Annotated in this window: 55 protein-coding genes and 3 tRNA genes (1 of these 58 only partly in view); 20 read left to right on the forward strand and 38 right to left on the reverse strand. The window is 68.4% G+C overall.

The window, feature by feature from the left end:
* A partial coding sequence (locus A5673_RS09770; protein WP_068230565.1) for a VOC family protein occupies positions 1 to 1136 on the forward strand: 1136 nt, incomplete at its 5' end.
* Here the strand turns inward: A5673_RS09770 and A5673_RS09775 are convergent.
* From A5673_RS09775 to A5673_RS09820, 10 genes are all read right to left on the reverse strand, one after another.
* Positions 1133 to 2104, reverse strand: coding sequence for a D-2-hydroxyacid dehydrogenase family protein (locus tag A5673_RS09775; protein WP_068230572.1), 972 nt, complete (start codon positions 2102 to 2104; stop codon positions 1133 to 1135). The genes A5673_RS09770 and A5673_RS09775 overlap by 4 nt on opposite strands.
* 7 nt (positions 2105 to 2111) lie before the next feature.
* Entirely contained in the window at positions 2112 to 3284 is a 1173-nt protein-coding gene (locus A5673_RS09780; RefSeq protein WP_068230575.1) for an NAD(P)/FAD-dependent oxidoreductase, read from the reverse strand.
* Positions 3285 to 3309: 25 nt separating this feature from the next.
* On the reverse strand, positions 3310 to 4128 hold the full coding sequence (locus A5673_RS09785; protein WP_082958649.1) for a mycofactocin-coupled SDR family oxidoreductase: 819 nt from the start codon (positions 4126 to 4128) through the stop codon (positions 3310 to 3312).
* Between the two features lie 49 nt (positions 4129 to 4177).
* Positions 4178 to 5005, reverse strand: a complete 828-nt coding sequence (locus A5673_RS09790; protein WP_068230582.1) for an SHOCT domain-containing protein — start codon at positions 5003 to 5005, stop codon at positions 4178 to 4180.
* Between the two features lie 94 nt (positions 5006 to 5099).
* Positions 5100 to 5891, reverse strand: coding sequence for a PE family protein (locus A5673_RS30430; protein WP_068230585.1), 792 nt, complete (start codon positions 5889 to 5891; stop codon positions 5100 to 5102).
* 180 nt (positions 5892 to 6071) lie between these two features.
* Positions 6072 to 7262: an elongation factor Tu gene (gene tuf / locus A5673_RS09800; RefSeq protein WP_068230588.1), complete on the reverse strand. Its 1191-nt coding sequence runs from the start codon at positions 7260 to 7262 to the stop codon at positions 6072 to 6074.
* A 98-nt stretch (positions 7263 to 7360) separates the two neighbouring features.
* Positions 7361 to 9466 carry an elongation factor G gene (gene fusA / locus A5673_RS09805; RefSeq protein ID WP_082958650.1) on the reverse strand — a complete coding sequence of 702 codons (2106 nt, stop codon included), beginning with the start codon at positions 9464 to 9466 and terminating at the stop codon, positions 7361 to 7363.
* Positions 9467 to 9550: 84 nt separating this feature from the next.
* Positions 9551 to 10021, reverse strand: a complete 471-nt coding sequence (rpsG, locus tag A5673_RS09810; protein ID WP_003873540.1) for a 30S ribosomal protein S7 — start codon at positions 10019 to 10021, stop codon at positions 9551 to 9553.
* Positions 10021 to 10395 carry a 30S ribosomal protein S12 gene (gene rpsL / locus A5673_RS09815; RefSeq protein WP_003879423.1) on the reverse strand — a complete coding sequence of 125 codons (375 nt, stop codon included), beginning with the start codon at positions 10393 to 10395 and terminating at the stop codon, positions 10021 to 10023. Before rpsL ends, rpsG begins: the two co-directional genes overlap by 1 nt.
* A 262-nt stretch (positions 10396 to 10657) precedes the next feature.
* The gene (locus A5673_RS09820; protein WP_068230593.1) at positions 10658 to 11314 is read right to left on the reverse strand and encodes a TetR/AcrR family transcriptional regulator; all 657 of its coding nucleotides are present in this window, start codon (positions 11312 to 11314) and stop codon (positions 10658 to 10660) included.
* 150 nt (positions 11315 to 11464) lie between these two features.
* Between A5673_RS09820 and A5673_RS09825 the strand changes: the two genes are divergently transcribed.
* Together A5673_RS09825 and A5673_RS09830 are read left to right on the forward strand one after the other, a co-directional pair.
* Entirely contained in the window at positions 11465 to 11830 is a 366-nt protein-coding gene (locus tag A5673_RS09825) for a DUF3060 domain-containing protein (protein ID WP_068230596.1), read from the forward strand.
* 27 nt (positions 11831 to 11857) lie between these two features.
* Complete coding sequence (locus tag A5673_RS09830; protein ID WP_068230599.1) at positions 11858 to 12337, forward strand: DUF3060 domain-containing protein; 480 nt, start codon at positions 11858 to 11860, stop codon at positions 12335 to 12337.
* Here the strand turns inward: A5673_RS09830 and A5673_RS09835 are convergent.
* Genes A5673_RS09835 through A5673_RS09860 form a run of 6 tightly spaced genes read right to left on the reverse strand, consistent with a single transcriptional unit; the run spans position 12334 to position 18036 of the window.
* Positions 12334 to 13101 (reverse strand): crotonase/enoyl-CoA hydratase family protein, encoded by a 768-nt coding sequence (locus A5673_RS09835; RefSeq protein ID WP_068230602.1) that lies wholly within the window; start codon positions 13099 to 13101, stop codon positions 12334 to 12336. The two genes, A5673_RS09830 and A5673_RS09835, sit on opposite strands and share 4 nt — an antisense overlap.
* A complete protein-coding gene (locus A5673_RS09840) occupies positions 13098 to 13817 on the reverse strand; it encodes a PaaX family transcriptional regulator C-terminal domain-containing protein (RefSeq protein ID WP_068230604.1) in 720 nt (239 codons plus the stop codon). Before A5673_RS09840 ends, A5673_RS09835 begins: the two co-directional genes overlap by 4 nt.
* Before the next feature lie 4 nt (positions 13818 to 13821).
* Positions 13822 to 14760, reverse strand: coding sequence for a crotonase/enoyl-CoA hydratase family protein (locus A5673_RS09845; protein WP_068230607.1), 939 nt, complete (start codon positions 14758 to 14760; stop codon positions 13822 to 13824).
* The gene (locus A5673_RS09850) at positions 14757 to 16385 is read right to left on the reverse strand and encodes an acyl-CoA dehydrogenase family protein (RefSeq protein ID WP_068230610.1); all 1629 of its coding nucleotides are present in this window, start codon (positions 16383 to 16385) and stop codon (positions 14757 to 14759) included. Before A5673_RS09850 ends, A5673_RS09845 begins: the two co-directional genes overlap by 4 nt.
* Positions 16386 to 16432: 47 nt before the next feature.
* Complete coding sequence (locus tag A5673_RS09855) at positions 16433 to 17269, reverse strand: PHB depolymerase family esterase (RefSeq protein WP_068230613.1); 837 nt, start codon at positions 17267 to 17269, stop codon at positions 16433 to 16435.
* Positions 17270 to 17280: 11 nt separating this feature from the next.
* Positions 17281 to 18036 carry a deoxyribonuclease IV gene (locus tag A5673_RS09860; RefSeq protein WP_068230614.1) on the reverse strand — a complete coding sequence of 252 codons (756 nt, stop codon included), beginning with the start codon at positions 18034 to 18036 and terminating at the stop codon, positions 17281 to 17283.
* A 194-nt stretch (positions 18037 to 18230) separates the two neighbouring features.
* On the opposite strand from A5673_RS09860, the gene A5673_RS09865 reads away from it, so the two are divergent.
* The 3 genes from A5673_RS09865 to A5673_RS29045 are packed head-to-tail and all read left to right on the forward strand — an operon-like array spanning position 18231 to position 20469.
* Positions 18231 to 18527, forward strand: a complete 297-nt coding sequence (locus tag A5673_RS09865) for a hypothetical protein (RefSeq protein WP_068230618.1) — start codon at positions 18231 to 18233, stop codon at positions 18525 to 18527.
* 41 nt (positions 18528 to 18568) lie between these two features.
* Positions 18569 to 19858, forward strand: a complete 1290-nt coding sequence (locus A5673_RS29040; RefSeq protein WP_156748057.1) for a hypothetical protein — start codon at positions 18569 to 18571, stop codon at positions 19856 to 19858.
* Entirely contained in the window at positions 19855 to 20469 is a 615-nt protein-coding gene (locus tag A5673_RS29045; RefSeq protein ID WP_156748059.1) for a hypothetical protein, read from the forward strand. Before A5673_RS29040 ends, A5673_RS29045 begins: the two co-directional genes overlap by 4 nt.
* Here the strand turns inward: A5673_RS29045 and A5673_RS09875 are convergent.
* The 5 genes from A5673_RS09875 to A5673_RS09895 form a co-directional block, all read right to left on the reverse strand.
* Positions 20466 to 21002, reverse strand: a complete 537-nt coding sequence (locus A5673_RS09875; RefSeq protein ID WP_156748061.1) for a hypothetical protein — start codon at positions 21000 to 21002, stop codon at positions 20466 to 20468. The genes A5673_RS29045 and A5673_RS09875 overlap by 4 nt on opposite strands.
* Before the next feature lie 146 nt (positions 21003 to 21148).
* Complete coding sequence (locus A5673_RS09880) at positions 21149 to 25099, reverse strand: DNA-directed RNA polymerase subunit beta' (protein WP_068230635.1); 3951 nt, start codon at positions 25097 to 25099, stop codon at positions 21149 to 21151.
* Positions 25100 to 25134: 35 nt separating this feature from the next.
* Positions 25135 to 28632 carry a DNA-directed RNA polymerase subunit beta gene (locus A5673_RS09885; protein WP_156748062.1) on the reverse strand — a complete coding sequence of 1166 codons (3498 nt, stop codon included), beginning with the start codon at positions 28630 to 28632 and terminating at the stop codon, positions 25135 to 25137.
* 413 nt (positions 28633 to 29045) lie between these two features.
* Positions 29046 to 30059: an ABC transporter ATP-binding protein gene (locus A5673_RS09890; protein ID WP_068230642.1), complete on the reverse strand. Its 1014-nt coding sequence runs from the start codon at positions 30057 to 30059 to the stop codon at positions 29046 to 29048.
* Between the two features lie 169 nt (positions 30060 to 30228).
* Entirely contained in the window at positions 30229 to 31710 is a 1482-nt protein-coding gene (locus A5673_RS09895; RefSeq protein WP_068230645.1) for a carotenoid oxygenase family protein, read from the reverse strand.
* 82 nt (positions 31711 to 31792) lie between these two features.
* Between A5673_RS09895 and A5673_RS09900 the strand changes: the two genes are divergently transcribed.
* Complete coding sequence (locus tag A5673_RS09900; RefSeq protein WP_068230648.1) at positions 31793 to 32470, forward strand: TetR/AcrR family transcriptional regulator; 678 nt, start codon at positions 31793 to 31795, stop codon at positions 32468 to 32470.
* A 49-nt stretch (positions 32471 to 32519) separates the two neighbouring features.
* On the opposite strand, the gene rplL is transcribed toward A5673_RS09900, so the two are convergent.
* The 5 genes from rplL to A5673_RS09925 all read right to left on the reverse strand — a co-directional run bounded on the left by rplL (position 32520) and on the right by A5673_RS09925 (position 39490).
* Positions 32520 to 32915: a 50S ribosomal protein L7/L12 gene (gene rplL / locus A5673_RS09905; protein ID WP_068230652.1), complete on the reverse strand. Its 396-nt coding sequence runs from the start codon at positions 32913 to 32915 to the stop codon at positions 32520 to 32522.
* A gap of 30 nt (positions 32916 to 32945) precedes the next feature.
* Entirely contained in the window at positions 32946 to 33572 is a 627-nt protein-coding gene (rplJ, locus tag A5673_RS09910) for a 50S ribosomal protein L10 (RefSeq protein ID WP_068230655.1), read from the reverse strand.
* Between the two features lie 244 nt (positions 33573 to 33816).
* Complete coding sequence (locus tag A5673_RS09915; protein ID WP_068230657.1) at positions 33817 to 34731, reverse strand: ROK family protein; 915 nt, start codon at positions 34729 to 34731, stop codon at positions 33817 to 33819.
* The gene (locus A5673_RS09920) at positions 34731 to 35348 is read right to left on the reverse strand and encodes a malonyl CoA-ACP transacylase (RefSeq protein ID WP_068230659.1); all 618 of its coding nucleotides are present in this window, start codon (positions 35346 to 35348) and stop codon (positions 34731 to 34733) included. Before A5673_RS09920 ends, A5673_RS09915 begins: the two co-directional genes overlap by 1 nt.
* Positions 35345 to 39490 (reverse strand): NEW3 domain-containing protein, encoded by a 4146-nt coding sequence (locus tag A5673_RS09925; protein ID WP_068230662.1) that lies wholly within the window; start codon positions 39488 to 39490, stop codon positions 35345 to 35347. Before A5673_RS09925 ends, A5673_RS09920 begins: the two co-directional genes overlap by 4 nt.
* A gap of 58 nt (positions 39491 to 39548) precedes the next feature.
* Here A5673_RS09925 and A5673_RS09930 point away from each other — a divergent pair, with 58 nt between their 5' ends.
* The 10 genes from A5673_RS09930 to A5673_RS09975 all read left to right on the forward strand — a co-directional run bounded on the left by A5673_RS09930 (position 39549) and on the right by A5673_RS09975 (position 49267).
* The gene (locus A5673_RS09930) at positions 39549 to 40139 is read left to right on the forward strand and encodes a DinB family protein (protein ID WP_068230665.1); all 591 of its coding nucleotides are present in this window, start codon (positions 39549 to 39551) and stop codon (positions 40137 to 40139) included.
* The gene (locus tag A5673_RS09935) at positions 40115 to 41059 is read left to right on the forward strand and encodes an alpha/beta fold hydrolase (RefSeq protein WP_068230668.1); all 945 of its coding nucleotides are present in this window, start codon (positions 40115 to 40117) and stop codon (positions 41057 to 41059) included. The genes A5673_RS09930 and A5673_RS09935 overlap by 25 nt, the downstream gene beginning before the upstream one ends.
* Before the next feature lie 109 nt (positions 41060 to 41168).
* On the forward strand, positions 41169 to 42515 hold the full coding sequence (locus A5673_RS09940) for an AarF/ABC1/UbiB kinase family protein (protein ID WP_197518342.1): 1347 nt from the start codon (positions 41169 to 41171) through the stop codon (positions 42513 to 42515).
* A gap of 10 nt (positions 42516 to 42525) precedes the next feature.
* The gene (locus A5673_RS09945; RefSeq protein WP_068230681.1) at positions 42526 to 43431 is read left to right on the forward strand and encodes an alpha/beta fold hydrolase; all 906 of its coding nucleotides are present in this window, start codon (positions 42526 to 42528) and stop codon (positions 43429 to 43431) included.
* A gap of 90 nt (positions 43432 to 43521) precedes the next feature.
* Positions 43522 to 44382: a cyclopropane mycolic acid synthase family methyltransferase gene (locus A5673_RS09950; protein ID WP_068230685.1), complete on the forward strand. Its 861-nt coding sequence runs from the start codon at positions 43522 to 43524 to the stop codon at positions 44380 to 44382.
* An 8-nt stretch (positions 44383 to 44390) separates the two neighbouring features.
* Positions 44391 to 45254, forward strand: a complete 864-nt coding sequence (mmaA2, locus tag A5673_RS09955; RefSeq protein ID WP_068230864.1) for a cyclopropane mycolic acid synthase MmaA2 — start codon at positions 44391 to 44393, stop codon at positions 45252 to 45254.
* A gap of 143 nt (positions 45255 to 45397) precedes the next feature.
* Positions 45398 to 46279, forward strand: a complete 882-nt coding sequence (locus A5673_RS09960) for a cyclopropane mycolic acid synthase family methyltransferase (RefSeq protein WP_068230688.1) — start codon at positions 45398 to 45400, stop codon at positions 46277 to 46279.
* Positions 46280 to 46366: 87 nt separating this feature from the next.
* Positions 46367 to 47260 carry a hydroxymycolate synthase MmaA4 gene (gene mmaA4, locus A5673_RS09965; RefSeq protein WP_068230691.1) on the forward strand — a complete coding sequence of 298 codons (894 nt, stop codon included), beginning with the start codon at positions 46367 to 46369 and terminating at the stop codon, positions 47258 to 47260.
* A gap of 82 nt (positions 47261 to 47342) precedes the next feature.
* Positions 47343 to 48041 carry a YciI family protein gene (locus tag A5673_RS09970; protein WP_068230694.1) on the forward strand — a complete coding sequence of 233 codons (699 nt, stop codon included), beginning with the start codon at positions 47343 to 47345 and terminating at the stop codon, positions 48039 to 48041.
* An 8-nt stretch (positions 48042 to 48049) separates the two neighbouring features.
* Positions 48050 to 49267, forward strand: a complete 1218-nt coding sequence (locus tag A5673_RS09975) for an RNA polymerase sigma factor (protein WP_068230697.1) — start codon at positions 48050 to 48052, stop codon at positions 49265 to 49267.
* Here the strand turns inward: A5673_RS09975 and rplA are convergent.
* The 12 genes from rplA to A5673_RS10035 form a co-directional block, all read right to left on the reverse strand.
* Complete coding sequence (rplA, locus tag A5673_RS09980; RefSeq protein WP_068230700.1) at positions 49264 to 49971, reverse strand: 50S ribosomal protein L1; 708 nt, start codon at positions 49969 to 49971, stop codon at positions 49264 to 49266. The two genes, A5673_RS09975 and rplA, sit on opposite strands and share 4 nt — an antisense overlap.
* A 68-nt stretch (positions 49972 to 50039) precedes the next feature.
* Positions 50040 to 50468: a 50S ribosomal protein L11 gene (gene rplK / locus A5673_RS09985; protein WP_066907205.1), complete on the reverse strand. Its 429-nt coding sequence runs from the start codon at positions 50466 to 50468 to the stop codon at positions 50040 to 50042.
* 38 nt (positions 50469 to 50506) lie between these two features.
* Entirely contained in the window at positions 50507 to 51310 is an 804-nt protein-coding gene (nusG, locus tag A5673_RS09990; RefSeq protein WP_068230704.1) for a transcription termination/antitermination protein NusG, read from the reverse strand.
* 30 nt (positions 51311 to 51340) lie between these two features.
* The gene (gene secE / locus A5673_RS09995; RefSeq protein WP_068230707.1) at positions 51341 to 51802 is read right to left on the reverse strand and encodes a preprotein translocase subunit SecE; all 462 of its coding nucleotides are present in this window, start codon (positions 51800 to 51802) and stop codon (positions 51341 to 51343) included.
* Positions 51803 to 51949: 147 nt separating this feature from the next.
* A tRNA-Trp gene (locus A5673_RS10000) sits at positions 51950 to 52022 on the reverse strand.
* 144 nt (positions 52023 to 52166) lie between these two features.
* Complete coding sequence (gene hadC, locus A5673_RS10005; RefSeq protein ID WP_068230710.1) at positions 52167 to 52667, reverse strand: (3R)-hydroxyacyl-ACP dehydratase subunit HadC; 501 nt, start codon at positions 52665 to 52667, stop codon at positions 52167 to 52169.
* Positions 52668 to 52670: 3 nt separating this feature from the next.
* The gene (gene hadB, locus A5673_RS10010; protein ID WP_068230713.1) at positions 52671 to 53099 is read right to left on the reverse strand and encodes a (3R)-hydroxyacyl-ACP dehydratase subunit HadB; all 429 of its coding nucleotides are present in this window, start codon (positions 53097 to 53099) and stop codon (positions 52671 to 52673) included.
* Positions 53086 to 53565, reverse strand: coding sequence for a (3R)-hydroxyacyl-ACP dehydratase subunit HadA (hadA, locus tag A5673_RS10015; RefSeq protein WP_068230716.1), 480 nt, complete (start codon positions 53563 to 53565; stop codon positions 53086 to 53088). The genes hadB and hadA overlap by 14 nt, the downstream gene beginning before the upstream one ends.
* Before the next feature lie 45 nt (positions 53566 to 53610).
* A complete protein-coding gene (gene rpmG, locus A5673_RS10020; protein ID WP_007167776.1) occupies positions 53611 to 53778 on the reverse strand; it encodes a 50S ribosomal protein L33 in 168 nt (55 codons plus the stop codon).
* A 43-nt stretch (positions 53779 to 53821) separates the two neighbouring features.
* A tRNA-Met gene (locus A5673_RS10025) sits at positions 53822 to 53895 on the reverse strand.
* Positions 53896 to 53931: 36 nt separating this feature from the next.
* Positions 53932 to 54004, reverse strand: a tRNA-Thr gene (locus tag A5673_RS10030).
* 96 nt (positions 54005 to 54100) lie between these two features.
* Entirely contained in the window at positions 54101 to 54304 is a 204-nt protein-coding gene (locus A5673_RS10035) for a type II toxin-antitoxin system VapB family antitoxin (RefSeq protein ID WP_068230720.1), read from the reverse strand.
* Positions 54305 to 54455: 151 nt separating this feature from the next.
* Between A5673_RS10035 and A5673_RS10040 the strand changes: the two genes are divergently transcribed.
* From A5673_RS10040 to A5673_RS10050, 3 genes are all read left to right on the forward strand, one after another.
* Positions 54456 to 55169, forward strand: a complete 714-nt coding sequence (locus A5673_RS10040; protein WP_068230723.1) for an MBL fold metallo-hydrolase — start codon at positions 54456 to 54458, stop codon at positions 55167 to 55169.
* A 103-nt stretch (positions 55170 to 55272) separates the two neighbouring features.
* Positions 55273 to 56106, forward strand: coding sequence for a hypothetical protein (locus A5673_RS10045; RefSeq protein ID WP_068230726.1), 834 nt, complete (start codon positions 55273 to 55275; stop codon positions 56104 to 56106).
* A gap of 21 nt (positions 56107 to 56127) precedes the next feature.
* Positions 56128 to 56802: the 5' portion of a crotonase/enoyl-CoA hydratase family protein gene (locus tag A5673_RS10050; protein WP_068230730.1), read on the forward strand. Its footprint extends 21 nt past the window's final position; only the first 675 of its 696 coding nucleotides appear in the window; the start codon lies at positions 56128 to 56130; its stop codon lies off the right edge, out of view.

The following is a 56802-nucleotide window of genomic DNA, read 5'->3' on the forward strand; positions in this document are numbered from 1 at the left end:
TGAGCGGCGCCGCGACCGCCCTGTCCGAACTGGCCGAGCCATCGGCCGCCGACGCCGTCCCGCGCCCGGCGGCGCTGCCCTATCTCAGCGTCGCGGACGCGCGGGCGGCGATCGCCTGGTACGCCGATGCCTTCGGCGCCGACGTGATCGGCGAACCGATCGTGATGGACGACGGCCGGATCGGGCACGCGGAGATCGCGATCGCCGGTGGGGTGCTGTATCTCGCCGACGAATATCCCGAACTCGGCTTGAAAGCTCCCGCGCCCGGCCGGGTTTCGGTGAGCCTGATGCTGCCGGTCGCCGACACGGACGCCGCGCTGCGAACGGCGCGCGAACGCGGCGCCGCCGTCGAGCGCGAGCCCTACGAAAACTACGGAACGCGCACCGCGACCATCATCGACCCCTTCGGCCACCGGTGGATGCTGTCCGGCCCCACCGCGGCACCGGGCATCCGGCAGGGCGACCTCGGCTATGTCTCGGTGTGGACGCCGGACGCCGGTCGCGCGGCCGCGTTCTACGGCCACGTCCTGGGCTGGGCCTACGACCCCGCCTCGCACCGGGTCACCAACGCCGATCTGCCGACCGGCATTTCGGCACAACCCGGGCGGCCGACGCTGTTCTGCTGCTATGCCGTCGCCGATGTCGACGCCGCCCGTGCGGCGATCGCCGAGGCCGGCGGCGGCGCGGGGGAGGTGCGCCAGACCGACTACGGCGTGGTGCTCGACGCCACCGACCCGCACGGGGCGGCGTTCGCGGTGTTCGAGCCGCCGGCCGGACGAAAGCGCCCGGAGCTCAACGGATCCGGGCCCGGCGAGCTGTCGTACGTCACCTACGAGGTGGCCGATTCCGCCGGCTTCCGCGACTTCTACGGCCGGGTGCTGGGCTGGACCTTCGAGCCCGGCCGGGTGCCCGACGGCTGGCAGGTGGTGGGCACCCACCCGATGGCCGGCGCCGCCGGGGGGAGCGCCAGTCCGACGACGGTGCCGATGTGGACGGTGGCGGACATCGACGCCGCCGTCGCGCGGGTGCGCCAAGCCGGTGGCACGGTGCTCGCCGAGCCGGCCCGCCAGCCGTACGGCCTGACCGCCGAATGCGCCGACGATCAGGGCGGCCGGTTCTACCTCGGCGAGTTCTAGGGGTTGGCGATCCGGATCGGCGCCCCGTCCAGCCAGGCGGCGACGGCCTCGACGGTGTCCTCGTAGAAGGCGCCGAGCATCTCGCGGGTGACGTAACCCAGGTGCGGGGACAGCGTGACGTTCGGCAACGCCCGCAACGGGTGGTCGGGCGGGGGCGGTTCGGCGTCGTAGACGTCGAGACCGGCCCCGGCGATGCGCCCGGATCCGAGCGCGTCGATCAGGGCGGCCTCGTCGACGATCGGGCCGCGGGAGGTGTTGATCAGGTAGGCCCGCGGCTTCATCAGGGCCAGCTCGGGACGGCCTACCAGCCCCCGGGTGCGCTCGGAGAGCACCAGGTGGATGGACACCACGTCGGACTCGGCGAACAGGGTGGCCTTGTCGACCCGGCGGGCGCCGACCGCCGCCGCGGCTTCGTCGGTGAGATTCTGGCTCCAGGCGATCACCCGCATGCCGAACGCTTTCGCGTATTCGGCCATACGCCTGCCGGTCCTGCCTAGGCCCAGCAGCCCGATCGTCTTGCCGGACAACGTCATTCCGATGGTGCTCTGCCAGCCCCCGGCGCGCATGCTCCGATGCTCCTCGGCCAGGTTGCGGACCGTCGCGATCAGCAAGCCCCAGGCGAATTCCGGGGTGGCGTCGCGGACCGAGGCGAATCGCGGATTGGCGAAGTCCGAGTGGGCGACCAGCACGCCGCGCTCACCGGCCGCGGCCATGTCCAGGTTCGGCAGGCTCCGGCCGACGATGGTGATCAGCTTCAGGTTCGGCAGCCGCTCGATGAGGGTGCGAGGCAGGGCCATCCGCTCGCGCATGGTGCAGATCACGTCGAAGGGCCGCAGCGCCTCGGCCGCTTCTCGTTCGGACAGATGCCGGTCGAAAACGGTCACCTCGGAACGGTTTTGCACCCGCGACCAGTCGGCGAGCTGCAAGGCCAGGCCGGCATAGTCGTCGAGGATCGCCACCTTGGGCATGACGGCGTCAGCCCAGCACCTCGGCGATGGGCACCGCGGCGGCGATCTTGGCACGGACCTTCATGACCTTGCCCGGCATCCCGCCGCCGACGACGCCGACCAGCGCACCGTCGCGCTCGTAATAAGCCAGGAACTTGCGCCCGTCGTCCTCCACGAGGTGGACGGTGTCGGTGGCCTCGGGCTCCCCCAGGCACTGGATCTTGACGTCGTACTGGTCGCTCCAGAAATAGGGGACGACCGCGTTGGCGGGAATGTCCTGCCCCAGCATCGCCGGCACCACCACCCGGGCCTGGTCGGCGACGTTGCTCCAATGTTCCACGCGCGCTTGGTGTCCCGTCGCATCGCGCCAGGAGGCGACGTCCCCCAGCGCCCACACGTTCGGCGCGCTGGTGCGGCCGGCCTCGTCGCAGACGACGCCGTTGTCGACGTCGATGCCGCTGCCCTCGAGCCACTGCGTCGCGGGGCGCGACCCGATGCCGATCACGACCAGGTCGGCGGGCAGTTCCGTCCCGTCGGTCAGCACCACGGTGTCGACGTGGCCCTCGCCGCGCACCTCGGCCACGCCGATACCGAGGCGGACGTCGACGCCCTCGTCGCGGTGCAAACGCGCCACCAGCGCGCCGATCTGCTCACCGAGCACCGCGGCCAGCGGCGTCGGTTGGGGCTCCACCAGCACCACGTCCACCCCGAGGCTGCGCAGGCTGGCCGCCACCTCGCAGCCGATGAAACCGGCGCCGACGACGACGGCGCGCCGGCAGGCGGAGGCGTGCTCGCGCAACGCCATGCTCTCGTCGAACGAGCGCAGCACCCGAATGCCCTCGAGTTCCGGTAGTGCCGGAATGCGCCGCGGTACCAACCCGGTGGCGATGACGAGTTCGTCGTAGCCGAGCACGGATCCGTCGGCCAGCCGGACCGTCTGGCCGGTGGTGTCGAGGCCGGTGGCCGCCGCACCGAGCCGCAGGGTGATGTCGTGGTCGTCGTACCATTCGCGCGGCTTGAGGGCCACGTCGTCGACCTCTTTGCGCAGCACCTCCTTGGACAGCGGCGGGCGGTCGTAGGGCAGGTGCACCTCGTCGCTGACGATCGTGATACGCCCCGTGTATTCCGAGCGGCGCAGTTGCTCGGCGGTCCGGGCCGCGGCGAGGCCGCCACCCACGATCACGATGCCCTTTTCCGTCACGTGGAGTTCATACCACGCTCGCCGGTCAATACTTCAAGGCGCCCTTGTCCACCGGGACCTGGGTGCCCGACAGTGTGCCCGAGCCGTCGCCGGCCAGCCAGACGACGACGTCGGACACCTCGTCGGCCGTCATGAATCCCTTGTACTGCATCGGCATTGGCGGGAAGCTGTGCACGTAACGCGGGTGCTTGGCAAAGATCTCCATCATCGCCTCCGGCTCGATCATCGGGGTGTCGACCGAGTAGGGATGGATGGAGTTGACCCGGATGTCGTATTCGCCGAGCTCGATGGCCAGCGTGTTCGTCAGCGCGGTCAGCCCGAACTTGCTGGCGGCGTAGTGGCCGTTGCCCGGCGTGGCCTTCAGGCCCGCCGACGAGCTGACGACCACGATCGAGCCGCCGTTGCCGGCCTCGATCATGGCGGGGATCGCGGCGCGCAGGGTGCGCCAGGTGCCGGTCAGGTTGATCCCGATCACGGTGTCCCATTGCTCGTCGGTGAGCTCCCAGACCCGGCCCCAGCCGAGCACCCCGGCGTTGGCCACCAGGATGTCGAGCCGGCCGAATTGCTCGACGCCGTCGGCCACCAGTTGCCGCAGCGCGGCGTCGTCGCGGATGTCGACCTCGCGGGCCAGCACCTTGCGGCCCTCGGCCTCGACCAGGCGGACGGTCTCGTTGAGATCTTCGGGGGTGGCCGGCGTGTAGGTCAGGGTCTCGGACGCCCGCGCGCAGATGTCGAGCGCGATGATGTCCGCGCCCTCGCGCGCGAGCCGCACGGCGTGCGACCGCCCCTGTGCCCGGGCCGCGCCGGTAATGAATGCCACCCGTCCCTGCAGTGATTCGGCCACGGTGCCAGGCTAGCAGCGAAACTGAAACGTGTTCTAACTAACCCGGGGTTCAGATTTCGGAGATGATCTGGGCCCGGCGGCTGTTGTATTCCTGCTCGCTCAGGGCACCGCTGGCCCGCAGCGTCTCGAGCTCTTGGAGCCGCTGCGCGATCGAGGGTTGCGGCGCGGCGACGGGGGCCGGCCCGCCGGCCGCAGCGGGCTGGGGGGCCGGCGCCTGCTGGTCGGCGGCCCGCCGCACCACGGCCTGGACCTGCTGGCGCAGCGCGGGATTGGACCGGATGTCGACCATCCGATTGAGCGGAACGTTGTTCGCCTTGAGGATCTGCAGGATCTCCATCAGCGGGCCGGCCTGCCCGCTGAGGTCGTAGGTCTTGTTGTCCTCGGCCACCGTGAACTGCGCCGGCACCAGCCCGTTGACCAACGCGCTGCGTTCCCAGTCGATGCGGTATTCGCCGGTGGTGGGGTTGACCAGGACCACGACCTTGCGGGCGTTGAGGTTGCCGAGCCGGGTGACGCTGGCGATCACCCGGTCCTCGCTGTCGAACGGCAGGAACCCGGGCCCCGCGATGTGCAGGTAGACCTTGACCACCTGTTGGTTGTTGATCCACGTTCCCGTCTCGCTGAGCCCGGTGATCTGGGCCAGCGCCAGCACGCCGTGCTGCTCGAGCTCCGCGTTCTTGGCGGAGGACTTCGCCCCGTAGTTGGCCAGCGCGAGCGCGATCACCACGTCGGCCACGGTGATCAGCAGACCCACGTAAAGCATCCACTGCAGCAGGTTGTCGAACCCGAGGGTGAAGTAGACGACCAGAAAGATCGGACCCACCAGGCCGCCGCACAGCAAAACGATCAACTGTGCCTTCAGGTAGCGCGCCAACACGTGTCTCTCCTCGTCTCGCTGGGAAGTCCGTGTCAGATTAGCGCCCGACCGGCGGTCGCGATACCCGAGCGCGCAAACCGTTTGCGAGCCCCGGTCACTCCTCGGAGGACTCGGCGGGGGCGGCCGCGGCCGGAGAGTAGGCCGGCGTCGCGGGACGCACCGCCGCCGTGGAGCCGGCGGGCGCCGCGGCCGGCATCGTCGCGGGCAACGGCGTCCCGGCGTATCCGCCGAGGCCGGCCTCCTCGACGGCGCCGACGCCTTCTGAGGCCCCGAGGGCACCGGAGGACGCGATCGGGCCGCCGGTTGCGGCGGCCGCGGGGACGGCGCCGAGGTTTTGACCCGCGACCAGGCTGCCGGTGAGACCGGCCCCGCCCATGCCGAACGACTCGCCGCCACCGGCTGCCGCGGCGGCGGGAGCGACATTGCCGATCAGCCGACCGGCCACGCCGCTGCCCCCGGCACCGAACGCGCCCGGCGCGGGGCTGGGCGCGACCGCGAGCGCCGGGCTGACGCCGTTACCGGCCGGGACGGCCGCGGCCGCCGCCTGGGCGGGAGTGCCGACCGCGCCCAGCGCCGCCTGTTCCACGGTCTGCAGCGGCGAGGCGTTGGCGGCCTCGGCGAGGGCATACTGCGCCGCGCCGCCGCTCATGAGCTCGACAAATTGCTGGTGGAACATCGCCGCCTGGGCGCTGAGGGCTTGGTAGGCCTCCGCGTGCGCGCCGAACAGCGCCGCGATGGTCGCCGACACCTCGTCGGCGCCCGCGGCCAGCACCCCGGAGGTCGGGGTCGCCGCCGCGGCGTTGGCCGAGCCGATCGCCGAGGCGAGGTTCGCCAGGTCGGACGCCGCCGCCGCCAGATACTCCGGCGTCGCGAAAACGAACGACATCCGTACCTCCCGGGCGGGTCACTGAGGAGCAAAGCAATCGCCCGGTCATTAGACACGGACGCAATAGCCTGAATCTATAGTAACCGCGCCGCGGGCGCCCGGTTTCCCCGATTGCTGCGGAGCCCGAAATGCACGAAGCCCGGGCGCCGATCGGCAGCCCGGGCTTCGTGTCGAACAGACCTACTTGATGATCTTGACGACCCGGCCGGCGCCGACGGTGCGGCCGCCCTCGCGGATCGCGAACCGCAGGCCCTCGTCCATGGCGACGGGCTGGATCAGCTTCACCGAGATGTTGGTGTTGTCACCGGGCATCACCATTTCGGTGCCCTCCGGCAGCGTCACCACACCGGTCACGTCGGTGGTGCGGAAGTAGAACTGCGGGCGGTAGTTGTTGAAGAACGGCGTGTGCCGGCCGCCCTCGTCCTTGGACAGGATGTAGACCTGGCCCTCGAACTCGGTGTGCGGCGTGGTGGTGCCGGGCTTGGTGACGACCTGCCCGCGCTCGACATCCTCACGCTTGATGCCGCGCAGCAGCAGCCCGACGTTGTCGCCGGCCTGGCCCTGGTCGAGCAGCTTGCGGAACATCTCCACACCGGTGACCGTGGTCTTGGTGCTGGTGGGCTTGATGCCGACGATCTCGACTTCCTCGTTGACGTTGATCACGCCGCGCTCGACACGGCCCGTGACGACGGTGCCACGGCCGGTGATGGTGAAGACGTCCTCGACGGGCATCAGGAACGGCTTGTCGGTCTCGCGGACCGGGTCCGGGATCGACTCGTCGACGGCGTCCATCAGCTCCTCGACGGACGAGACCCACTTGGCGTCGCCCTCGAGCGCCTTGAGCGCCGACACCCGGATGACGGGGGCTTCCTCGTCGAACTCCTGGGCGGCCAGCAGCTCGCGGACCTCGAGCTCGACGAGCTCGAGCAGCTCCTCGTCGTCCACGGCGTCGGCCTTGTTGAGCGCGACCAGGATGTAGGGCACGCCGACCTGGCGGGCCAACAGCACGTGCTCGCGGGTCTGCGGCATCGGGCCGTCGGTCGCGGCGACCACCAGGATCGCGCCGTCCATCTGGGCGGCGCCGGTGATCATGTTCTTGATGTAGTCCGCGTGACCAGGCGCGTCGACGTGGGCGTAGTGCCGCTTGTCGGTCTGGTACTCGACGTGCGCGATGTTGATGGTGATACCGCGCTGACGCTCCTCGGGGGCGTTGTCGATCTGGTCGAACGCCTTGGACTCGTTCAGCTCCGGAAACTTGTCATGCAGGACCTTGGTGATAGCCGCGGTCAGGGTGGTCTTGCCGTGGTCAACGTGACCGATGGTCCCGATGTTGACGTGGGGCTTGGTCCGCTGGAACTTCGCCTTCGCCACTGTTGTGTCCTCCGACTTGTTGGTGCTTTGTTAAGCAGTTTTGATGTTTTCAGTTGTGCCGCGGTTACTGACCCGGCAAGGTTACTCCGACCCGATGGTCACTGACCCGTCGCCTTAGCGATGATCTCCTTCGACACGTTCGCCGGTACTTCGGCGTAGGAGTCGAACACCATGGAGTAGTTCGCTCGGCCTTGAGTCTTCGACCGCAGGTCGCCGACGTAGCCGAACATCTCCGACAGCGGCACGTGCGCCTTGACCACGCGTGCACCGCTCCGCTCCTCCATGGCCTGGATCTGGCCACGGCGGGAGTTCAGGTCGCCGATCACATCGCCCATGTAGTCCTCGGGCGTGGTGACCTCGACGGCCATGATCGGTTCCAGGATCACCGGTTGCGCTTGCGCGGCAGCCTTTTTCAGCACCTGGGAACCGGCGATCTTGAAGGCCATCTCGGACGAGTCGACCTCGTGGAAGGCGCCGTCGAGCAGGGTGACCTTGAGGTTCACCAGCGGGTAGCCGGCCAGCACGCCGTATTGCATGGCGTCCTGGGCGCCGGCGTCCACCGACGGGATGTACTCGCGCGGGATGCGCCCACCGGTGACCTTGTTCTCGAACTCGTACGTCGCGCCATCCTCGCCGTGGAACGGCTCGAGGTTGATCAGCACCTTCGCGAACTGGCCCGAGCCACCGGTCTGCTTCTTGTGGGTGAACTCGACCTTTTCCACCAGCCGCCTGATGGTCTCCTTGTAGGCGACCTGCGGCTTGCCCACGTTGGCCTCGACCTTGAACTCGCGGCGCATGCGATCCACCAGGATGTCCAGGTGCAGCTCGCCCATGCCGCCGATCACGGTCTGACCCGTCTCGGAGTCCTGGTGGACCTTGAATGTCGGGTCCTCCTCGGCGAGCTTCTGGATCGACAGGCTCAGCTTCTCCTGGTCGCTCTTGGTCTTGGGCTCGATCGCCACCTCGATGACCGGGTCGGGGAAGGTCATCGACTCCAGCACGACCTGCTCGTTCGCGTCGCTCAGGGTGTCGCCGGTGGTGGTGTCCTTGAGGCCGATCACGGCGTAGATGTGACCCGCCGACGCGGTCTCCACCGGGTTCTCCTTGTTGGAGTGCATCTGGAACAGCTTGCCCAGCCGCTCCTTCTTGCCCTTGGTGGAGTTGATGACCTGGCTGCCGGAATCGACCTTGCCCGAGTACACCCGGACGTACGTCAGCTTGCCGAAGAACGGGTGGGTGGCGACCTTGAAGGCCAGCGCCGAGAACGGCTCGTCGGTCGACGGCTTGCGCACGACCTCGACGTCCTCCTTGCCCGGAGCGTGGCCGACGGCCGACGGCACGTCCAGCGGCGAGGGCAGGTAGTCGATGACGGCGTCCAGCATCGGCTGCACGCCCTTGTTCTTGAAGGCGCTGCCGCACAGCACCGGGTAGGCCTCCGAGCTGATGGTCAGCTTGCGGAGCGCGCCCTTGATCTCCTCGACGGTGAGTTCCTCGCCGCCCAGGTACTTCTCCAGCAGCGCCTCGTCGGTCTCGGCGACGGACTCGAGCAGCTTGGTGCGGTACTCGTCGGCCTTCTCCCGCAGGTCGGCCGGGATGTCGACCACGTCGTACTTCTCCCCGAGCTTGGCCTCGGCGCTCCACACCTTGGCCTTCATCTCGACCAGGTCGACGACGCCGGAGAAGTCACCCTCGGAGCCGACGGGCAGCTGGATCGGGATGACGTTGGCGCCCAGCCGGTCTTCCATGGTCTTCACCGAGAAGTAGAAGTCGGCGCCGATCTTGTCCATCTTGTTGACGAAGCAGATGCGCGGGACGTCGTACTTGTCGGCCTGCCGCCACACCTGCTCTGACTGCGGCTCGACGCCCTCCTTGCCGTCGAAGACGGCGACGGCACCGTCGAGCACGCGCAGGCTGCGCTCCACCTCGACGGTGAAGTCGACGTGGCCGGGGGTGTCGATGATGTTGATCTGGTTGTCGTTCCAGAAGCAGGTGGTGGCCGCGGAGGTGATGGTGATCCCCCGCTCCTGCTCCTGCTCCATCCAGTCCATGGTGGCGGCGCCGTCGTGCACCTCACCGATCTTGTAGCTGATGCCGGTGTAGTAGAGGATGCGCTCGGTCGTCGTCGTCTTGCCGGCGTCGATGTGCGCCATGATGCCGATGTTGCGGACCTTGGTCAGGTCGGTCAGCACGTCCTTCTGTGCCACAGAAGTCTTCCCACTCTTTCGATTGCTTGGTTAGCTGTCGTTACGCCGCCGGCAACGGTGCCGGTTTGGCGCCCGCGCGGGCGCCTACCAGCGGTAATGCGCGAAGGCGCGGTTTGCCTCGGCCATCTTGTGGGTGTCCTCACGCCGCTTGACGGAGGCCCCGAGGCCGTTGCTGGCGTCGAGGATCTCGTTGGCCAGCCGCTCGACCATGGTCTTCTCCCGGCGCTGCCGCGAGAAGCTGACAAGCCAACGCAGCGCCAGCGTGGTGGACCGGTCCGGACGCACCTCGACGGGCACCTGGTAGGTCGCACCACCGACGCGGCGGCTGCGCACCTCCAGGGCGGGCTTGACGTTGTCGAGAGCACGCTTGAGCGTGATCACGGGATCCGTACCAGTCTTTTCCCGCGCATTCTCGAGCGCACCATAAACAATGCGCTCGGCGAGCGATTTCTTCCCCTTGAGCAGAACTTTGTTCACCAGCTGAGTGACCAGCTGCGACCCGTAGACGGGGTCGTTGACCAGCGGACGCTTGGGCGCGGGCCCCTTGCGCGGCATTAGCTCTTCTCCTTCTTGGCGCCGTAACGGCTGCGAGCCTGCTTGCGGTTCTTGACGCCCTGGGTGTCGAGCGAACCGCGGATGATCTTGTACCGGACACCGGGCAGGTCCTTCACCCGGCCACCACGCACCAGCACCATCGAGTGCTCCTGCAGGTTGTGGCCCTCGCCGGGGATGTAGGCGGTGACCTCCACCTGGCTCGTCAGCTTCACGCGCGCGACCTTCCGAAGCGCCGAGTTCGGCTTCTTCGGGGTGGTGGTGTACACGCGGGTGCATACGCCACGGCGCTGCGGGCTGCCCTTCAGAGCCGCGGTCTTGACCTTGCCGATCTTGTCCCGACGACCCTTGCGGACCAGCTGCTGAATGGTTGGCATCTACCGGCTTTCTGTGTTGTCGTTCGTGTTCTGGTTCACGCTGTCAAGTCTGGGTACTGCAGTTTTGCCCCGCGCCGGGTAAGCTCGCCTACCCCGCGGCCGGGTGTGTCGCAAGCGCTCAGCACGGCAGTCGATCCGGTGCGTCGGGGACATGCGAATTAGCCCGGCATCCGCTCCCTTACGTCAGGCGCCGTAAGCCGCCAGGCACGAGCTACCACAATACCCGTCGGCGGTCTTGCAGGTCAAAGCGGCGGCGGGAGGGCTAACCCTGCGGTGCGGCCTGGTGCTGCGCCGTGCGCCTGCTCAGACCCTCCATACCCCGAGCCAGCCGCAGCACCATGTCGGAGAACAGCACGTCGGTGTCGATGTCATCCATGACACCGGTCATCTCCAGCAACACGAAGCCGTGCAGAGCGGACCAGAATTCCAGGGCGGCGTGGAACGCCTCCTCACCGCCGAGCCCGTAGGAGGCCAGCACGGAGATGACGGGCGCGGCCGCGCCCCTGGTGGCCGCCGCGTACTCGGGATCGTCCCCGCCCAGCGGCATCCGGGTGAACGCGGAATAGCGGCCGGGATGATGATGGGCGTAGCTGCGGTAGGCGCCGGCCATGACCAGCACCGCGTCGTCGCGGGCGCGGCCCTCCCCGACCCTGTTCAGCATCGTGATGATGTCGTCGATGACGCGGATCCGCACCGCGCGCCGCAGGTCCTCGAGGCTGTCCACGTGGTTGTACAGCGACGGCCCCTTGGTTCCCAGCTGGGTGGCCAGGGCGTTGATCGTCAGCGAGTCCCAGCCCTCGCGGTCCAGGAACGTCAGGGCGCCGTCGACGATGCCCTCGCGGCTGAGCTTGGCCGGACGGGAGGCCGACTTCCCGGCGCGCTGGCGCCCCGCCGCCGGCGGCGGTTCTGGAGCTGCCATGGGGATCGCCCTTCGAGTGATGCGGGTGGGTTAACTAATGACTCTAGTTGACGATGGGCGCGAAACTGGTGAGGCAATTACCCTGCCGCCGGGCGGCCGGATACACGTAATCTCTTTCCAGGCCGAACCGAACGCCGAAGGGGGCGCGCCGTGAAGTGGACAACCGCCGCGGGACCGCTGGTCGCCTGCGCCCTCGTCGTCGTCGCCCCCACGCCGGCTGCGCTCGCCAAGAACGGCGACACCCACGTCATCGGGGAGGGCCTTGAGCAGACGCTCGACTGCAACGACGCCACCCTGCTCGTCAACGGCACCAGGAACGTCGTCAACGCGAAGGGCAACTGCTGGGCCGTGACGGTCATGGGATCGGGCAACACCGTCATCGCCGACTCCGTCACGCACGACATCACCGTGTACGGCTACGACCAGACCGTGTTCTATCACGGCGGCGACCCGATCCTGTGGGACCGCGGGCGCGAACTGGGCATGACCAACCGGCTCCAGCAGGTGCCCGGCTGAGCACCGAATCGAGAGAATCGAGGACCGATGCGTGACATCACCGACCGCCCGTGGGGGCTCGCCGCGCTGGCCCTGGCGCCGGCGGCCGCGGCGCTAGTGCTGGCGGGTTGCAGTTCCACCGCCAACCCGCCCGGGGGCGCGACCACCACGACGACGAAGAGCAGCACGACGACGACCAGCGCCGCGGCGGGACCGACCAGCACGAGCGGCGCGAGCACCACGGCGTCCGTCGAGATCGGCAACACGCTGAACTACGGGTCGATGGGGACCACGGCCACCCTGGATTGCGCCAGCGGAAAGTCGCTGAACGTGGGCGGCTCCAACAACACGCTGACCGTCACCGGCACCTGCGAGACGGTGACCATCGGCGGCGCGAACAACAAGATCACCCTGGACAAGGTCAACACGCGCATCACCGTCGTGGGGCTGAGCAACACCATCACCTATAAGGACGGCGATCCCAAGGTCGACAACCTCGGCTCGAGCAACTCGATCAGCAAGGGCTAATTCGCCGGCGCGCCATGGCGGCCCGCGCCCGCGGCGAACCGCCCGGCCCCTTCCGCGGCCTCCGCGGCGACCCGCGAGATGCTGGCGAATTCGAAGTCGATGGCCTCGGGTTCGGGTCGTCCCCACTGGTGCAGCGCCGAGCGCCGGTCCGATCGCAAGCACTGCTGCGGCAGCGCCGCCAGCTCGGCCGCCAGTTCCTCGGCTGCTTGGCGCGCTTGGCCTTTCGGCACGACGCGGTTGGCCAAGCCCATCGCCAGCGCTTCGTCGGCTTGCACGCCGCGGCCGGTGAGGATCATGTCCATCGCGCGGCTCTGCCCGATCAGCCGGGGCAGCCGCACGGTGCCGCCGTCGATGAGCGGCACGCCCCAGCGCCGGCAGAACACCCCGAACACGGCGTCCTGCTCGGCCACCCGCAGATCGCACCACAGCGCCAACTCCAGGCCCCCGGCGACCGCGTAGCCGCTGACGGCGGCGATCACGGGTTTGGACAGCACCATCCGGGTGGGCCCCATCGGGCCGGGGCCCGTGCGGTGCACGGCGTTGGCGTCGGGCGTGCCGAACGACTTCAGATCTGCTCCGGCGCAAAAGGTTCCGTTGTCGCCCCAGAGCACGGCCACCGACGCGGTGTCGTCGCGGTCGAATTCGTCGAACGCCGCGTACAGCGCGGCGGCCGTCGGCCCGTTGACGGCGTTGCGCGCCCCCGGCCGGTCGAGGATCACCGTCGTCACGGCGCCGTTGCGCTCGACGCGCACTGGATCACTCATGTCACCTCCAACACCGATGTGTCACGCCGCCGCGCCAGCTCGGCGGCGAAGTCGTGATAAGCCTCGCGCAGCCGGTCGCCGGGCCAATCGGCGGGCAGCAGTTCGGCGGGCAGCATCGGGTCGGTCAGCACGTGTCGCACGATGCCCGTCGCCGCCACGAACCGGCCGGGAATGTCGGGCGCGGCGGCCATCTCGCCGAGCAACCGATGGCCGGTTTTCACCCACGCCGGCAGGTCCCACAGCTGGCGGGCCAGCTCCGCCGGCGCGTCGTCGCGCGCCTTGAGCACGCGCACCCGCCCCGCCACATCGGGGTCCAGGTCGAGCGTCACGTTGTCGGGCCGCATCCACACCCCCTCACGGAGCTCGCCAAAGCGCTTGTCGTGCATGACCGTTCGCAGCGCCGCCCGGGTGCGGGCGTCGCCGCCCACGCTGGTCACGATCAGCATCAGCCACTCGCCCCGCCACGGGCGGGTGCGGGGATGCATGGCGCCGTCCTGCCGGCGCTGGCGGGCCAGCAATCGATCCGAGAGCCGGTAGCCGTCGGCGGAACGGATCAGGTCTCCCGCGCCGACCATCCTGGTCAGCGCCACCCGCAAGGCGGTCTCCTTGATACCGAAATCGGCTGTCAGCCTGATCAATTCGGCGGCGCTCGCGCATGCGGGGTGCGCGCCGAGCAGCACGCTGAGCACCACCGAGCGGGCCGTCATGTCGGGCAACGGATCACACCCCCGAGGCTTTGCGGCCGTGGTCGCCGAACGGCTCGTCGCGATGCCGAACCGCCTCCCGGAAGCCGTGCTCGACCGCGTCGGCCACGAAGGCGTGCCCCTCGGGCGTGTGCCGGGCAACGCCGTCGAACACCGTGCTGACCATCCGGCTGGTGGCCACACCCTGTTGCAGCAGAGCCGAATTGAGCGCCAGCTTGACCATGATCAGCTGGTTGACGGGCACCGCCGCGATCCGCTCCACGAGCCGCTCGGTGCGTTCGTCGAGGTCCTCCGGCGCCGGCGCCTCGATTGCCAGGCCCCACTCGGCGGCCTGCTCACCGGTGATGCAATCACCGGTGAGCAGCAGGCGTTTGGCGCGCTGATCGCCGAGCCGGTGCGCCCACAGGCCCGCCGCCGGGACGCCCCACACCCGGGTCGGCGGGTAGCCGATCTTGGCGTCCGCAGCGGCGATCACCTGGTCGGCGTGCAGCGCGATGTCGGTGCCGCCGGCCACGCAGTAGCCGTGGATCTTGACCACGGTCGGTTTGTCGGCGTGCATCAGGCTGGAGAACCCGCGGACGAAGCGGCTCATCATCTGGTAGTCCACCATCGGGTCCCACGGCTGGTCCGGCAGGTGGTTGACCGCCTGGGTCTTGCCGTCGAGCACGGTGCCCTGGTACGCGCCGGTCCCGCCGGCCGAGCCGGTGCCATCGGCGTAGGCGCTCAAGTCGAAGCCCGCGCAGAAACCCTCGCCGCGACCGGACACCAGGATGACGTGAACATCCGGGTCGAGGTCGGCGCGCTCGACGAGCGCCGAGAGCTCCAGCGGCGTGTCCGCGACGATCGCGTTGCCCTTCTCGGGCCGGTTGAAGGTGATGCGCGCAACCCGGTCGGTGACCTCGTAGGTCATCGTCTTCAGGTTGTCGAAGTCGACCGGCCTGATCGCGTTAGTCACCCCTTGACCAACGCTCGTTCGAGGATCGGCGCCAGGTCCAGCCCGGTCGGCATGGTGCCGAACGCCCCGCCCCACCGGCCGTCGAGCCGGGTGGCCAGGAACGCCTCGGCGACGGCGGGGTGCCCGTGCCGCACCAGCAGCGAGCCCTGCAGCGCCAGGCAGATGTCCTCGGCGAGTTTGCGGGCCCGGTATTCGATGCCGTCGAGGTCGCCCAGGTTTTGACGCAACCGCTCGACGTGGGCGCCCAGCCGCGGGTCCTGACCGGCGCTTGGGGCCAACTCCGCGAAGAGCACCTCGACGCATTCGGGACGAGTCGCCATGGCGCGCAACGTATCCAGCGCGCCGACGTTGCCCGAGCCCTCCCAAATGCCCATCAACGGGGCCTCCCGGTAGAGGCGCGGCATCCCGGAATCCTCGACGTAGCCGTTGCCGCCCAGGCATTCCAGCGCCTCGGCGGCGTGCGGGGTGGCGCGCTTGCACACCCAGTACTTGCTGGCCGCCAGGCCGATCCGGCGCAGCAGCGCCTCCGTCTGGTCGCCCCTGATCGCCTTGTCGGTGGCGCCGGCCATCCGCATCGCCACGATCGTGGCGGCCTCGGCCTCCACGGCCAGGTCCGCCAGCACGTTGCGCATCAGCGGCTGGTCGATCAGGTACGCGCCGAACGCCTTTCGGTGCTGCGCGTGGTGGATGGCGCGGGTGAGGCCGGTGCGCATGCTGGTCGCGCTGCCCAGCGTGCAGTCCAGCCGGGTGAGGTTGACCATCTCGATGATGGTCGGCACGCCGCGGCCCTCCTCGCCCACCAGCCAGGCGACGGCGCCGTCGTACTCGACCTCGCTGGAGGCGTTGGCGTGGTTGCCGAGCTTGTCCTTGAGCCGCTGCAGCAACATCCGGTTGCGGGTGCCGTCGGGCAGCACCCGCGGCAGCAGGAAGCAGGACAGCCCGCCGGGCGCCTGCGCCAGCACCAGGAAGATGTCGCACATCGGCGCCGAGGTGAACCACTTGTGGCCGGTCAGGCTGTACGTGCCGTCGCCGTTGGGGGTCGCCTGGGTGGTGCCGGCGCGCACGTCGGAGCCGCCCTGCTTCTCGGTCATCGACATGCCGGCGGTGATGCCGGCCTTGGTGGTGGCCAGCTTCAGCTCGGGGTCGTACTCGCGGCTGGTGAGCAACGGCTCGTACACCGCGGCGAGTTCAGGGTTGAAGCGCAGCGCCGGGACGACGGCGTACGTCATCGAGATCGGACAGGTGTGGCCCGGCTCGACGTTCCAGACCGACATCTTGGCGGCGCGCACCACGTGCGCACCCGGCCGCTCGTCGGCCCACGGGGCGGCGTGGACGCCGTGGGCGATCGCCGCGCGCATCAGCTCGTGGTAGGCCGGGTCGTACTCCACCTCGTCGACGCGGTGCCCGTATGGGTCGTGGGTGTGCAGCACGGGCCGGTTGCGGTCGGCGAGCTCGCCCCAGCGTTGGGCTTCGCGGGTTCCGGCGAGCGCCCCGAGCTCGGTCACCTCTTCGGCGCCCCACTGCCCGCCCTCGCGGATCAGGGCCTCGACGAGCACGGCGGACGTCGCGGGGTTGTGGTTCTCCAGGGGCGGGACCTGGTTGGTGACGACATGGGTGTCTGGCATGCCCCTCATGTTACATTTTTTCGACAGTCGCACAAGAGCTGTAATGGTCAGCGGGGGTGGGCCGCGAAGAACTGCCACAGGGCCTGGCTCGCGAACGGCGGCCACTCGTGCCCGGCGCCGGCGACGGTGACGAGCACGACGCCGCGGCCCTCGGCGCAGTCGGCCGTCGACGTGGTCACCGGGCCGCTGGTGGTGACGGCCGGGGCGCCGCAGTGATCGACGCCGCGCCAGAACGCATTCACCTCCGGCACCGACGGGCCGTTGATGACGCTGAAGCCCTGGCCGCCGCCGTACGGGACGAGCCGGTCGATGGTGCCGTGAATGTGCATGACCGACGTCGGACGCGGGGCTCGGCACGCGTTCAGCTGCGTACCGGCGACCGGGCCGATCGCGGCGAAAATGTCGGTGGTGCACGCCAGCGTGAAGGCCATGATGGCGCCGTTGCTCATGCCGGTCGCGTAGACCCTGGCCGGGTCGACGCCCAGGTTCCTGGCGACGTCGGCGACGGCCGCCTTGATGAAGCCGACGTCGTCGACGCCGTCCCGACCGGACCGGCCGCAGCAGGTCTCCCCGTCGACGTTCCAGGCCCGGCCGAGGCCATCAGGGTAGGCGACCAGGAACTTGCCCGAATCGGCCAAGCCGTCCCACCGGTAGTCCCTTTCGACCTGCCTGGCGCTGCCGGAATAGCCGTGCATCACGACGACCAGCGGGGCCGAGGCGGGCACGCCGGCGGGCCGGTACAGCCGGTAGCTGCGGTCGAGGCCGCCGACCTTGATGTGGTGCAGGCTGGTTCCGGTTACGAAGCCCGACGGCGGATCGGACCACGACGAGCAACCCGCGAGCAGGAGAACCACGCCGGCGAGCGCCGCGAGCCGACCGAGCACGGGCGCCGAGATCAGCTGCCGGTCTTTTCCCGCAGGAACGCGATGTCGTCCTTGCGGCCCTCGTCGGCGGTTTCGCAGATGACGGGGGCGTCGGCGGCCTTGACGACCGCGGCCAGCAGCTCGGGATCGATCTTCCCGGCGCCGAAGTTGGCGTGCCGGTCGGCGCCCGAGCCCGCCGCGTCGCGCGAGTCGTTGCAGTGCACCAGGTCGATGCGCCCGGTCAGCGCCTTGATCCGGTCGACCGCGTCGATCAGCTCCTCACCCGCGGCCCACGCGTGGCAGGTGTCCAGGCAGAAGCCAATCCCCTTGTCCCCGATGCGATCCCACAACCTGCCGATGGTGTCGAAATAGCGGGCCATCGCGTGGTCGCCGCCCGCGGTGTTCTCCAGGTACACCTGCACATCGGATTCCAGGTAGTCCAGCGCCTTGACCCAGCGTTCGAAACCGGCCTCCATGTCGTTGTCGTCGGCGTGGCCGCCGTGCACGATCACCGCCGTCGCGTTGATCTCCGCCGCCGCGTCGCAGGTGTCCTGCAGGATCTTGCGCGACGGGATGCGGATGCGGTTGTTCGCCGAGGCCACATTGATGAGGTACGGCGCGTGGACGTACAGCGGGATGGTCGACGCCTTCAGCGCCTCGGCGTCGTCGCGCGGCTTGGGCTTCTTCCAGCTCTGCGGGTTGCCGAGGAAGAACTGGACCGCGTCGGCGCCGTCGGCCTGCGCGGCGGCCAGGGGGTCGTCGGAGTGGACGTGCGAACCGATGAGCACGGTGGCCAGTGTAATGAGGAGTGGCGACGCCAGGGGACCGCCCGCGCACCGACAGGTGACTTCCAAAAGCGGTAGCACCGGCGCTATCGCATTCGCGGATCGAGTGGCGGGTCCCACGCGACGCTGATGTGGCGAATGTGCCGCGACTGCCATGCTGACTTTCGCTGCGTGCCCAAGCGAATAAACTCTCCCTCATGCAGCTAGTGCGGGTGGACACCGGCGCTGTGCAGGCGATGTCCGGCCGGTGGGCCGCCGCCGCGGGCGAACTTGCCTACACGGTGGCTCCTGCTGGGGTCGGCTTGTCGTGTCAAGCGAGCGCCGCGGCGGTCGCCGCCGCCCACGCCGACGTCACGGCGTTCACCGCCGCGCTGACGATCCGCGTAGGCGGCCACGCCACCCGCGTTGGGGAGGCCGACGCCGCGTACCTGGCCAATGAAGCCGATGCGGCCCAAACGATGACCGCATTGATGCCTCCCGTCACCTTCGCATAGCCATGCCAGCGGTTGCTGGGATTGCCGGCCTCTCTCAGCTGATGGCCTGGCCCACCCAACATCTCACCGAGGCCGCCGAGCACTGGGAAGCAGTGGCCGGGCGCAGCTACGCGGTGGCCAGTCAAGTGTGGCGCGACGCGCTAACGGCCGATTGGCACGGCGAGGGCGTCGACGCGCTGCGTACCGCGACGCACTCAGACATGCTGACGACCAGCGCGGCCGCCGACCAGTTGCAAGCGGCGGCCAAGGTGGCCCGCAGCGGCGCCTCCGATCTGTACGCGGCGCGACCGCGAGTGCGCTATGCGGTCGAAGACGCCAATACGGCCGGATTCGGCGTGGGTGAAGACATGTCGGTTACCGACCGCTCCACTGGGGGATCGGCCACGCAGCGCGCCGCCCGACAAGCTCAGGCGCAAGCCCTCGCCGCCGACATCCGCCAGCGCGCCGCACAGCTGCTCGCTGTAGATCAACAAGTTGCCGGCAAAGTCGCCGCAGCTGTGGCGGGGATCCGCGACACCTTCACGCAGAGCCCGGCACCGGTTTCGCCGACGCGCGAACCAAGAGTTCAAAGTGTTGATCGCCGCTGGAAACAAGATCCGGCGCAGCCTGATCCGGACGCCGATCCACCATGGAAGAACCTGCCGTCACCACGCAACGCGCAAGACATCAGAGATGCGTTGCGACAACTGCCCCGAGGCAAGAACCGGCCGAATCGCCAGTTGAATACCCCCGGGGAGATCAGGGACCTTTGGGACTGGCTGGTGAAGAACGCTCGCGACCTGCCACAACGAGGCGATGTTACGCGCAAGGTTCTCGAAGATGGAACCGAGATAAGCATCCGTCCCGGGAGCAAGTCGGGTGGGCCGACCATCGAAGCGCTGCTTCCAGGTTCCGGAAAGAACCCGAAAGTGCACTTGCCGTTGTCACCGTTCGTCGATGAGCCCCCGCAGCTGCCGCCGGTACTTCATCCCCCTCCCGCGGCACCCGCGCCACCGGCGCCTGGACACCCCCTGCCGGCACCGCTGCCGCCGACGCAGTTCGCGGATCCAGCTGATCTACCGCCGTGGTTGAAGGATCCGTCGCCGCCCGGATTCAGCGTCAGCCCGGTGCAGCAGCCGCCCGTGTTTGGTTGGGATCAGCCGGATGCGCCGGCGCCACCGGTCACCCACCCTGAGCCCCCACCGGCGGGTGGCCAGCCGTGGCTGCCCGAGATCGGTCATGATCTCAGCGAGGGAGGCAAAAAGGTGTTCGGATGGGTTGTGGTCGGGGGAGTTTTGGTATGGACCCTCCTTTCCGGAGGCGGCCAGGGCGGCGAGGCGTCCCTGCCATGAGTGCGTTGTCCCCGTCGCCGCGGTGGCGGCCTCTACCATCATCCCCACTCGTCGACGCGTTACGCGAAGACGAAGAGATCGAAGATGTTGTCGCTTTATCCGGAGCCGAGGTACCCGAATGGGTACAGCGGTTGAGTCTTCCGGTGAATTGGGAATTACTGGAGCTCCCCGACGTTCCGGACCAGGCGATTTGTCGGATGGCCGTGTGTGGACCACGCGGTAATGGTGAGTGGGACGCTGCCGACACAATCAGCTTATTCGGCTACACCGGCTGGCCTACCTTCTACGACGTGTTGCACAACGCCGACGGCACGTTGCGGGCTCTCAACGGCACCGAGATTGCCGTCCAGGTACTGCCCGTTCCTCCGATCCAATGGACGGCCGCAGTGCGCAGCAGCGGCGTCGCCCTCATTGGTGAACGAAGCGTTTGGGTCCAAGTGACCAACTATGTTGCCGGTTCTGAGCAGCCGCACGCGGGACGGCTGATCGTACACAGCGTCTACCTCGACACCCCGTCTCGTGCGCGGCTGGCCGAGGACGTCACCCAGCTCAGCGACGCGGTCTATCAGGGGTTCGTGGCCGCACTCCTCAACCAGACGGGCGCGGTTTAGTCGTCGCTCGCCACCAGTAGCGCCACGTTGTTCGTCTGGCGGTTGATCAAAACAAATTCATGAAAACCATCCGAGCCGACGACGTAACCCCAGTCATGTAGGGCGGTTTCGCGCATGTCCGGCAACTGGTAGCGGCTGGTCGCTTCTCGAATGCGCGGGTAGACCTCACGCTCCATGGCCGCCCGGTCATCGTCGGTCAACGGCACGGTGTAATCGGCCCAAGTGCGAATCAACGCTTCGGCATCGGCAGCCGACACCGACGAAAACACCTCCGGAGTAATCGCGTTCAACCAGTACGGCCCGTGAATGTTCTCGGCGTCTTTGAACTCCTCCGCTGCATAGCTGTCGCGATAACGCAAGTGGTGGGTCAACAATGCCAACACCTGGTGGTCGTCCGCGTCGGATGGCAACCCAAACAACTTGATCAACACCCATTGCCGACTGGTCCGGAAGTTGATGAATACCTCGCCCTGGTAAACCAACAACTCCTCTGCGGGCACGGCGCCAGTCCCCACGCCTCCAGGCTCGTCCATCGCGCTTGTCACCTCCGTCGCCTAAGAGCACACGCGAAATGTCGCCGGGAAGCAAGCCACTCAGTGCTGCCCGGTTCCCCGGCCATCAGACGCAAAAACCCCCGACACGCCGTGCGTGCGGGGGCTTTTGCGTCTGGTGGCGCTACTTAGCGGTAGTCGCTGTACCCGTAGTCGTCCAGCGGGACCGCGGCCCCGGTGGCCTGGCCGAAGTCGGGGCTGTAGTAGTGATCCTCGTAGGAGGGGATCGTGTACGCCGCGGCGCGGGCCTCCTCGGTCGGCTGCACCTGGATGTTGCGGTACCGGTTGATGCCGGTACCCGCCGGGATCAGCTTTCCGATGATCACGTTCTCCTTCAGACCGTTGAGCTTGTCGCTGCGGCAGTTGATCGCCGCGTCGGTCAGCACTCGCGTGGTCTCCTGGAACGACGCCGCACTCAGCCACGAGTCGGTGGCGAGGCTCGCCTTCGTGATACCCATCAGCACCGGACGTCCGGCGGCGGGCTCGCCGCCCTCGGCCACCACCCGGCGGTTCTCCGCCTCGAACTCCGCGCGGTCGATCAGCGAGCCGGGCAGGAACTCCGTCGAGCCCGAGTCGATGATGGTGACGCGGCGCAGCATCTGGCGGACGATCACCTCGATGTGCTTGTCGTGGATCGACACACCCTGGGCGCGGTAGACCTCCTGGACCTCGCGGACCAGGTGGATCTGCACCTCGCGAGGGCCCTGCACGCGCAGCACCTCGTGCGGGTCGGCCGAGCCCTCCATCAGCTGCTGGCCCACCTCGACGTGGTCGCCGTCCGACAGCACCCGCTCGGAGCCGTCCTCGTGCTTGAACACACGAAGCCGCTGCCGCTTGGAGAGCTTGTCGTAGACGACTTCCTCGCCCCCGTCGTCGGGAACGATGGTGATCTTGTAGAACCGCTCGCCGTCCTCGAGGCGCACCCGCCCGGTGACGTCGGCGATCGGCGCCTTGCCGCGCGGCACGCGGGCCTCGAACAGCTCCTGGACCCGGGGCAGACCGCCGGTGATGTCCTCACCGACACCACCCTGGTGGAAGGTGCGCATGGTCAGCTGCGTGCCCGGCTCACCGATGGACTGGGCCGCGACGATGCCGACGGCCTCGCCGATGTCGACCAGCTTGCCGGTAGCCATCGACCGCCCGTAGCAGGTCGCGCACACCCCGGTGCCGGTGGTGCACGTCAGCACCGAGCGCACCTTGATCTGCGTGATGCCCGCCGCCAGCAGGGCGTCGATCGACGGATCGCCGAGGTCCTCGCCGCGCGCGACGACGACGTTGCCGGCCTCGTCGACCGCGTCGGTGCCCAAAGTCCGCGCGTACGCCGAGGTTTCGATGTACGGGTCGCGGATCAGGGTGCCGTCGGGCTGGCGCTCGGCCAGCTCGACCACGATGCCGCGCTCGGTCTGGCAGTCGTGCTCGCGGACGATGACGTCCTGGCTCACGTCCACCAGGCGGCGGGTCAGGTAACCCGAGTCGGCGGTGCGCAACGCGGTGTCCGCCAGGCCCTTTCGGGCGCCGTGGGTGTTGATGAAGTACTCCAGCACGGTCAGGCCCTCGCGGAAGGAGGACTTGACCGGGCGCGGGATGAACTCACCCTTCGGGTTGGTCACCAGGCCCTTCATGCCGGCCAGCGTTCGGGTCTGGGTGAAGTTACCCGTGGCGCCCGAGTCGACGATCGTGATGATCGGGTTGTCGGCGGGGTAGTGCTCGCGGAGCGCCTGACCCACCTCGTCGGTGGCTTCCTTCCAGATCTCGACCAGCGCCTCGTTGCGCTCGTCGTGGTTCAAAGCACCACGCTGGAACTGCTTTTCGACCTTGTCCGCGCGGTCCTCGTACTGGTCGAGGATCTCCTTCTTGCGCGGCGGGACCAACACGTCGGCCATCGAGACCGTGACACCGCTGCGGGTCGCCCAGTGGAAGCCGGCGTCCTTGAGCTTGTCGACGGTCTGCGCGACCACGATCATCGGGTAGCGCTCGGCCAGGTCGTTGATGATGGCGGCCTGCACCTTCTTGTGCATCTGCTTGTTCACGAACGGGTAGCCCACCGGCAGCAGCTCGTTGAACAGCACCCGGCCCAGCGTCGTCTCGGCCATCCAGGCATCCCCCGGCTGCCAGCCGTTGGCCCCGAAGAGCTCGGCCTCGATCTCGGCCGGCGGACGCAGCTGCGTCAGCCGGACCTTGATCTTGGCGCGCACCGAGAGCAGCCCGCGGTCCGACGCCATGATCGCCTCGGCCGGCGAGGAGTACACGCCGACCTCCGGGGTGTCCTTGGCGGCGGGCGAGTATTCGCCCTTGTCGCCGTCGACCTCGGTGGTCAGGTAGTACAGGCCGGTCACCATGTCCAGTCGCGGCATGGCCAGCGGGCGGCCGGACGCCGGCGACAGGATGTTGTTGGAGGACAGCATCAGGATGCGGGCTTCGGCCTGCGCCTCCGCGCTCAGCGGCAGGTGCACGGCCATCTGGTCGCCGTCGAAGTCGGCGTTGAAGGCCTCACACACCAGCGGGTGCAGCTGAATCGCCTTGCCTTCCACCAGCATCGGCTCGAAGGCCTGGATGCCCAGTCGGTGCAGGGTGGGCGCGCGGTTCAGCAGCACCGGGTGCTCGGCGATGACCTCCTCGAGCACGTCCCACACCTGGGGACGCTGCCGCTCGACCATCCGCTTGGCGCTCTTGATGTTCTGCGCGTGGTTGAGGTCGACGAGCCGCTTCATCACGAACGGCTTGAACAGCTCCAGCGCCATCAGCTTGGGCAGGCCGCACTGGTGCAGCTTGAGCTGCGGGCCGACCACGATGACGCTGCGGCCGGAGTAGTCGACGCGCTTACCGAGCAGGTTCTGGCGGAACCGGCCCTGCTTGCCCTTGAGCAGATCCGAGAGCGACTTCAGCGGACGGTTGCCCGGCCCGGTGACCGGACGCCCGCGGCGGCCGTTGTCGAACAGCGCGTCCACCGACTCCTGCAGCATCCGCTTCTCGTTGTTGACGATGATCTCGGGCGCCCCGAGGTCGATCAGCCTCTTGAGCCGGTTGTTGCGGTTGATCACGCGGCGGTACAGGTCGTTGAGGTCGGACGTGGCGAACCGGCCACCGTCGAGCTGGACCATCGGGCGCAGCTCCGGCGGGATCACCGGCACCGCGTCGAGCACCATGCCCATCGGCGAGTTGCCCGACTGCTGGAAGGCGGCGACCACCTTCAGCCGCTTCAGGGCGCGAAGCTTCTTCTGCCCCTTGCCGCTTCGAATGACCTCGCGCAGGTTCTCGGCCTCGGCGTCGATGTCGAAGTTCTCGATCAGCTTCTGGATCGACTCCGCACCCATGGCGCCGGTGAAGTACTCGCCGTAGCGGTCGACGATCTCCCGGTAGAGGTTCTCGTCGACGATCAGCTGCTTGGGGGCCAGCTTGGTGAAGGTGTTCCAGATGTCGTCCAGCCGGTCCAGCTCACGCTGGGCGCGGTCGCGGATCTGGCGCATCTCGCGCTCGCCACCGTCCCGAACCTTGCGCCGGGCATCGGCTTTGGCGCCCTCGGCCTCGAGCTCGGCCAGGTCGGCCTCCAGCTTCTGCGCCCGGGCCTCCAGCTCGGCGTCGCGCTGGTCCTCAACGCCCTTGCGCTCCACCATCATCTCGGCCTCGAGCGTCGAGAGCTCGTTGTGCCGCATCTCGTCGTCAACCGACGTGATCACGTACGCCGCGAAGTAGATGATCTTCTCGAGATCCTTCGGGGCGAGGTCGAGCAGGTACCCCAGCCGCGACGGCACACCCTTGAAGTACCAGATGTGCGTGACCGGGGCGGCCAGTTCGATGTGGCCCATCCGCTCGCGGCGCACCTTGGCGCGGGTCACCTCGACGCCGCACCGCTCACAGATGATGCCCTTGAAGCGGACGCGCTTGTACTTGCCGCAGTAGCACTCCCAGTCGCGAGTCGGTCCGAAGATCTTCTCGCAGAACAGGCCGTCCTTCTCCGGCTTGAGCGTGCGGTAGTTGATCGTCTCCGGCTTCTTGACCTCGCCGTAAGACCATTGCCGGATGTCCTCCGCGGTGGCCAGGCCGATGCGGAGTTCATCGAAGAAGTTGACGTCGAGCACGTAACTCCCTTTCCCCTTGCGGGTTTAGTAACTAATTAAGCCAAGTCCTCAACAGAGGCGGATTCGTTGCGGGACAGGTTGATTCCCAAGTTGGCCGCGGCCCGCTCGAGATCCTCGTCCTCGCCCTCGCGCAGCTCGATCGCCGCGCCGTCGCTGGACAGCACCTCGACGTTGAGGCACAGCGACTGCAGCTCCTTGAGCAGCACCTTGAACGACTCGGGGATGCCCGGCTCGGGGATGTTCTCGCCCTTGACGATCGCCTCGTACACCTTGACCCGGCCGACGGTGTCGTCGGACTTGATGGTCAACAGCTCCTGCAGCGTGTACGCGGCGCCGTAGGCCTGCATGGCCCAGCACTCCATCTCACCGAACCGCTGGCCACCGAACTGCGCCTTACCGCCCAGCGGCTGCTGGGTGATCATCGAGTACGGGCCGGTGGAGCGGGCGTGGATCTTGTCATCGACCAGGTGGTGCAGCTTCATGATGTACATGAAGCCGACGGTCACCGGGTACGGGAACGGCTCGCCGCTGCGGCCGTCGAACAGCACCGCCTTGCCGTCGCCGTTGACCAGCACCTCGCCGTCGCGGTTGGGCAGCGTCGCCGACAGCAACCCCTGCAGCTCGGCCTCCTGCGCGCCGTCGAACACCGGCGTCGACACGATGGCGTTGGGCTCCGCGTGCAGCAGCTCCTCCGGCAGGTTGCCGGCCCAGTCCGGGACGCCCTTGCCGGTGTCGACCTTCCAGCCGCTGTGCGCGCACCAGCCGAGGTGCGTTTCCAGGATCTGGCCGATGTTCATCCGTCGCGGCACACCGTGGGTGTTCAGGATGATGTCCACGGGGGTGCCGTCCGGCAGGAAGGGCATGTCCTCCTGCGCCAGGATCTTGCCGATCACGCCCTTGTTGCCGTGCCGGCCCGCCAGCTTGTCGCCGTCGGAGATCTTGCGCTTCTGGGCCACGTAGACGCGGACCAGCTCGTTGACACCGGCCGGCAGCTCGTCGTCGTCCTCGCGGGAGAACACCCGGATGCCGATGACCTTGCCGGACTCGCCGTGCGGCACCTTCAGGGAAGTGTCGCGGACCTCGCGGGCCTTCTCGCCGAAGATCGCCCGCAGCAGCCGCTCCTCCGGGGTCAGCTCGGTCTCACCCTTCGGGGTGACCTTGCCGACCAGGATGTCGCCGTCGCGGACCTCGGCACCGATGCGGACGATGCCGCGCTCGTCGAGGTCGGCCAGGACCTCGTCGGAGACGTTCGGGATGTCCCGGGTGATCTCCTCGGCGCCCAGCTTGGTGTCGCGGGCATCGATCTCGTGCTCCTCGATGTGGATCGAGGTGAGCACGTCCTCTTCGACCAGGCGGTTGGAGAGGATGATCGCGTCCTCGTAGTTGTGGCCCTCCCACGGCATGATCGCGACCAGCAGGTTCTTACCGAGCGCCATCTCGCCGTTCTCGGTGCAGGGACCGTCGGCGATGACCTGGCCGGCCTCGACGCGGTCGCCCGCGTCCACGATCGGCGACTGGTTGGCGCACGTGCCGTGGTTGGAGCGGGCGAACTTGCGCATCCGGTAGGTGTGCCGGGTGCCGTCGTCGGCCATCACGGTGATGTAGTCGGCGGAGACCTCCTCGATCACCCCGGCCTTGTCGGCGACGACGACGTCGCCGGCGTCGATCGCGGCACGCAGCTCCATGCCGGTGCCCACCAGCGGCGCCTCGCTGCGCACCAGCGGAACCGCCTGGCGCTGCATGTTGGCGCCCATCAGGGCACGGTTGGCGTCGTCGTGCTCGAGGAACGGGATCATGGCCGTGGCCACCGACACCATCTGGCGCGGCGACACGTCCATGTAGTCCACCTCGGACGAGGGCACGTATTCGACCTCGCCCGCCTTGCGGCGGACCAGGACGCGGCCCTCGACGAACCGGCCGTCGGCGTCGATCGGCGAGTTGGCCTGCGCCACCACGTGGCGGTCCTCCTCGTCGGCGGTCAGGTAGACGATCTCGTCGCTGACCACACCGTCGACCACCTTGCGGTACGGCGTCTCGATGAACCCGAACGGGTTGACCCTCGCGTACACCGACAGCGAGCCGATCAGACCGATGTTCGGACCCTCGGGGGTCTCGATCGGGCACATGCGGCCGTAGTGCGATGGGTGCACGTCGCGGACCTCGAGGCCGGCGCGCTCACGGGACAGACCGCCGGGGCCCAGCGCCGACAGGCGGCGCTTGTGGGTGAGGCCCGACAGCGGGTTGTTCTGGTCCATGAACTGCGACAGCTGGCTGGTGCCGAAGAACTCCTTGATCGCGGCGACGACCGGCCGGATGTTGATCAGCGTCTGCGGCGTGATCGCCTCGACGTCCTGGGTGGTCATCCGCTCTCGGACGACGCGCTCCATCCGCGACATGCCGACCCGGATCTGGTTCTGGATCAGCTCACCGACCGTGCGCAACCGGCGGTTGCCGAAGTGGTCGATGTCGTCGGTCTCCACCGGCACCTCGACGCCGCCGGGGACGGTCATCGTGGCCTGCCCCTCGTGCAGGCGGACCAGGTACTCGATGGTGGCGACGACGTCCTCTTCGGTCAGCGTGGTCGCCGTGATCGGGTCCTTGGTGTTCAGGCCCAGCTTCTTGTTGACCTTGTAGCGACCCACCCGGGCCAGGTCGTAGCGCTTCTCCTTGAAGAACAGGTTCTCCAGCAGGGTCTGCGCGGACTCCTTGGTCGGCGGCTCGCCCGGACGCAGCTTGCGGTAGATGTCCAGCAGCGCCTCGTCGGTGCCGGCGGTGTTGTCCTTCTCCAGCGTCGACATCATGATCTCGGAGAAGCCGAACCGCTCGGTGATCCGCTCGGCGCTCCAGCCGAGCGCCTTGAGCAGCACGGTGACCGGCTGCCGGCGCTTGCGGTCGATGCGCACGCCGACGGTGTCGCGCTTGTCGACGTCGAACTCGAGCCAGGCGCCCCGGCTGGGGATCACCTTGACGCTGTGCAGTGTCTTCTCGGTGGACTTGTCGATCGTCTCGTCGAAGTACACGCCGGGCGAACGCACCAGCTGGCTGACGACGACGCGCTCGGTCCCGTTGATGATGAAGGTGCCCTTCTCGGTCATCATCGGGAAGTCGCCCATGAACACCGTCTGGCTCTTGATCTCGCCGGTGTTGTTGTTGATGAACTCGGCCGTGACGAACAGCGGGGCCGCGTAGGTCATGTCCTTGTCTTTGCACTCGTCGACCGGCGCCTTGACCTCGTCAAAGCGGGGGTCGGAGAAAGACAGCGACATCGAGCCCGAGAAGTCCTCGATCGGCGACAGCTCGTAGAGGACCTCTTCCAGGCCACCCACCGGGCTGGCTTCCCCGCGGCCGGCGGCGCCCTCGCGCCAGTGCGGCGAGCCGATCAACCACTCGAAGGAGTCGGTCTGCACGTCAAGAAGCCCCGGAACTTCGAGCGGTTCGCGGAGCTTGGCGAAGGAAACTCGGTTAGGCGCCCCGGGCACGGAGCCATTGGTGGAACTTTTTTGGCGACGCTTGCTCTGGCGGGAATCTGCCAAGATGCATCCTTCCAGCACCTCGTGCGACTCACGGGAACCGGGGACACCGGCTGCGTTCGCCGCATCAATTTTGTCGGTATGGCCGGCGAACGATCTGCCCGGATCTCACGCGCACAACTAAATAGCTAAGCCGCGGGTGGGGGCTCAGGCTAAGACCACGATGTCAGGTGGCGGGTGAGGTGGGCAGGAAGTAGCCAGCGCAACGTCCAACAATAGCGCAGGCGCGCGCATTCCTCAACTACCCACAACAATCTGCCCAGGGACATCGGCGCTGGCAGGCAAATCGACTTTCCCGTGGACACATGCTGCCCAACAGACTGACCCGTTTACGCCCTGTCGTCAAGAGGACGGAGCGGCAAGTTGCGCCAAGTTATCGCAAAATTTTCACCGGCCGCCGGGTCCGCCACGGCGCGCTAGCCGCCGCCGAACTCGGTGGACCGGTACTTGTGGGTGCCCTCCAGATCGTCGAGGATCGCCGCCTGAGCCTTCTTGGGCAGCGTATGCAGAATCTCGCGCACGCGGGCCTGGCGGCGCGCGACGGCCTTGCGCTCAGGCATGCCCGGCGTCGCGACGATCTGCGGCGGCACGCCCTCGATTTCTTCGACGCCGCCGGCGTGGTGACCCGCGTCGAGCAGCGCCTGCTCTTCGGCCATGGTGGCCTCGTCCTTCTCCTCGGACATGCCGATGGGGCCGATGCGCCGGCCGTTGAGGAACTGCCGCACCACCGGCTCGTCGCTGGTCAGCAGCACCTCGCGCGGGCCGAACATGACCAGCTTGCGGCGGAACAACATGCCCATGTTGTCCGGCACCGTGCGGGCGATGTTGATGTTGTGCGTCACGATCAGGACGGTGGCGTCGATCTGGGCGTTGATGTCGAGGATCAGCTGGCTCAGGTAGGCGGTACGGACCGGGTCCAGACCGGAGTCGGGCTCGTCGCACAGGATGATCTGCGGGTCCATCACCAGCGCCCGGGCCAGGCTGGCGCGCTTGCGCATACCGCCGGAGATCTCGCCGGGGAACTTCTTCTCGTCGCCGCCCAGGCCCACCAGGGAGAGCTTCTCCATGACGATGTCACGGATCTCGCTTTCCTTCTTCTTGGTGTGCTCGCGCAGCGGGAACGCCGCGTTGTCGAAGAGGTTCATCGAGCCGAACAGCGCGCCGTCCTGGAACATCACGCCGAACAGCGTGCGGATCTCGTAGAGCTCCTTGGCCGAACATTCCAGGATGTCCGTGCCGTCGATCATGATCGAGCCGCGCTCGGGGCGCAGCAGACCGATCAGCGACTTGAGGAACACCGATTTGCCGGTACCCGACGGCCCCAGCAGGACGCTGACCTCCCCGGCGGGGACATCCAACGATACGTCTTCCCAAATTCTCGAGGGACCGAAGGACTTGGTCAGTCCCCTCACCTCGATAGCGACGCCCATGGGAGATCCTTCCGTCGACGCTTGTGCCCGCCACCTGCCCTTTTCTGTGGCATGAGTCACTGTAGCGCACGCTCGGTGGACCGCATCAGGGTTGGACGGCACCGCAGGCAAAAATTGGCCGAGCTGAGATGGGAGCGCACGTCGGCGGTGCGCGTTATTGACGGAGGTGTTAGCCAGCCGGCGCCCAGTTGCCGTGGAATCCCATCGGCACCCGCTGCGGCAGATGCACGGTCGCCACCGACTCGAGGGTCCGCGCGTCCAGCAGCACCAACTGCCCTTCGTCGCGGTCGCGGTGGTAGGCGTAGCCCATCAGGATGCCGTCGTCTTCGGCGCGTTCCCCCGGGTTGGCAACGAAGGACATCTCGCCGAGCGCAAGGGCGGGATCGAGGGCCGCGACCTCGCGCGAGCCGGTCGCGTAGTCGTGCTTGTAGAGCCCCGCCTCGGCGCCCTGGAACGACGCGCCGATGGTGTAGCCGTAGCGGTGCCGCCCGCCCAGCAGGGCCTCGTTGATCCGGGGGAATTCCTGGGGCCGGTCGTCGCGGCATTCGCTGGTGACGGCGCCGGTCGCCAGGTTGATGATCCAGCGGTCCAGCGTCGGCGGCGCTTCGCCGGGGCCACGACGGTCGCGGTCGAACATTCGCGCGTAGCGCACCACGTCGAGCACCAAAACCTCTGCCCCGCCCCGCATTTCGGAATAGGCGTTGAGCGGGTGGTAGACGTAGCAGGGTTCGATGTCGAACCAGCGGATGTCGGAGTTACCGCCCTCGCGGGGCATCACCCCGATGCGCGCCGGATACTTCGGGTTCCACGCGTACGGCATCCGGTCGGAGTGCCTCGGGTCGCGGTTCATCATCGCGTGGATCGGGCCGGGCACCCGGACCCGTCCGACCAGCGACTGCATCACCAGCCGGGCCGGTGCCGATAGCCAGCGCGGCATGTTCAACGGCAGCGCCTGCGCGGCGTCGAACGTCACCGGCAGGTCGTAGATCACCACATATTTGTCGGTCAGCGAGAAGTCGTGCATCATCGGCGACCCGGACACCTCGATGTCGACGGTGCGGCGCGCGCGCCCCCGGGTGTCAATCACCGAGTACTGCACGGTGCGCCCGCGGGCGAACGAGTAGGACACCGCGTGCAGTTCGCCGGTGCGTGGATCGCGGTGCGGGTGAGCGGTGTAACCACCGGCCAGGGTGCCGTCGAAGTCGCACGTCCCGACGGTGTCGAGCTCCTCGGTCAGCTCGTAGTTGGCGACGCCGCCCTCGACGAGCGCCAGGGTCCGTCCGGCGTGGGTCAGCACGTTGGTATTGGCGCCCAGCGAGAGCATGCCCGCCCGCGGGTCGAGCCGGGCCGGCGCCGGCTCGCCGAGGCCGGCGCACACCGACAGGCTGCGCACCCAGCGGTTGCGGTACCAGTTGGCCTTGCCGTCGCGCAGTGCCACCCCGTGCACCATGCCGTCACCGGAAAACCAGTGATAGGTGGCCGGGTCGACCTCTTCGGCCGGGTTCGGCCCGTTGCGCAGATAGCGCCCGTCGAGGTGCTCGGGGATGTGCCCGGTGACCTCCAGATCGGTCGCGGTCACCTCGGCGCCCACCGGCGCCAGGAAGCCCTCGAGATACGGATTCCGGGTGGGGGCGGTTTGCACGGACGTCATCGCTGAGCTCCTATAACATTGTTATTTCGCCGTTATTGGGACGGTACGCCGGTGATGGGAAGATGGCAACGGTGATTTTGAGATGACTTCGGAGACCCAACGCAGCGTCCGCGACGAGATGCTGCACGCCGCCGTCGGCCTGCTCGACGAGCACGGGCCGGACGCGCTGCAGACGCGCCGGGTGGCCGGCGCCGCGGGGACCTCGACGATGGCGCTGTACACCCATTTCGGCGGGATGCGGGGCCTGATCGCGGGGGTCGCCGAGGAGGGCCTGCGGCAGTTCGACGCCGCGTTGACGGTGCCCGAAACCGACGACCCGGTCGCCGACCTGTTCGCCGTCGGCGCCGCCTACCGGCGCTACGCCATCGAACGCCCGCACATGTATCGGCTGATGTTCGGCAGCACCAGCGCGCACGGCATCAACGCACCCGCGGGCAACGTCCTGGCCCTGACGGTCGCCGAGATCGAGCAGGGCATCCCCAGCTTCGCGCACGTGGTGCGAGCGGTGCGGCGGTCGATGCTGGCCGGCCGGATCAGCGTCGGCTCCGCAGACGACGACGAAACCGTGGTAGCCACCGCGGCCCAGTTCTGGGCGCTGGTGCACGGCTTCGTGATGCTCGAATTGGCCGGCTTCTACGGACCCGATGGCGCAGCCGTCGCGCCGGTGCTTGGCTCGCTGACGTCGAATTTCCTTGTGGCTCTGGGGGATTCACCCGAGCGCGTGCGAAGGTCGCAACGCGCCGCCGTCGGGGTCCGCTGAGCGCACGAAACCCCCGGAAGGGCGCTTCCGGGGGTTTCGCGAAGTAGCGCTACTTGACGGTGACGGTGGCGCCGGCGGCCTCGAGCTTGGCCTTGGCGTCGTCGGCCGCCTCCTTGGCGACCTTCTCCAGCAGCGGCTTGGGCGCGCCGTCGACCAGGTCCTTGGCCTCCTTGAGGCCCAGGCCGGAGACGATCTCGCGGACCACCTTGATGACGCCGATCTTCTTGTCGCCGGCGGCCTCGAGGATGACGTCGAACTCCGACTGCTCCTCGGCGGCCTCGGCGGGCGCACCACCGGCGGCCGGACCACCGGCGGCGGCGACGGCGACCGGGGCGGCCGCGGTGACCTCGAAGGTCTCCTCGAACTTCTTGACGAAGTCCGAGAGCTCCAGCAGGGTCATTTCCTTGAACGCGTCGAGCAGGTCGTCAGCAGTCATTTTTGCCATGGGTATGGGTCCTTCCTAATCGGGTTGGGGTTATTCGGCTTCGGCCGGCGTCTCGGCCGTTTCAGCCGGTGCCTCGGGGGTTTCTTCGGCGGGTGCCGCCGGTGCTTCCGCGACCGGAGCGGCAGGCTCCGGCGCCGCGGCTTCGGCGGGCTTCTTCTCCTGCAGGGCGGCCAGGAGGCGGGCCATCTGCGAGGTCGGGGCGGCGAACAGGCCGGCCGCCTTGGCGAGGTTGCCCTTCATCGCGCCGGCCAGCTTGGCCAGCAGCACCTCGCGGGACTCCAGGTCCGCGATGCGCTCGACCTCGGACACCGTCAGCGGGTGGCCGTCCATGTAGCCGCCCTTGATCACCAGGGCCTTGTTGTCCTTAGCGAAGGTCTTGAGGGCTTTGGCGGCGTCGACCGCCTCCCCGCTGACGAACGCGATGGCCGTCGGGCCGGCGAACAGCTCGTCGAGGCCCTCGATGCCGGCATCGGCGGCCGCCCGCTTGATCAGCGTGTTCTTGGCCACCGTGTAGGTGGCCGATCCCGCCAGCGACCGGCGCAGCTCGGCGAGGTTGGCCACCGTCAGACCGCGGTATTCGGTGATCAGGGTGGCCGTCGAGTCCTTGAACTGCTCCGCGATGTCTGCGACGGCGGTGGCCTTGTCAGACCTGGCCATGCATACCTCCTGTCAGTGAAAGTCTTCGCGATTCACCGGAGGAACGCCCAAGAACGACGAACGCCCCGGCGCAGGAAGCGGCCGGGGCGTGACGATGCGCCGGCGTACGCCGGCGGTGTTGCCTCGTCCTCCTGCGTGGGCCGCCGGGATGTTCCCGGACCTTCAACCGATTGCTCGGTGACCGACGGTCTTCGGTGGATCGCCACCACAATAGCGTGACCCCCCGCGGTCAGCCAAAACGCGCCTAGCCGAGCCCCGCCAGCCGGGCCGCCCCGACCAGCCCGGCGTCGCCACCCAGCGCGGCCGGCACCACGCGCAGGCCGGCCAGGAAATCCAGCCCGGCGTAGTCGGCCAGCGCGGCGCGCAGCGGGTCGAAGAGCACGCCGCCGGACTTGGCGACGCCGCCGCCGATGACGACCAGGTCGAGGTCGCACACCGCCCCGACCGACGCGATCATCGCCGCGAGCGCGGTGGCGCCCCGGCGAAACGCCCGCACCGCGACCGCGTCCCCGGCCGCCGCCGCGGCGGCCAGGTCGCGGGCGCCGGCGCCCGGCGGGGCGGGCCAGCCGTTGTCGCGGGCCCAGCGGACCATCCACGGCCCGGACGCGACGGTCTCGACGCAGCCGCGGCCGCCGCACGCGCAGGGCCGGCCGTCCTGCTCGACCACCACGTGCCCGACGTGGCCGGCGTTGCCGGTGCGCCCGGTGTAAGGCACCCCGTCGAGGATCAGCCCCCCGCCCACGCCGGTGGACACCACCATGCCGAGCATGAAGCGCGCGCCGCGGCCGGCGCCGAGCCAATGCTCGCCCAACGCCATGCAGACGCCGTCGCCGCCGAGCCGGACCGGCACGCCCGGCACCTCGGCGGCGACCCGGTCGCGCAGCGGGAAGCCGCGCCAGGATCGGATGTTGACCGGGTGGACGGTGCCGGCGGGCAGGTCGATGGGCCCGGCCGAAGCGATGCCCACTGCGGTGACGGGGCCTCCCGCCGCGCGCAGGGCGTCGGCGATGGTCGCGGCGACGGCGGCCCAGACCGCCTCGGCGTCGCCGCCGGCGGGGGTGGGCCGGATGGCGGTGTGGACCAGGGCGCCGGCGGGGTCGGCGACGCCGGCGGCGATCTTGGTGCCGCCGATGTCGAGGCAGAGGGTGAGCGCGGCCATCAGTGGCGGTGGGTGTTGTCGGGTTGGCGCGGGTCGCCCGGGTGCTCGTAGCCGGGCGCCAGCCGGACCAGCGCGGCCCGGCGCGCGTCCAGCCACATCCGGAAGGCGCGCCGGCGCGCCGCGGCCCGCAGGTGCTCGGCGAGCGCCGGGCGCACCTGCGCCAGCGGCGGGCCGGTCCGCGGGGGCGCCCGCCAGCCGTCGGCGCCGGGGCGCGGCGCGGCGAAGCGCAGCGGGTTGCGGGCGTGGTAGGCGGCCACGTCGTCGTCGCCGATCCGGACCGCGGCGGTGACGTCGGCGAACAGGGCCCGCGCCCGCGGATCCGCCAGCACCGCGGCGGCCACGCTGCCGATCTCCAGCCGGGCCGTCGCGTCGGGCAGCAGCTCGGCCTGGGCCGGCGCGTCCCGCCCGGTCAGGCCGCGCGCGGCGGCCTCGGCGGCGACCACGCGCTCGGTCACGATCACCTGGGTGAGCCAGCGCCGCAGTTGCCGGCCCTCGGAGGTGCCGGCGGCCGGTAGCGCGGCCGCGCGCCGTCCGCGCCGCAGCCGCGCCTCGGCCGCGTCGAGGACGGCGACGGACACCGGGTCGCCGGCCACCCTCGCCACCAGCCCGCCGCTCATGGCACTGTCACCCGAACCGCCGGGGAGTAGACCAGCCGGCCCGCCGAGCCCACCCTGACCACGGCCCACCACTGGCCGGGCTCCTGCCACCGGGGCGGCGTCACGTCGAATCCGAGCTCGACCGTGCCGCCGGCAGGCAGCACCGCGCCGAGGGCGGCGGGGCTGATCCACTCCCAGGTTCCCCACGGGCTGATCAGGTGCGCCTCCAGTGCCAGGTCGGCCCGGGCGTCGGTGCCGACCGTCACGGCCAACCGGGCCGCCCCTCCCGCGGCGACCTCGACGTCGGCGGGCCCGTCGACGAGGTACAGCACCTCGGACTCATCGGGTGCGCCGACCTCCACCACGCACACATCCTCGACCACCTGGCGCCAGGCGGCGGGGACGTCGTCGCCCGTGAGGCGGAGCTGGGCGCGGACCGGATACAGCCCCGGCTCCGCGCGCGCCGGGATCGACACCACCACGTCGGCCTCGCGGTGGTCGCCGGGGCACAGGGTGAACCGCGGCTCGGCCGGTGCGGCCGACCACCCGTCGGGACACACCACCGTCACCGCGCCGTCCAGCGCGGCGTCGCTGCAGTCGCTGACCACGCTGAGCCGCAACGCCACCTCGCCGCCCGGCGCGGCCGGCACCCGCTGCGGGTGCAGGTGCGCGACGGCGGGCAACCCCCCGAGCGGCGCGGGCCCGCGGTTGTGCAGCCAGTAGCGCGCGTACAGCGGCTGCGCGGTCTCGGCGTCCGGGGCCAGCCGCGCGGAAATCGTTGGCAGGGAAGGAATTTCGAGGCGGGCCAGCACGGTGGCGACCTGATAGCCGTGCAGGTCGATCGGCCCCGCGCGCCCGCCCGGGCGTTCCAGCAGGTCGGCGAACTGCAGCCCGCGCACGGTGGCGACCGCGGAGCCGACGGCGACGCGGGCGCGGTTCCCGGTGGTTTCCACCAACCGCAGGGCCACCGCGGCGGGGTCGACGGGCCGGGCGCTGCCGGCGGTCAGCGGGTTGCCGGCCGCCTTGAGCGCGGCCAGCTGCGCCGCCCCGGCGGGCTCGACGTGCAGCAGCGACCCGGAGCTGGGCAGCTCGCCGCTTTGCCCGACCGGGACGACGGCGAGCAGCGGGTGACCGAATTGGGCTGAGCGGGTGGGGAGCTCGGCCTCCCGCCAGTCGCCCGCACCGGCGACGAGCGCGTAGTCGAAGGCGTGGCTCCAGTGCTGGAGTTGAAAGTTGGACCCGTCGGGCGCGGTGCGGCGCGGATCGTCGATCCAGGTGCCCGACGGCCAGCCGGTGCAGGATCGCAGCAACGCGGTGTGCAGGGTGCCGTCGGTGTCGACGGCGAAGCTGGGCACCCCGCGGTTGAGCAGCGCGACGGTGCGCGATTCGAAGCGGTTCATCCCCGACGGCGCCCGCTGATCCACCACGATCTCGGCGTCCGCCAGGTCCTCGGCCACCGACGCGATCGCCGCGGTCAGGCCGCGCTCGTCGCGGCCGTCGATCACCAGCACCGGCAGCGCCCGCGGCGCCCGCAGGTCCGCGCCCGGCACCCACGCCGCGGCCAACGGACCCCCGGCCGGCACCCAGACGCGGGCCCGCCCGGTCTGGGCCAGCTGGCGCTCCAGCTCGGCGGCGTACTCCGGATCAGCCTGCCCCAGAACGGCTTTGGCGAAGGCGTTGCGCGCGGGCCCGCCGAGCGCGATCCGGACGTCGGGCAGGTTGGAATCGACGCCGAGGCACCCGTAGCGCGGCTTGTCGGCGCCGCTGCAGGTGGCCGTGACGCCGGCGCGGACCAGCGCGACCATCAGCTGGCGCGCCAGCGGCCCGGACACCGCCTCGGTCGGCGTCACCACCTCGGCCACCGAGACGGCCCGCGTGTCGGACCCGAGGCGGACCCGGGCCGCCGACGACAGGCCGAACCAGCCATACGCCGGGTTGTCCAGCGTCCACGGGTGCCGCGCGGTGTCCACCGAGCGATCGCCCTCGTGCAGCAACGCGAAGCCCCGCCCGACGACGGCGTCACCGACCTCGCTGACCGGCATGGCGCCCGCCACCGGACAGGGCCAGCGCAGCCGCAACAACCGGTCCTCCCCGCTGAATTCGTCGATGACGGTCCGGCAGTCCAGCCGCGCCACCCCGTTCCACAGGGTCAGCGTCTGGGTGTAGCGCAGCAGGCCGCCCAGGCGCCCCTGCACAACCAGCCGCTGACCGAGCGGGCCGCGATAGGCCCGCACCCGCGCCGGCGATCCCGACGAGCACACCACCGGACCCTTGGGCAGCAGGTGCCACGGCCCCTCCCCCTGCTGCGGGTGCGCCGGGTACTCCTCGTAGAGCGCGAGCTCGTTGCCCACCCGGCCGGCGCCGATCAGCTGCCCGCCGTCGCACACCAGGGACGCGACTCCCCCGCCGCGCGCCGGGTCGGCCTCCAGCCGGTAATGCTCGTTCGCGATCGCCGTCCCGGGCATGGGCTCCCAGCCGCCCGCGTTGTCGGCCGGGACCAGCCGGTAGGCCCGCCAGCCCAACGACGGCACGTCGGGCGCCAGCCAGGTGACCGAGCGACCGTCGTGCTCGACGTGCGCGGGCAGCTCGGTGCCGTCGGGATCGAGCACCCGGACCCCGGCGCCCAAGGGCGAGCCGAGCCGGGCGATCACGATGTCGGTGCGCCGCTGCGCCAACGGATTCCAGACGACGACGTCGCCGCCGATCGCGCCGGACAGTGCCGCCAGCGCGTCGTCGCGGGTCGCGCGGCCCAGCTCCCACGCATCGCGCCAGCCGGTCAGCAGGTCCAGGTAGACCTGGTCGGACTCCGAGCCGGTGATGGCGTCGTGGTGCGCGCCGTAGGCCAGCTGCACCCACGCCTTGGCGAGGGCGGCCTGCGGGTAATCCGCGCCGCCCAGCAGCGCGGCGAACACGGCGAAGCGCTCGGCGGCCAGCACGGCGTTCTCGGCGGCCCGATTGGCCTGCTTGGTGTCGATGTACGACACGTCCTTGCCGGTGTAGATCGGGTTCATGTCGCGGGTCTGCGGCGACGGCTCGGCGCCGCGCTGCGCCAGTTCCGCGCGCACCGCCGCGAAGAACTCCCGCGGCAGCGCGCACACGAAGCGGGGCCAGGTGTACCGCGCGGCCCAGTCGCGGTGGATCGCGGTCACCCATTGGTTCGGCGGCGTGTAGTCGGTCCCGACGGGCAGCAGCACGTTGCGCGTCAGGGCGACCGTCTTGAGCCGTTGGAACAACGCGTAGGTGGCGCCCTCGGCCTCGGCGAGCGACGCCGACGCGTCCATCCCCCAGCCCGCCCCGTAATGCGCGGGCATGTAGTGGGTCAGCAGGCCGCGACCCGACGGCGCGATCCACTCGAACTCGCTGCAGAACTGCATGCGGTCCACGTCGGCGCCGGGGCCCCACTGGTGGTGCGGGCCGCGGGCCCACGAGCTCGACGTCAGGCCCGCGTCGGCGGCGAACCCGGGGAACTGGGGGTCGTGGCCGAACACGTCGAGCTGCCACGCGGTGGCGGGGTCGGCGCCCAGCACGTGACGCTGAAACCCGGCGCCGTGCACCAGGTTTCGGACGGTCGTTTCCGGTCCGGTGAGGTTGGTGTTGGGCTCGTTGTAGGTGCCGCCCATCACCTCGACGCGGCCCTCAGCAAGAAACCGGCGCAGGTCGGCGCGGTCCTCGGGGTGGGTGTCCCAGTACGGCTTGAGGTAGTCCACCTCCGCCAGGACGAACTTGTATTCGGGTTCGCGGCGCGCCAGCTCCAGATGGGCGTGGACGAGTTCGAAGGCGTTGGCCTGCACGTCCGGCGGGTCCGCCCGCCACTCGCTGGTGTAGGCGCCCTGGGTGTTCCACCAGACCGGGTCGTAGTGGAAGTGGCTGACCATATACATGGTCCACCCGGGCTCCGCCACGATGAACTCGAAATCCGTGGTGGCGCCGCCGCCGCGCACCCGCGCCGGCCGGCGCTCCCCGACGACCGGGCCGGCGATGGCGACCGGCACCTCGACGGAGTTGGCTCCGGGCGGGGCCGTCACCTCGCCGCTCAGACCGTCGCCGTCGACGCGGATCGAGGTCGGCGCGGCGCAGCCCGCGAGGCCGATGCGGGCGAGCTGCAGCGGCGCGTCCGGCGGCCCGACGAAAAGCTCGGTCGAGTCCGCCGAAATGACCTGCACCCCCGCACCTTACGACGCGAGCGGCCGCGGCGGAGGCATCTGGACCTAGGATCGCCTCATGCCCGCCCTCGCCCCTCCCGTCACCGACGAGCGCAACGCCCTGCGCGAATTCCTGGCGTTCCACCAAAGCGCCTACTTCGCCGTCTCTTACGGCCTCACCGACGAACAGGCCCGCGCGGCGCCGTCGGTCAGCGCGCTGTCGGTCGGCGGGCTGATCAAGCACGCCACCGCCATGCAACGCAACTGGATGGCACGCGTCGCCGCCGCGCCGGAGGCGCCACCCAAGGACCCGCGGCCCTTCGAGGAGATCGCCAAGGAGTTCGGCGACCAGCACGTGATGCGGCCCGACGAAACGCTGGCCGGGCTGCTGAACGCCCTCGAGGCCCAGAACGCCGAATCGCTGCGCCTCGTCGAGACCGCCGACCTCGACGCCGGGGTGCCCGTGCCGCAGGACATCCCCTGGTTTCCCAAGAACCAGCAGGCCTGGTCGGTGCGCTGGGTCATCCTGCACGTCATCAACGAGCTGGCCCGCCACGCCGGGCACGCCGACATCATCCGGGAAACCATCGACGGCGCCACCATGTACGAGTTGATCGCCGCGCTGGAGAACTGGCAGATCGACGGGTGGGTCCAGCCCTGGCAGAAATAGCGCAGATCCGCAGCGGCACGGCTCGCCGCGAGACGCCGCACGGTCCGGTGGACCTCTACTACGAGGACATCGGCGACCCCGCCGCGCCGCCGGCGCTGCTCATCATGGGCCTGGGCGCCCAGCTGCCGATGTGGCCCGACGGGTTCTGCGCGCGCCTCGTCGACGCGGGGTACCGCGTCATCCGCTTCGACCACCGCGACACCGGGCTGTCGGCCAAGATGCACGGGCTGCGGGCCACCGGCCCGGTGTACCGGCGGGTCGGCCGCTATCTGCTGGGCAGGCCCAGTCGCGTGCCCTACACCCTGGTCGACATGACCGAGGACGTGGTGGTCCTGCTCGACTGGCTGGGCATCGACTGGGCCCACGTGGTGGGGGCGTCGCTGGGCGGCATGATCGCGCAGATCCTGGCCGCCACCGAACCGCACCGGGTGGCGTCGCTCGGCGTCATCATGTCGACCACCGGCAAACCGTTCTCCGCGCTGCCGGCCTGGCGCGTCATCAGGCTGGCGTTCGATCCCCCTGCCAAAGGCGCCTCCGCCGAGGAGAAGCTGGCCTTCGAGGTGCGCAACGTCGCGGTGTTCAACGGCCCGAACTTCCTGCCGCCCGACGCCGAGCTGCGCGCGCGGGTGCGCCGGCTCGCGGAGCGCTGCAGCTACCCGCCGGGCATGCTGCGCCAATTCGACGCGGTGCTGGGCACCGGCAGCCTGCTCGGGTACGCCAAGGCGATCACCGCCCCGACCGTGGTGTTACACGGTTCGGCCGACCCGATGGTCCGCCCGCGCAACGGGCGCGCGGTCGCCGCGACCATCCCCGGCGCGCGGTTCGTGGTGGTGGACGGGATGGGACACGATCTTCCGGAACCGGTCTGGCGGCCGATCGTCGAGACCCTCACCGAGCACTTCGCGCTCGCCGCGGGCTGATGGTGGCGACCCGCTTCGCCCGGCTGCGCCGCGCTCGCGATCGCCACGGCCCGGTGAGCGCGCTCACAGCAATTGGGACTTGACAGCCACGATTTGGCAGACTGCTGGAATGACTACTACCAAACACCGCGAGGTGGCCAAGCTCGACCGGGTGCCGCTGCCGGTCGAAGCGGCCCGGGTAGCAGCCACCGGTTGGCAGGTAACCCGCACCGCCGCCCGCATCGTCGCCAAGCTGCCCGGCCGGGGGCCGTGGCAGCAGAAGGCGATCAAGCAGCTCCCGAACACGTTTGTCGACCTCGGGCCGACCTACGTGAAGTTCGGGCAGATCATCGCGTCCAGCCCCGGCGCGTTCGGCGAGTCGCTGTCCCGCGAATTCCGCGGGCTGCTCGACAAGGTGCCGCCCGCCGATCCGAAAGAGGTGCACAAGCTCTTCGTCGAGGAGCTCGGCGGCGACCCCGCCGAGCTGTTCGCCCAGTGGGACGAAACGCCCTTCGCGTCGGCGTCCATCGCGCAGGTGCACTACGCGACGCTGCACAGCGGCGAGGAGGTCGTCGTCAAGATCCAGCGGCCGGGCATCCGGCGCCGGGTCGCGGCCGACCTGCAGATCCTGAAGCGGTTCGCCCAGGCCGTCGAACTGGCCAAGCTGGGCCGCCGCCTGTCCGCGCAGGACGTGGTCGCCGACTTCTCCGACAACCTGGCCGAGGAGCTGAACTTCCGCCTCGAGGCCCAGTCGATGGACGCGTGGGTCTCGCATCTGCACGCCTCGCCGCTGGGGAAAAACATCCGGGTGCCGCAGGTGCACTGGGACTTCACCACCGAGCGGGTGCTGACCATGGAGCGGGTGCACGGCATCCGCATCGACGACGTCAAGGCCATCCGCCAGGCCGGCTTCGACGGCACCGAGCTGGTGAAGGCGCTGCTGTTCTCGCTGTTCGAGGGCGGGCTCCGGCACGGTCTGTTCCACGGCGACCTGCACGCCGGCAACCTGTACGTCGACGACGCGGGCCGGATCGTGTTCTTCGACTTCGGCATCATGGGCCGCATCGACCCGCGCACCCGCTGGCTGCTGCGCGAGCTGGTGTACGCGCTGCTGGTCAAGAAGGACCACGCCTCGGCCGGCAAGATCGTGGTGCTGATGGGCGCCGTCGGCACCATGAAGCCCGAGGCACAGGCCGCCAAGGACCTGGAAAAGTTCGCCACCCCGCTGACCATGCAGACGCTGGGCGACATGTCGTACGCGGACATCGGGCGGCAGCTGTCGGCGCTGGCCGACGCCTACGACGTCAAGCTGCCCCGTGAACTGGTGCTGATCGGCAAGCAGTTCCTCTACGTCGAGCGGTACATGAAGCTGCTGGCGCCGAAGTGGCAGATGATGTCCGACCCGCAGCTGACCGGTTACTTCGCCAACTTCATGGTCGAGGTCAGCCGCGAGCACCAAAGCGACGTGGAGGTCTAGGGTCGACCCGATGGAAATCCGCACCGGCCATGCCATTTCGGGCGACCTGAAGCTGTACTACGAGGACATGGGCGACGTCGATCACCCGCCCGTGCTGCTGATCATGGGGCTGGGCGCCCAGCTGCTGCTGTGGCGAACCGGGTTCTGCGAGAAGCTCGTCGCCGAGGGCCTGCGCGTCATCCGGTACGACAATCGCGACGTCGGGCTGTCCGACAAGACGCCGCGGGCGGGCGCCGGTGCGCCCCTGGTGCCGCGGCTGCTGCGGTTCTGGTTCGGGCTGCGCGGCGAGGCGGCCTACGCGCTGGAAGACCTGGCCGACGACGCCGCGGCCGTGCTGGATCAGCTGGGCATCGAACGCGCCCACATCGTCGGGGCGTCGATGGGGGGCATGATCGCGCAGGTCTTCGCGGGGCGGTTCGCCGAGCGGACCAGCAGCCTGGCGGTCATCTTCTCCAGCAACAATCGCCCGTTCCTGCCGCCCCCGGCGCCGCGCGCCCTGCTGGCGGTCCTCAAAGGCCCGCCGCCCGGTTCCCCCCGCGAGGTGATCGTCGACAACGTCGTGCGCGTCACCAAGATCACCGGCAGCCCGCGCTACCAGCCACCCGAGCAACAGGTCCGGGCCGAGGCGATCGAGGGCTACGAACGCAGCTACTATCCGTGGGGCGTCGCGCGGCACTTCAGCGCGATCATGGCCAGCGGCAGCCTGCTCGGCTACAACCGGCGGACGGTCGCACCGACCGTGGTGCTGCACGGCCGGGCCGATAAACTGATGCGTCCATCGGGCGGACGCGCGGTCGCACGCGCCATCGACGGCGCTCGACTATTCTTGTTCGACGGGATGGGCCACGACCTGCCTCAGCAACTGTGGGATCGGTTGATCAGCGTGCTGACGAGCAACTTCGCCGACGCCGGCTGAGGGCAGGATCGGGCCGCTGTCGGAGTGCCCTTGCGGATTTCACGGACACTATTAATGCGTTGTACGGTTGCGTTGGGAGGATGTCGAACAATGGCGGAACTGAAGCCGTATTACGAAGAGTCGCAGTCGACATACGACATCTCCGACGACTTCTTCGGCTTATTCCTGGACCGCAACATGGTCTACACGTGCGCCTACTTCGAGCGCGACGACATGACGCTCGAGGAGGCACAACTCGCCAAGGTCGATCTGGCGCTGGACAAGCTGAACCTCGAACCGGGGATGACGGTGCTCGACGTCGGCTGCGGATGGGGCGGGGCGCTGGTGCGTGCCGTCGAGAAATACGACGTCAACGTCATCGGAGTTACCCTGAGCCGCAACCACTATGAGCGCAGCAAGGCCAGGCTTGCCGCAATCCCGACAACTCGGCACGCGGAGGCTCGGCTGCAAGGCTGGGAAGAATTCCACGAGAAGGTGGATCGGATCGTCAGCTTCGAGGCGTTCGACGCCTTCAAGAAGGAGCGCTGGCCCCTCTTCTTCGAACGCGCCTACGACATGCTTCCCGATGACGGCCGGATGCTCCTGCACAGCATCTTCACCTACCCGCAGACATACTGGCGGGACCACGGCATCACGGTGACGATGAGTGATCTGCGGTTCTTTCGCTTTCTCGGAACGGAAATCTTTCCCGGCGGCGGGATGTGCGGCGAGGCCGATATCGTCGACAATTCGGCGGCAGCCGGGTTCTCGCTCGAGAAGGTCCAATACCTGCAGCAGCATTACGTGCGGACGCTGGACACGTGGGCGGCCAACCTGCAGGCCAATCGCGACCGCGCCATCGCCATCCAATCCGAAGAGGTCTACGACCGCTACATGCGCTATCTGACCGGCTGTGCGAACCTCTTCCGGAAGGGCATCTCCAACGTCGCCCAGTACACGCTCACGAAGTGAAGCGATCCATGGCCAAGGATCTGACACCGCACTTCGACGACGTGCAGGCGCACTACGACCTGTCGGACGACTTTTTCCGGCTGTTCCTGGACCCCACCCAGACCTACAGCTGCGCCTACTTCGAGCGCGACGACATGACTTTGGAAGAGGCGCAGCTCGCCAAGATCGACCTGGCGCTGGGCAAGCTGGGCTTGCGGGCCGGGATGACGCTGCTCGACGTCGGCTGCGGCTGGGGCGCCACCATGCGCCGGGCGGTGGAGAAGTATGACGTCAACGTCGTCGGCCTGACGCTGTCGAAGAACCAGGCTGCGCACGTGCAGAAGTCGTTCGACGACATGGACACCCCGCGCACCAGGCGAGTTCTGCTGGCCGGCTGGGAGCAGTTCGACGAGCCCGTCGACCGCATCGTGTCGATCGGCGCGTTCGAGCACTTCGGCCACGAGCGCTACGACGACTTCTTCGCGATGGCGCGGCGCGTCCTGCCCGCTGACGGAGTGATGCTGCTGCACACGATCACCGGCCTCACCGGGCCGCAGTGCATCGAGCGCGGCATACCGCTGACGTTCGAGATGGCGCGGTTCATCAAGTTCATCGTGACCGAGATCTTTCCGGGCGGGCGGCTGCCGTCGATCGAGATGGTGGGCGAGCGCTCGGCCGAGGCGGGATTTACGCTGACCCGCCGCCAGTCGCTGCAGCCGCACTACGCGAGGACGCTGGACCTGTGGGCGCAGGCCCTGCAGGAGCACCGGGACGAGGCCATCGCGATCCAATCCGAAGAGGTCTACGAGCGGTACATGAAATACCTGACTGGCTGCGCGAACGCGTTCCGTACCGGCTACATCGACGTCAATCAGTTCACTCTGGAGAAATAGCCGTGGCGCGCGTCACACTGGGAAACGGGCCAGCCGAGAAACCCCGGGGCGCGCGACTTCAAACGTAAGGGATGGGGCCGGCCGCGTGTAGGGTGCCGGGCAACGGCATCGAGCCAAGGTGCCGGTCCAGTCGGGAGGACACCATGTTCGAGAATCGGGTGGGGGCCACGCTTAAGCGGTCGAACCTCGACAATGTCCAGTCGCACTACGACCTGTCGAACGAATTCTTCGCCCTTTTCGTTGACCCGACCCGCACCTACAGCTGCGCGTACTTCCCGCGCGAGGGCATGACCCTGCACGAGGCGCAGCTCGCCAAGCTCGACCTCTCGCTCGACAAGCTGGGACTGCAGCCGGGGATGACGCTGCTCGACGTGGGCTGCGGGTGGGGGTCGGTGATGAAGCGCGCCGTCGAGCGCTACGACGTCAATGTCGTCGGGCTGACCCTGTCGAAGAATCAGCACGCGTACTGCCAGCAGGTGCTCGACGGGATCGACAGCAACCGCTCGCGACGGGTTCTGCTGCGCGACTGGGCCGAGTTCGACGAGCAAGTGGACCGCATCGTCGTCATCGAGGCGTTGGAACACTTCGGCTTTCACCGCTACGACGATTTCTTCAAGTTCACCTACAACGCCCTGCCCGACGACGGCGTCGTGATGCTGCACTCGATCACCGGGCTGCACGTCAAGCAGGTCTTGGAGCGCGGCCTCCCCATGACCATGGAGATGGCGAAGTTCATGAGGTTCATCGTCACCGACATCTTCCCAGGCGGCCGGCTGCCGACGATCGAGACCGTCGAGGAGCACGCCGAGAAGGTCGGCTTCAAGGTGACCCACCGCCAGTCGTTGCAACTGGACTTCGCCAAGACCCTGGACTTCTGGGCCGAGGCCCTCGAGGCGCACAGGGACGAGGCCATCACCATTCAGTCCGAAGAGGTCTACGAGATGTACATGAAGTATCTGACCGGGTGCGCCAGGGTGTTCCGCACGGGTTACGTCGACTGCAACCAGTTCACGCTGGAGAAGTGAGCTTCGGTATCGTTGCGCGTCAGACAACGCCACGACGCGCACCCGCGTTGCGGGCGGTGAACCTCATTCCAGGAGAACAAGGCGAGAATGGCTGAGCAACCGACCGGCCCGACGAAGACGCGGACCCGCTCCGAAGACATCCAGGCCCACTACGACGTCTCGGACGACTTCTTCGCCTTATTTCAGGACCCGACTCGGATCTACAGCTGCGCCTACTTCGAGCCGCCGGACCTCACGCTCGAACAAGCCCAGATCGCCAAGGTCGACCTCAACCTCGACAAACTGGATCTCAAGCCCGGCATGACGCTGCTGGACATCGGCTGCGGGTGGGGTTCCACCATGAAGCGCGCGGTCGAGAAGTACGACGTCAACGTCATCGGCCTGACCCTGTCGAAGAACCAGTACGCCCGCTGCGAGCAGGTGCTCGGTGAGATCGACACCGACCGCTCACGTGAAGTGCGGCTGCACGGCTGGGAGGACTTCACCGATCCGGTCGACCGGATCGTGTCGATCGAGGCGTTCGAGCATTTCGGGCACGAAAACTACCCGGATTTCTTCAAGCGGTGTTTCGACATCATGCCCGACGACGGCCGGATGACCATTCAGAGCAGCGTCAGTTACCACCCGTACGAGATGGCCGCCCGCGGAAAAAAGATCACTTTCGAGACGGTGCGGTTCATCAAATTCATTGTCACCGAGATCTTCCCGGGCGGCCGGCTGCCGTCCACCGAGATGATGGTCGAACACGGCGAGAAGGCGGGTTTCACTGTCCCCGAACCACTTTCGCTGCGGCCGCACTACATCAAGACGCTGCACATCTGGGGCGACACGCTGGAGTCCAACAAGGACAAGGCCATCGAGGTCACCTCCGAAGAGGTCTACGAGCGGTACATGAAATACCTGCGCGGCTGCGAGCACTACTTCGACTACGAGTTGCTCGACTGCAGCCTGGTGACCTACCTCAAGCCGGGCGCCGCCTAACTGTCGGATCGGGGCTGCGCCGTTCGTCGAGTAGGTAGAGAGTGGAACACAGGGTTTCGCTCGCTACCGGAGGTGACGACACATGCAGTACTTCGCGCTGTTGATCGGCCAGGAGCAAGACCGCTCACCCGACGATGCGGCCGCCGCGATGGCGGAATGGGAGGGCTTCCACGCCAAAGCCGGCCCCGCCATCAAATCCGGGGATGCGCTGGCCCCCGCTGCCGCGGCGGTGGTCATCACCGGCGGGCCGGACGCGCCGGTGATCACCGACGGGCCCTTCGCCGAGGCCGCGGAGGTGGCCTGCGGCTACTACGTGTTCGAGGCCGAGAACCTCGACGAGGCGCTGGCGCTGGCGCGCGACGTCCCGCTCGCCAAGTTCGGGGCCGTGGAGGTGTGGCCTGCGGTCCACTCGATCGAGCTGTCCCGCAAGCTCACCGGCAACGACTGGCTCGCGCTGCTGCTGGAGCCGGCCGAATCCGCGCACACACCGGGCACACCGGAGTGGGAGGCTGTGGCGGCAAAGCACGTTGACCTGCACGCGGCCGCGGGCGAGCACATCATCGGCGGTGCCGCGTTGCACGACCGGTCCACGGCCACGACCGTGCGGGTGCGCAACGGCGAGACGCTGATCACCGACGGCCCCTATGCGGAGGGTGCCGAAATCGCCACGGGGATTTACCTTCTCAGCGCCGCGGATCGCGACGAGGCTGTCAAGCTCGCTTCGATGATCCCCGCCTCGACCGTGCAGGTGCGCCAGCTGGCCGGGGTGTCCGGGCTCTAGATGCGCGAATGACCAGCCTGGACGGCGTCTTCCGTCGCGAATGGGGACCCGCCGTCGCCGCGCTCGCGCGGTGGTCCGGCGACCTCTCGATCGCGGAGGACGCCGTCCAGGAAGCGTGCGCCGAGGCGCTGCGCGCCTGGCCGCGCGACGGGATGCCGGACAGTCCCGGCGGCTGGCTGATGACCGTGGCGCGCAACCGCGCCCGCGATCGGCTGCGACGCGAGGCGGCGCGTCCCGGGAAGGAAATGGCGGCGGTGATGGACGAGATCCTGACGCGCACCGACGGCACCGACCCGCATCCGGTCCGCGACGACGAGCTGCGGATGATGTTCACCTGCGCGCACCCGGCGCTGGACCGGCCGTCGCAGCTGGCGCTCACGCTGCGGCTGGTGTCGGGGTTGACCGTCGGCGAGATCGCCCGCGCGCTGCTGCAGAGAGAGGCGGCGATCGGTCAGCGAATCACGCGGGCCAAGAACAAGGTTCGGCATGCGAACATCCCGCTGCGGGTGCCGCCCGCCGAGCTGCTGGGAGAGCGCACGCCGCACGTGCTCGCCTGCATCTACTCGGTTTTCACCGAGGGCTATTGGTCGACGGCGGGCCCGTCGGCGATTCGGGACGAACTGTGCGACGAGGGGGTCCGGCTGGCCGGGGAGTTGTGCGCGCTGATGCCGCACGAGCTGGAGGCGCACGCCCTGGCCGCCCTGGTGCTGCTGCATGATTCGCGTAGGGCGACCCGGGTCGACTCCGCCGGTGCCCTGGTACCCCTTGACGAGCAGGACCGTCGCCGATGGGACCGCGGGCGCATTGCCCGCGGGCTGGACCGGTTGCGGCGGGCCGAGGGGTCGACGGGCCCGTATCTGCCGCAGGCGGTGATCGCCGCGCTGCACGCGACGGCGCCGTCCTGGGAGGGCACGGACTGGGTCACCATCTGCGCGGCCTACGAGCGGTTGCTGCAGATCACCGACTCACCGGTGGTGCGCGCCAATCGCGCGCTGGCCATCGGCTTGCGCGACGGGCCCGACGCCGGCCTGGCGGCCCTGGACTCGGTCGCGCACGATCCGCGGCTGGGCCGGTCGAACCTTCTCGCGACGGTGCGCGCCGATCTGCTGCGGCGCGCCGAGCGGCGCGCGGAGGCCGCGCGGTGGTACCGAACGGCGTTGGAGTCCAACGGCTCTGAGCCGGGCCGCGACTTCTTGCGGCGGCGCATCGCCGAATGCGGGGGCTAGGCCTCGGCGAAGTTGCGGGTGACGGCCGGGTCCACCGGAATGCCGGGTCCCGTGGTCGTCGACACCGTGATCTTCTTCAGGTAGCGGCCCTTCGACGACGACGGCTTGAGCCGCAGCACCTCGTCGATCGCGGCGCCATAGTTCTCCGCCAGGCTCTTCTCGTCGAACGACGCCTTGCCGATGACGAAGTGCAGGTTGGCCTGCTTGTCCACGCGGAAGTTGATCTTGCCGCCCTTGATGTCGGCCACGGCCTTGGCGACGTCGGGGGTGACGGTACCGGTCTTCGGGTTCGGCATCAGGCCGCGCGGGCCCAGGATGCGGGCGATGCGACCGACCTTGGCCATCTGGTCGGGGGTGGCGATCGCCGCGTCGAAGTCCAGGAACCCGCCCTGGATCTTCTCGATCAGGTCGTCGCTGCCGACGATGTCGGCGCCGGCCGCCTGGGCCTGCTCGGCCTTGTCGCCGACGGCGAACACCGCGACCCGGGCCGTCTTGCCGGTGCCGTGCGGCAGGTTGACGGTGCCGCGGACCATCTGGTCGGCCTTGCGCGGGTCGACGCCGAGCCGGATCGCCACCTCGACGGTCGCGTCCTGCTTGGCCGACGACGTCTCCTTGGCGAGCTTGGCCGCCTCCAGCGGGCTGTATAGGTTGTTGCGGTCCACCTTCTCGGCGGCGGCGCGAAATGCCTTGCTGTTCTTGCTCATTGATTCATCCAATCCGATGTTGGGTCGTGGTTGGCGGGCCGAAGCTGGCCCTCCCACGGCGTGACTTGCTACTCGACGGTGATGCCCATCGACCGGGCGGTGCCGGCGATGATCTTGGCGGCGGCGTCGATGTCGTTGGCGTTGAGGTCGGCCTTCTTGGTCTCGGCGATCTCCTTGACCTGATCCCAGCTGACCTTGGCGACCTTGGTCTTGTGCGGCTCGGCCGAGCCCTTGCCGACGCCGGCGGCCTTGAGCAGCAGCTTGGCGGCGGGCGGCGTCTTCAGCGCGAACGTGAAGCTACGGTCCTCGTAGACCGTGATCTCCACCGGGATGACGTTGCCACGCTGGTTTTCCGTGGCGGCGTTGTACGCCTTGCAGAACTCCATGATGTTGACGCCGTGCTGGCCGAGCGCGGGCCCGACCGGCGGGGCGGGGTTGGCCTGCCCGGCCTGAATCTGGAGCTTGATCAGCCCAACGACTTTCTTCTTCGGGGCCATGAGAGTTGTGCGTTCCTTCTCTGTGGGGTTAACGGGGACTAGATCTTGGAGACTTGGCTAAACGTCAGTTCGACGGGCGTTTCGCGGCCGAAGATCGACACGAGTACCTTGAGCTTCTGCTGTTCGGCGTTCACCTCGTTGATGGTGGCCGGCAGCGTGGCGAACGGCCCGTCCATGACGGTGACCGACTCGCCGACCTCGTAGTCGACCTCGACAACGGGACGTTCCAGGCCGCCCGCCTCGGCGACGGCGGCGGTGCTGGCCGCGCCCTTGGCGGCCTTCTTCGCCGCCCCCCGGGGCAGTAGGAACTTCACCACGTCGTCGAGCGTCAGGGCCGAGGGGCGCGAGGTTGCGCCGACGAACCCGGTAACCCCCGGGGTGTTGCGCACCGCGGCCCACGAGTCGTCGGTCAGGTCCATGCGCACCAGGATGTAGCCGGGCAGCACCTTGCGGTTGACCTGTTTGCGCTGGCCGTTCTTGATCTCGGTGACCTCTTCGGTGGGCACCTCGACCTGGAAGATGTAGTCGCCGACGTCCAGGTTCTGCACGCGCGTTTCCAGGTTGGCTTTCACCTTGTTTTCGTATCCCGCGTACGAATGGATGACGTACCAGTCCCCGGGCTTGCTACGCAGCTCCGCCTTGAGGGCGGCGGCGGGATCGGCCTCCTCGGCCGGCTCGGCCTGCTCGACCGGTTCCGCCTGCTCAGCGGTCTCGGTCGCCTCTGGCGTCTCGGCGGCGGTGGCTTCAGTGGCTTCGGTCGCTTCAGTGGTCTCTGGGGTCTCAGCGACCTCTTGCACGTCGACCGCTTCACCCGCGGACGTGTCACCGTCGAAGGTAGTCACGGTTTTCAGTCCTCTCTGTCTTTCTCAGGCTCAGCCGAACACCAGCAGCACGAGCTTGGCCAGGCCGAAATCCGCCAGGCCCACCAGCGCCACCATGAAGGCGAGAAACGCCAACACCACCGAGGTGTAGGTGAGCATCTGCTTGCGGTTCGGCCAGATCACCTTCCGCATCTCCGCAACGACCTGCTTGAGGTAGTTGTAGACGAACACGAACGGGTTGGCCGAACGGTCGCCGGGCTTCCGCGGCTTCTTGCCGGCCTTGGCCTTCTTGGCCGCCTTCTTGGCCTTGCCGTCCTTGGCGTCCTCGGCCTCGTCCGGCGCCTGGACGTCGACATCGTCGGCATCGGCGACGCGCTGCCGCGACCGCTTGCCGGTCGGCCGTTGCGGCCGCGACGTGGTCACCAAGGCCGTCCGACCGCCGCTGTCGCGGCTCTCCTCGGTGTCGCCGCCGTCGCGTGCGGCGTCGTTGGCTGCGTCGCCCTCGTCGCTCACCGCATGCTCCTTTGTTTGCTATCTCCCGCGGGCCGTCCCACGTGATGGTGCACTTCCCTACCAGTGTCCACCATGGCACGGCTTCGCCGTCATGTCCGACTCCTCCTCAGGCCGTTCCGGCCTGCATCGTCGTCGGACGGCCGTCTGCAGGGGCGACAGGACTTGAACCTGCAACCTGCGGTTTTGGAGACCGCTGCTCTGCCAGTTGAGCTACGCCCCTTCGCGGTTGGCAGGCCAACCTGCGCTTACCTGCCGGGGCTTACATGACACGCGCGCTCCCCGAATGCTCGAATCCCGGAAAGCGCGCTGATGCTGGGAAAACCCCGAGGTCCGAGTGTACATCGGTACAGGAGTCAGATACTAATTACGCGGTTCTGACGACCTGCCCGGATTCCTTGTCCCACCTGAGCTGGATTGAGTCGTCACCCTCGTGTCCCATCAGCGTGGTGTAGGCGACCAGGATCAGCTCGCCGTTTTGATTGGTGCAGGTGTTCTCGGTGACGACGATGTCGGCGCCGAAACGCTCATTCACCGATTGGATGTCCATCCTGCCGTAGAGCCTGTCGCCCACAAATATCGGTTTGTGGTAGACGAACCGCTGGTCGACCTGGACGATCTGCATGGTCTCCATGCCGACGTCGACATTCCGGAAGAAGTCATCCTGGATGATCTTCGCGAAGATCGACACAAAAGTTAACGGTGCCATGATGGCGTGGTAGCCCAGTTCGGCGGCCGCTGCCTCGTCGAAGCACGCCGGATCGTCGCACTTGATCGCCCGCGCGAATCCGCGAACTTGCTCACGGCCCACTTCGAAATAGTCCGGGTACTTCCAGCTCATTCCGCGGACGTCGGTTTTGAGCGCCATGTCCTAGGCCAGATTCGCCGACGCGATGGCCCGGCCGAAGATCTTCTTGCCACCGGTGGTCGCCGTGAGGGCGATCGTCACCGACTTGCTCTCCGGGTCGACCGACTTCACCCGGCCACTGAAGACCAGCTCGGCGCCTTTGCCGTCGTTGGGGACCGGCACCACGGCGGTGAACCGCACGTTGTACTCGGTGACCGCACCGGGATCACCGACCCACGAGGTGACGTAGCCGCCGCCCAGCCCCATCGTCAGCATGCCGTGGGCGATCGCGGTGTCCAGCCCGACGATCTTGGCGATCTCGTCGTCCCAGTGGATCGGGTTGAGATCGCCCGAGACACCCGCGTAGTTCACCAGATCCTGACGGGTCAGCGGGTAAGTCTTCTCCGGCAGCTTGTCGCCCACTTTTACCGAACTGAACTCACGCAGTGGCATCAGAAAATCCCTTTTCTCCATCCTCGCCAGCACGGCCCGCCAGGGTCGTGTAGGTCTCCTGCACAATGTCACCGGCTTCGTCGGTGATGATGTTCTTGGTCACGATGATCTGAGTGCCGTGCGACTCGCGCACCGAATCCACATAGACGTCGCAGTACAACTTGTCGCCCGCCACGATTGGCTTCAAAAACTTCAACACCTGATCGACCTGGACAATCTGCGCGTCCTCGACCGCGATCTTGGCGTGTTGGAAGAACGCCGACTGAGCCTTGTAGCCGAATACGCAGATGAACGTCAGCGGGGCGAGCAGTCCCTTGTAGCCCAAGTCGGCGGCCGCGTCCTCCTCGAAGAACGCGGCGTCGTCGTTCTGCACCGCTATCGCGTGCTCGCGGATCTTCTCGCGCTCCACCACGTAGTAATCGGGATAGCGGTAGTGCATCCCCATGATTCTCGTGCTCAACGACACGGCTACAGAACCTACCCAGTCGGTCTCGATAAATGCTTACGGAGGCTAACGTGTCTCCCGGTGCGCCTGGTGCTTGCCGCAGTTCGGGCAGAACTTCTTCAGCTCCATCCGGTCGGGGTCATTGCGGCGGTTCTTCTTGGTGATGTAGTTACGGTGCTTGCACACCTCACATGCCAAGGTGATCTTCGGCCGCACGTCGGTACTGGAAGCCATGTCCGTTCTCTCTGCTCTCTAGAAAATTCACATTGTTCTGTTGTAGCGATGGCCGGACTCGAACCGGCGACCTAACGATTATGAGTCGTTCGCTCTAACCGACTGAGCTACATCGCCTCTGGTGCGCGCCGCCTGCCAGCTCGGCGTCCGCCGAGCCCCCTAACGGAATCGAACCGTTGACCTTTTCCTTACCATGGAAACGCTCTACCGACTGAGCTAAGGGGGCCGTTCACCCAAGCGACAGTCGTGCCGCGGGCCTAAAAGAGGTTACAGCCTGGCGCGCAACGTCACCAAACCACGGACCGGCGCGGGGCCTCCTCGACTAGTTTCCGTCGTCGCGCAGTCGCCATGCGGTGAGATCGCTGAATTCGTCGTACTCGTCGCCTTGATCGTCCGCCGCGTCCGCCTCGCCCACCAACATCCGCAACGCGAGATGGACGGCCTCGCGCGTGTCGGCCACATGGAACCGACGAATCACCTCTTGGACCAGATCGTCGTCGATTTCGATCTCGACCCGCTTCTTCATGGGGCAACAATACCCATTGCCCAGGGTCTGAACCGATGGCCGACGAGCGCGTGCCGGCAAAGTGTGCGCTGATGGGAAGCGCCGAGCGGCGAGAATTCACCCGGCTGGGACCTTGCTGCCGCGTCCGCGGCAGCGTCACTAGGCTGGTCGGGTGCCAGAGGACCGGCTGTACTTCCGTCAACTCCTGTCGGGTCGCGATTTCGCCGCGGGGGACATGTTCGCGACGCAGATGCGCAACTTTGCGTACCTGATCGGGGACCGGCAGACGGGGGACTGCCTGGTGGTCGACCCCGCCTACGCCGCCGGCGATCTGCTCGACGCGCTCGAGACCGACGGCATGCACCTGTCCGGGGTTTTGGTGACCCATCACCACCCCGACCACGTGGGCGGTTCGATGATGGGCTTCGAGCTCAAGGGCCTGGCCGAGCTGCTGGAGCGGGCGCCTGCTCCCGTGCACGTGAACACGCATGAGGCCCTGTGGGTTTCGCGGGTCACCGGGATCGGTCTCGGAGATCTCACCACCCATGAGGGCCACGACAAGGTCAGCGTCGGCGACATCGAGATCGAGCTGCTGCACACCCCGGGTCACACGCCCGGCAGCCAGTGCTTCCTGCTCGGGGACCGCCTGGTCGCCGGTGACACGCTGTTTCTCGACGGCTGCGGGCGCACCGACTTTCCCGGCGGCGACTCCGACGAGATGTATCGCAGCCTGCAAAGGCTCGCCGCCCTGCCGGGTGACCCGACGGTGTTTCCCGGGCATTGGTATTCGGCCGAGCCCAGCGCCTCGCTGTCGGAGGTCAAGCGCTCGAACTACGTGTACCGCGCGGCCGATCTCGGTCAGTGGCGAATGTTGATGGGCGGCTGAGCGAGCCATTTCGGCTCGAGTGCGCCCGATTAGTTCCCCGATCGGCAGCGCGCGCCGCACGCCTTTACTATCGGTCCAGCGAAAGAAAGGGTGGGTGGGTCGAATGGGGTGGATCCGGAGCGCCTGGCAGTGGGTCACCCAGGTGGGTTCCGGCACCTGGTTGGCGTGGGCGGCGTGGGCGGCGATTTTGCTGGGCATTGTCGCGCTGGTGTGGGTAAGCCGGCAGCTCAAACTCAACCGCCGGTTGGCCGCGGAGCGGACCCGGCCCCAGGTCGCGATGTTCATGGAACCCCACCCGGCCGACTGGCACGTGATCGAACTCGTCGTCCGGAATTTCGGCCAGACCGCGGCGTATGACATCCGGTTCGCGTTTGCCAACCCGCCGACGGTGGCCGAATACGAAAACGCCGCCGACGGCTACGCCGACGTCGTCGAATTGCAATTGCCGCGCGAGTTGCCGGTGCTCGCGCCCGGCCAGGAATGGCGCATGGTGTGGGATTCGGCGCTCGACCGCGCCGAGATCGGAACGGGCATCGAGTCGCGCTTCGCCGGCTCGGTGACCTATTACGACCGCCCCGACAAGCCGCGCGGCTGGCGGTTCTGGGAGGCCGAGCGGCCCATGCTGCAGACCAGCGTCGTGCTGGACTGGGACGCGCTGCCTCCGGTTCAGCGCATCGAGTTGATGACCACCCATGACCTGGCGAAGCGGGAAAAGCAGAAGCTGGAGCTGCTGCGCGGGTTGCTGACCTACTTCCATTACGCGAGCAAGGAAACGCGTCCCGACGTCTTCCGCAGCGAGATCGAACGCATCAACGGCGCCGTGCAGGAGACCCAGGACCGCTGGCGCACCCGGCTGCTCGACCAGCCCACCGACGTCAGCCTGCGCTGGGGCAACGCCGAGGCCGACCTGGCCAAACACCGCAGCCAGCACGTCTGATCCAGGACGAAGGAGCAACCCATGAGCGGCCCGGTGCAGTACAGCCACAAGGATTCCATCGCGGTCATCCGGATGGACGACGGCAAGGTCAACGCGCTGGGCCCGACGATGCAGCAGGCCCTGGGCGAGGCGATCGACCGGGCCGACAGCGACAACGCCGGGGCGCTGGTGATCACGGGCAACGAGCGGGTTTTCAGCGGCGGGTTCGACCTGAAGATCCTGACCTCCGGCCAGGCCCAGCCGGCGATCGACATGCTCAGGGGCGGCTTCGAGCTGGCGTATCGGCTCTTGTCCTATCCCAAGCCCGTGGTGATGGCCTGCACCGGCCACGCCGTCGCGATGGGCGCGTTCCTGTTGTCGTCCGGCGACCACCGGGTGGCAGCCCACGCCTACAACATTCAGGCCAACGAGGTGGCGATCGGCATGGTCATCCCCCACGCGGCCCTGGAAATCATGAAGCTGCGCCTGACGCAGTCGGCCTACCAGCAGGCCGTGGGGCTGGCCAAGACGTTCTTCGGGGAAACCGCGCTCGCGGCCGGATTCGTCGACGAGATCGTGTTACCCGAGATGGTGGTCGACCGCGCCGAAGAAGCCGCGCGCGAGTTCGCCGGCCTGCACCAGCACGCCCACGCCGCAACCAAGCTGCGCGCCCGCGCCGACGCGCTGAAGGCGATCCGCGCCGCGATCGACGGGCTG

Source organism: Mycobacterium sp. E3198 (genome assembly GCF_001667015.1).
Taxonomy (GTDB): domain Bacteria; phylum Actinomycetota; class Actinomycetes; order Mycobacteriales; family Mycobacteriaceae; genus Mycobacterium.

Excerpts from the sequence above, each read along its gene's own strand:
- A5673_RS09775 (WP_068230572.1), bottom strand. The coding sequence starts at position 2,104 with ATGCCCAAGGTGGCGATCCTCGACGACTATGCCGGCCTGGCCTTGCAG.
- A5673_RS30430 (WP_068230585.1), bottom strand. The coding sequence starts at position 5,891 with ATGTCGTTCGTTTTCGCGACGCCGGAGTATCTGGCGGCGGCGGCGTCC.
- rpsG (WP_003873540.1), bottom strand. The coding sequence starts at position 10,021 with ATGCCGCGCAAGGGGCCCGCGCCCAAGCGTCCGCTGGTCAACGACCCC.
- rpsL (WP_003879423.1), bottom strand. The coding sequence starts at position 10,395 with ATGCCAACCATTCAGCAGCTGGTCCGCAAGGGTCGTCGGGACAAGATC.
- A5673_RS09820 (WP_068230593.1), bottom strand. The coding sequence starts at position 11,314 with ATGGCAGCTCCAGAACCGCCGCCGGCGGCGGGGCGCCAGCGCGCCGGG.
- A5673_RS09830 (WP_068230599.1), top strand. The coding sequence starts at position 11,858 with ATGCGTGACATCACCGACCGCCCGTGGGGGCTCGCCGCGCTGGCCCTG.
- A5673_RS09835 (WP_068230602.1), bottom strand. The coding sequence starts at position 13,101 with ATGAGTGATCCAGTGCGCGTCGAGCGCAACGGCGCCGTGACGACGGTG.
- A5673_RS09850 (WP_068230610.1), bottom strand. The coding sequence starts at position 16,385 with ATGCCAGACACCCATGTCGTCACCAACCAGGTCCCGCCCCTGGAGAAC.
- A5673_RS09865 (WP_068230618.1), top strand. The coding sequence starts at position 18,231 with ATGCAGCTAGTGCGGGTGGACACCGGCGCTGTGCAGGCGATGTCCGGC.
- A5673_RS29040 (WP_156748057.1), top strand. The coding sequence starts at position 18,569 with ATGGCCTGGCCCACCCAACATCTCACCGAGGCCGCCGAGCACTGGGAA.
- A5673_RS29045 (WP_156748059.1), top strand. The coding sequence starts at position 19,855 with ATGAGTGCGTTGTCCCCGTCGCCGCGGTGGCGGCCTCTACCATCATCC.
- A5673_RS09875 (WP_156748061.1), bottom strand. The coding sequence starts at position 21,002 with ATGGACGAGCCTGGAGGCGTGGGGACTGGCGCCGTGCCCGCAGAGGAG.
- A5673_RS09890 (WP_068230642.1), bottom strand. The coding sequence starts at position 30,059 with ATGGGCGTCGCTATCGAGGTGAGGGGACTGACCAAGTCCTTCGGTCCC.
- A5673_RS09895 (WP_068230645.1), bottom strand. The coding sequence starts at position 31,710 with ATGACGTCCGTGCAAACCGCCCCCACCCGGAATCCGTATCTCGAGGGC.
- A5673_RS09900 (WP_068230648.1), top strand. The coding sequence starts at position 31,793 with ATGACTTCGGAGACCCAACGCAGCGTCCGCGACGAGATGCTGCACGCC.
- rplL (WP_068230652.1), bottom strand. The coding sequence starts at position 32,915 with ATGGCAAAAATGACTGCTGACGACCTGCTCGACGCGTTCAAGGAAATG.
- rplJ (WP_068230655.1), bottom strand. The coding sequence starts at position 33,572 with ATGGCCAGGTCTGACAAGGCCACCGCCGTCGCAGACATCGCGGAGCAG.
- A5673_RS09915 (WP_068230657.1), bottom strand. The coding sequence starts at position 34,731 with ATGGCCGCGCTCACCCTCTGCCTCGACATCGGCGGCACCAAGATCGCC.
- A5673_RS09920 (WP_068230659.1), bottom strand. The coding sequence starts at position 35,348 with ATGAGCGGCGGGCTGGTGGCGAGGGTGGCCGGCGACCCGGTGTCCGTC.
- A5673_RS09930 (WP_068230665.1), top strand. The coding sequence starts at position 39,549 with ATGCCCGCCCTCGCCCCTCCCGTCACCGACGAGCGCAACGCCCTGCGC.
- A5673_RS09940 (WP_197518342.1), top strand. The coding sequence starts at position 41,169 with ATGACTACTACCAAACACCGCGAGGTGGCCAAGCTCGACCGGGTGCCG.
- A5673_RS09945 (WP_068230681.1), top strand. The coding sequence starts at position 42,526 with ATGGAAATCCGCACCGGCCATGCCATTTCGGGCGACCTGAAGCTGTAC.
- A5673_RS09950 (WP_068230685.1), top strand. The coding sequence starts at position 43,522 with ATGGCGGAACTGAAGCCGTATTACGAAGAGTCGCAGTCGACATACGAC.
- mmaA2 (WP_068230864.1), top strand. The coding sequence starts at position 44,391 with ATGGCCAAGGATCTGACACCGCACTTCGACGACGTGCAGGCGCACTAC.
- A5673_RS09960 (WP_068230688.1), top strand. The coding sequence starts at position 45,398 with ATGTTCGAGAATCGGGTGGGGGCCACGCTTAAGCGGTCGAACCTCGAC.
- mmaA4 (WP_068230691.1), top strand. The coding sequence starts at position 46,367 with ATGGCTGAGCAACCGACCGGCCCGACGAAGACGCGGACCCGCTCCGAA.
- A5673_RS09970 (WP_068230694.1), top strand. The coding sequence starts at position 47,343 with ATGCAGTACTTCGCGCTGTTGATCGGCCAGGAGCAAGACCGCTCACCC.
- A5673_RS09975 (WP_068230697.1), top strand. The coding sequence starts at position 48,050 with ATGACCAGCCTGGACGGCGTCTTCCGTCGCGAATGGGGACCCGCCGTC.
- rplA (WP_068230700.1), bottom strand. The coding sequence starts at position 49,971 with ATGAGCAAGAACAGCAAGGCATTTCGCGCCGCCGCCGAGAAGGTGGAC.
- rplK (WP_066907205.1), bottom strand. The coding sequence starts at position 50,468 with ATGGCCCCGAAGAAGAAAGTCGTTGGGCTGATCAAGCTCCAGATTCAG.
- hadC (WP_068230710.1), bottom strand. The coding sequence starts at position 52,667 with ATGGCGCTCAAAACCGACGTCCGCGGAATGAGCTGGAAGTACCCGGAC.
- hadB (WP_068230713.1), bottom strand. The coding sequence starts at position 53,099 with ATGCCACTGCGTGAGTTCAGTTCGGTAAAAGTGGGCGACAAGCTGCCG.
- rpmG (WP_007167776.1), bottom strand. The coding sequence starts at position 53,778 with ATGGCTTCCAGTACCGACGTGCGGCCGAAGATCACCTTGGCATGTGAG.
- A5673_RS10035 (WP_068230720.1), bottom strand. The coding sequence starts at position 54,304 with ATGAAGAAGCGGGTCGAGATCGAAATCGACGACGATCTGGTCCAAGAG.
- A5673_RS10045 (WP_068230726.1), top strand. The coding sequence starts at position 55,273 with ATGGGGTGGATCCGGAGCGCCTGGCAGTGGGTCACCCAGGTGGGTTCC.